Genomic DNA, 56601 nt, shown 5'->3' with positions numbered 1-56601 from the left:
ACGGGCGTATCGCGACGACATGATGGCACGCCTGGACGCCTACGATCGCGCACCCGAGACCCTGCGCGTCATCCCGGGTGCCTCGGTGTACGTCGCCGAGAGCGAGGCGGAGGCGGACGATCTGTACGAGGAGCTGCAGTCGCTCATCTCGCCCGCGCTCGGTGTGCCCTACCTGTCCAAGCTCGTCGAGATGGACCTCTCGGGCTACGACGTGGACGGGCCGCTGCCGGATCTGTCCGGCGATGTCGTCGGCATCGTGAGCTTCCGCAAGACCATTGCCGAGATGGCGGCGAAGGAGGGGCTCACGATCCGTCAGACCTATGAGCGAGTGCTCCCGTCGATGGGGCACGTGCTGTTCAAGGGGACCGCCGTCACCGTCGCCGACCAGATCGAGGAGTGGTACCGCACCGGCGCCTGCGACGGGTTCAACATCGGCGGACCGGTCATGCCGCTGGGTCTCGAGAGCATCGTGGAACTGCTCATCCCCGAGCTCCAGCGACGGGGACTGTTCCGCACCGAGTACACCGGGCGCACGCTCCGCGAGAACATGGGCCTGCCGACGCCGCGCAACCCGTACTTCGAGAAGGAGCTGATCGCATGACCCGCTCGGATCAGATGATCCTTGTCACCAACGTGTACCCAGTCGGCGGGCACATCGGCGGATGGCGCGACCCGAGCGCCTTCAATCGGATCGTGATGAACCTCGACGCGATGACGCAGATCGCACGCCTGGCGGAACGCGGCAAGTTCCACTCGCTCTTCCTCGCCGACGGCAACGCCGTGCGGCAGATGGAGAAGCGGGAGCTGTTCGAGAACGTGACCCCCACGGACCGGCCGGCCTCGTTCGAGCCAACGACAGCCATGGCGGCGATCGCGCAGCACACCGAGCACATCGGGATGTTCGTGACCGCCACCACGACCTATGAAGAGCCGTACTCGCTCGCCCGGCGGCTGTCTTCGCTCGATCACATCAGCCGCGGACGCGCCATCTGGAACGTGGTCACCACCTCGTATCCGGGCGATGCGGCGAACTTCGGCAGCGCCGCATTCCCCGAGCGCGACGACCGGTACCGTCGCGCGAATGAGTTCATCGAGGTCTGCAAGGCGCTGTGGGACTCGTGGGCCGCGGACGCCTTTCCGCAGGACAAGGCGACCGGCCGGTTCCTCGACGCCGACCGCGTGCGTCGCATCGATCACCACGGCGAGTTCTTCGACGTGCAGGGACCGCTCAACGTCGGCCGCAGCCCCCAGGGCCACCCGGTGCTGTTCATGGCGGGCCAGTCCGAGCCCGGTCGCGACCTCGCTGCACGGCACGCAGAATGCCTGTTCGCCTCGGCGCGCACCAAGGAGCAGAGCGAGGAGCTCGCCGTCGACGTGCGATCCCGCATGGCGGCATACGGCCGGCTCCCCACGGATATCAAGATCATCCCGGGGGTGTCGGTGAACGTAGCGGAGACGAAGGAGGATGCCCGCGAGCTCAACAAGCACCTCGCGTCGCTCGTGTCGCCCGAGCTGGGATTCCAATACCTGTCGAGCTACCTGCACGCCGATCTCACCGGGCTCGACCCGGACGGACCTCTGCCGGATCTCACAGGCGACATCGCGGGGGTGCGCAGCATTCGCGACCAGCTGTACAACGAGGCCGTCGGGCGCGGGCTGTCGATCCGCCAGACTTGGACGAAGCTCATCGCCGGCACGGGGGATGAGCCGTTCACGGGTACCGCGGGCGAGGTCGCAGACCAGCTGCAGGAGTGGTTCGAGTCCGGCGCGTGCGACGGGTTCATGCTCGGCGTGCCGACCCTGCCGCGCGGACTCGAGCGCGTCGTCGACCTGCTCATCCCCGAGCTGCAGCGTCGCTCGCTGTTCCACGAGGAGTACACCGGGGGCACCCTCCGCGAGGAGCTCAGGCTCCGCGCCCCGGCGAGTCGGTTCGTCGACGTCGACGAGGCGCCCGCGCCCGCCGACACGGTGTACGCGTCATGACGGTCGCGCCCCCCGCCCCGGCCGAGACGACGACGCGTCTGCGGCGGGGGACGGTGCCCCTCATCGCGCTGTGCTGCGGCGTGACGGTCGCGAACATCTATGTCGCCCACCCGCTGCTGACCCTACTGGCCGAGGCATTCGGCGTGCCCGGTGCCGACGCGGGCGTGATCATCACGATCTCGCAGATCAGCTACGCGGCGGGACTTTTCTTCCTCGTCCAACTGGGTGACGTCGTCCGCCGCAAGCGCCTGCTCGCCGTGTTGGTCACCGGGACCAGCCTGGGGCTGCTCGTCGCCTCGGTCGCCGTCAATCTGCCGATGCTCGCCGTGGCGACCGTCGTGCTCAGCGCCCTCACGGTCGCCCCGCATGTGCTCATCCCCTATGCCGTGTCGGTCGTGCCCAGGGAACGCCAGGGGCGCACGCTGGCGATGATCAACGCCGGTATGACCGGAGGGATCGTCCTCTCTCGGGTCATCGACGCTGCGGTGGGAGACTTCGTCGGGTGGAACGCCGTCTACCTGCTCGCGGCGGCCACGACGGTGCTCGTCGGGACGGTCACGGTCCTGATCCTCCCGCGTGAGCCCAAGCGCCCGCCGATCCGGTACACCCGCCTCGTCGCCTCCACTCTGCGACTGCTGCGCGACGAGCCGACCGTGCGGTGGGCGGTAGGGTTCCAGATTCCGGTGTTCGCGACGTTCAACCTCGTGTGGGTCATGATCGTCTTCCCTCTGACCGACCACTACGGCATGTCGGTGGCGGCCGCGGGTCTGTTCGGCATGATCTCGCTCGTCACCGTGGCCACCGCCCCCTTCGTCGGACGCTTCCTCGACGCCGCGGGAAGCGCGACGGTGATGATGACCTTCCTGGCCGTGCTCGTCGCCGGCGCGGGGCTGCTCCTACTGTCCGAGCTGCATCTCGCGTTCCTCGTCACGGGTCTGGCGCTCCTCAACGTGGGCCAGCAGGGCACGGGCATCTCGAACCAGTCGCGCGTGCTCAACCTGCTGCCCGAGGCCCGCAGCCGCTTGAACACGCTGTACATGACGAGCAACTTCATCGGCGGGGCGCTCGCGTCTCTCCTCGCGGTGTGGGTCTACGCCCACTTCGGCTGGACGGGGGTCACCATGGCCGCGTTCGGCACCGCGCTCGTCGCCGCGGCGGTGTTCACAACCGAGCGCGCGTGCAGGCGAAGGCACGGGCCTGCGCCGACCTCGGGGTGAGCGGTCAGGCTCGGTGCGGGGCTCGACGGCCGTGCGGCATGCGCTCCACCGTCCCTCGGCAGACGAGGGTGTCCGTCACCCGAGCTGCTCGCTCAGCTCGAACCAGCGGCGATACGGGCCATCTCAGCACCGAGACCCACGTAGCCGGCCTCGTCGTGGTCGGCCAGTGCGGTGCGCGCCGCGGTGATCTGCTGCTCGAGCTTCTCGAGGCGGCGCTCGAGGGCGGCGAGCTCCTTCTGCGCCGCGCGCAGCTCGGCGCCGCCGAGGGAGGGTGCCGAGCCGGGGGCGGATGCTGCGGCCGAGGCATCCGCTCGGCTCGTGCGGCTCGTCTCGCTCTGCTCGCTCAGGTGGGGTGCCCTTTCGCGCGGGCGCGGGGTTGGAGCAATGACCTGGCGGAGCTTCCGGGATTCGCGACACAACACCCCCGAACACCCACGAACAATCCAGCGGCGATGACGTGCTGCGATCCGGGTGCGTGGGCGCTGGGTACTCTTGAGACATATGGCGCATCTTCTCGGGGCCGAGACCCTACACCTCGAATACCCGACGAAGGTCGTGTTCGACTCCGTCACGCTTGGCGTGAACGAGGGCGACCGGGTCGGCATCGTCGGCCGCAACGGCGACGGCAAGTCCAGCCTGCTCGCGATGCTCGCTGGGCGGCGCGAACCCGACTCGGGTCGAGTGACCCTCCGCGGCGGTGTCACGGTCGGCGTGCTCGACCAGGGCGACACCCTGGCTGACGAGGAAACCGTCGGCCACGCGGTCGTCGGTGATGCCCCGGAGCATGAGTGGGCGGGCGACGCGCGGATCCGCGATGTGCTGGCCGGCCTGCTCGGCGACCTCGACTGGAATGCCAGCCTGGGAACCCTCTCCGGTGGGCAGCGACGCCGTGTCGCGCTCGCGCATCTGTTGGCCGGCGAGTATGACGTTCTCGCTTTGGATGAACCGACGAACCACTTGGACGTCGAGGCGATCACCTGGCTGGCCGAGCACTTGAAGCGCCGATGGGCGGCGAACGCGGGCGGACTTCTCATGGTCACCCACGACCGTTGGATTCTTGACGAGGTCTGCACCACAACGTGGGAGGTGCACGACCGCGTCGTCGAGTCGTTCGAGGGCGGCTACGCGGCCTACATCCTGCAGCGCGTGGAGCGAGACCGGATGGCGGCGGCGACCGAGCAGCGTCGCCAGAACCTTGCCCGCAAGGAGCTGGCCTGGCTGCGCCGAGGTGCGCCGGCGCGCACGTCGAAGCCGAAGTTCCGTATCGACGCGGCCAACCAGCTCATCGAGGACGTGCCGGAGATCCGCGACAAGACTCAGCTGCAGTCTCTCGCCGTGTCGCGCCTCGGCAAAGACGTGGTCGATCTACTCGATGTCTCTGTCGCCTTCGGAGACAACACGGTGCTGCGCGACGTGGAGTGGCGTATCGCACCCGGTGAGCGCACGGGGATCCTCGGCGTGAACGGTGCGGGCAAGTCGACGCTGCTCGGACTGATCGACGGTGCCGTCGAGCCGACATCCGGGCGGGTCAAGCGCGGCAAGACGGTGAAGGTCGCGACCCTGACCCAGCGACTCGACGAGTTGGAGGAGCACCTCGCCTCGCCCGTGCGCACTGTGATCGCGGGCCTGCGCACGAGCTACACCTTCGGTGCAGGATCGAAAGCGCAAGAGCTCTCTCCTGGCCAACTGCTGGAGCAGCTCGGGTTCTCCTCTGCCCAGCTCTCCACCCCGGTGAAAGACCTCTCCGGCGGGCAGAAGCGACGGTTGCAGCTCCTTCTGATCCTGCTCGATCAGCCGAACGTCTTGATCCTCGATGAGCCGACCAACGACCTCGACACCGACATGCTCGCCGCGATGGAGGACCTGCTCGACTCGTGGCCCGGCACCCTGATCGTCGTCTCGCACGACCGGTACTTCTTGGAGCGGGTCACGGATCAGCAGTACGCGATCCTCGACACGCACCTGCGGCATCTGCCCCGCGGCGTCGACGAGTATCTGCAGCTGCGTGCTGCGCAGAGGCGAACGACCACCACGCGGGCAGCGGCCCCCGCCCTCGCAGATCGCCGTCCGACCGGATCGGGCCCGGCGCTGGCTGGCGCGGAGCTGCGCACAACGCAGAAGGAATTCGCCTCGGTGGAACGGCGCTTGGAGAAGCTGCAGCAGCAGATCGATCGGGCGCGCGCGGCGCTCGCCGATCATGATCAGGCGGACTTCGTGGGCCTGGGGGCCGAGATGCAGCGCATCGGTGGACTTGAGGCCGAGCAGCAGGAGCTGGAGAGCCGCTGGTACGAACTGGGCGAGTTGCTCGAGTAGCGGCGCACCCAGGTTCAGCGAGACACGCCCACGCGCACTCCTCCGCGCACCCTCACCCGCGCCATCGGGCTCGAGGCGTTCGGGGAGCATCGGCTGGGCGAGCAGGGCCCCCTCCGGTCAGTACCAGAAGCTGAGGCGCGGCGCGGTCGGCCACCCGAACAGACGGGACGCGGCGAGCGGGTCGGCGGTCGTCACCCGCCCGGCGGCGTGGAGCGTCGCGAGCGACACCCCGCCGAGCAGGACCGCCGAGAGCTCGACGATGCCCAGGGCGACGGTGTCGACGCCGTCGGGTGACCCCTCGACGCGCGTCACTCGGGCGGCGCCGTCGGCATCGGCATCGAGGAGGTACCGGCCGTCGGCGATCCCGAGAGGGTCGGCGACGTCGAGCGCGATGCGGCCCGGGCCGCCGTAGCGGCGGGCCTCGAGGGCGGATGCCACATCGAGCACGCGCACGTACTGGTGGTCGCGGATCGTCACGGTCGCCGCCCGCTGATCGGCGATCATCCACAGGAGCGGCTCGTCGACCGCGAGCTCTTCGGCACGCACCTCGGCGACGAGGTCGAGTTCGAGCAGGAACCGCCACAGCGCGGCGTACGCGTCAGGCGTCTCGGCGAGGAGGTAGTGGACCGCGACCGTGCCCTTGGTGAAGTCGTCGTGGTTCTCGCGCACCGCGTACACGGCCAGGCCGCGCACCTCGCCCGAGGCATCCGTGTACTGGATCGCCCGCTTCTCACCCGCCTTCTCGGCCGTGGGCGTCGTGCCGGCGAAGCTGTCCCAGTGGCCGCCGGGCACGTCGATCTCGCCTGCGGAGCGAAGCCGCACGCGCTCGTGGAGGGCGGGAGCGAGCGAACGCAGGCGCTCGCGCGGGATGAAGTCGATCCGGCCATCAGGGCGCGGGCCGATCCACGCCGCGCGGCGCGTCTCGATGCGCCACGATGCGCCGGATGCCGCGGGGGCGAAGCCGTAACGGCCGTACAGCGTCGACTCACTCACGGTCAGCATCGCCATCGGGATGCCGGCGGCGTGCGCCGCGCGCAACTCGCCCTCGAGCATCGCGCGAGCGACCCCGCGCCGGCGATGCGTGGGGGCCACTGTGACGGCCGAGATCGCGCACGACGCGATCGCCGCGCCGCCCGGTACGGTCAGCTCGCCGAGCCACGACGCGATGGTCGCGACGGGGGCCTCTGCGACGGGCGCGGCGGGGTCGTAGACGCCCGTGAGCCGCCGGTAGCCCGATCGCTCGCGCGACGCTGCGATCTGCTCTTCGCTGCGCTCGCCGTCTTGGAAGCCGCGCGCCACGGACTGCAGCCACGGCGCGTAGTCTTCGCCGTCGACCGACACTCGCCGGTAGTCCAGGCCCGTCGCCGCGAGCCGCACCCGCGACTGCTCGTCGACCGGGCCGGCTCGGAAGGCGGCGCGCTCGGCGTCGCTCGCACCCGGTGTGGTCACGCCCGTGCTCATGTCAGAACTGCTCCTCAGACTCGATGGGGCGCCGGCCCCGCAGGTGTGCCCAGGCTATCGGCACTCCCGCGGGCGCCCGGCACCCCATCGCGCAGCACCTGTCAGAGCAGTCCGTTCTCCTCCAGCCACTGCGTGGCGATGTCGGCCGGCGACAGCTGATCCTCGGTGCTCTGCACGTTCAGCGCGACGAGTCCCTCAGGGGTGAGGGCGGCGCTCACCGCGTTGATGACATCCGCGATCTGGTCGGCGATGTCGGCGTTCACGAGCGGCACGACGTTCGACGCGAGGAACAGTCCCTTCGGGTCGTCGAGCACGACGAGATCCTGAGTCTGGATGCGCGGGTCGGCGGTGTACACGTTCGCGACGTTCACCGTGCCGGCCACGAGGTCCTCGACGGTCGTGTCGCCGGTGGCCTTGAACTCCACCTCGACGCCGTAGAGAACCTTCAGTCCGGTCGGACCGTACGGGCGCTCGGCGAGTTCGGGGGCGCCCCCGAGGATCAGCGGCACGTCGACGTTCGCGAGGTCGCCGATCTGCTTCAGGCTGTGCTGCTGGGCGAAAGCCGCCGTCACCGTGTACGAGTCCTGGTCGGTCGCGCTGGACTGGTCGAGCACGGTGAGGCCCTCGGGCAGCGCGTCCGGCAGCGCCGCGAACACGTCCTCGGACGTGCGCGCCTCGGTGTCGGGGTCGAAGAACTGCAGCAGGTTGCCGGTGTACTCCGGGAACAGGTCGACCTCGCCGTTCTCGAGCGCCGGGATGTAGGCATCCCGCTGCCCGATGTTGAACTGGCGCTCGACCGTGAAGCCGGCGTTCTCGAGGGCCTGCGCGTAGATCTCGGCGATGATCTCGTTCGAGTAGTACGCCTGCGAGCCGACGACGATCGTGTCGGACGCGTCCTCGGTCGCGGTGCCGTCGGCGCCCGGATCGAGCGGGTCGCTGGACGCGCACCCGGCCAGGGCCAGTGCCGCGATGCCGACGGCGGCCAGCGCGCCGGCGATCCTTCCGCGCTTCGCTGTGAACATGGTGCTCTCCTTCTGGTGGGGGTTGTGTGTGATGCGGGTCTGGTGAGCCGTGGTGCGCTCGTGGGTGCGCGGCTCGTCGGTGCCTGCAGACGCGGATGCCTCGCCCCGCGGCATCCGCGACGCTCCCGGTCCGGTCGCACGGCCCGCGCGCACGCCGCGGGGAACCGACGCCCGCTGCAGCAGCGCGAACACTCCGTCGAGCACGAGGGCGAGGACGGCCACGAGGATCGCGCCGCCGAGGACCATGTCGTAGCGGCGCAGCGGGATGCCCGCGATGATGTACTGGCCCAGTCCGCCGAGCCCGACGTAGGCGCCGATCGTCACGGTGGCAACCACCTGCAGCGTCGCGGCGCGAAGACCCGCGACCAGCAGCGGAAGGCCGAGCGGCGCCTCTACGCGCCACAGGATCTGCCAGCCGGTCATGCCGATCGCGCGGGAGGCGCCGATCACGTCGCGGTCGATCGCCTCGAATCCCGAGTAGGCGCCGGCGAGGATCGACGGGATCGCCAGCAGCACGTACGAGATGACGGCGGCCTCGGGCTTGTGCAGCACGCCGATCAGCAGCACGAGCAGCAGCAGCAGGCCGAACGAGGGGATCGCGCGCGCCGCGCCCGAGATCGCGACCGCCACGTCGCGCCCGCGGCCGGTGTGCCCGATCAACCAGCCGAGCGGCACCGCGATCGCGGCGGCGATGAGCACCGAGACCGCCGTGTAGGCCAGGTGCTGGGCGAGCGCGACGGCGATGGGGTCCACACCCCGGCCGAGGTCGCCCGAGAAGATCCACGCGAGGGCGTCGAGGATGAGATTCACCTCGCACCCTCCGCCACGATGATGACCGGCGCCGGTCGGGAGCGGCGACGCTGAGCGCGCAGCCACGGCATGGAGAGGCGGCCGGCCAGCACGAGCAGAAGGTCCACGACGAGCGCGATGAGCACGACGGCGATCATGCCGGCCAGCACCTCGGGGATGATCCGGCGCTGGAAGCCGTTCGTGAACAGATACCCCAGGTTGGTGATGCCCACGATGATGCCGACCGTCGCCAGGGCGATCGTGCTCGCCGCCGTCACGCGCAGCCCCGCCAGCAGCACCGGACCCGCGAGGGGCAGGTCGACCGACCACAGTCGGCGGGCCGCCCCGTAGCCCACCGCCGTCGCGGCGAGGCGGACGTCGGTGTCGACGGAGTTGAGTCCGTCGACGACGGAGCGCACCATCAGCGCGACGGCGTAGATGGTGAGCGCCACGATGAGGTTCGTCTCGGACAGGAACGACACGCCGGTGACGGTGGGCAGGATCATCAGCAGCGCAAGCGACGGGATCGTGTAGAGCAGTCCGGTGAGGACCACCACTCCGCTGCGCAGCAGCCGGAAACGCCACGCGACCCACCCCAGCGGCAACGAGATCACGAACCCGAGCACGATCGGGATGACGCTCTGCCGCAGGTGCACGACGGTGAGCGACCAGATCAGGTCGAGGTTGTCGAGAACCCAGCCCACGCGCTACTCGCTCACCAGCGCACCCTGAGTGCGCCCCTCGGCGTCGACGACCACCGTGCCGTGCGGCGTCTGCTTGAGACGCAGCGCGCGCCGGCCGCGGTCGGCGCCGATGAACGAGGCGACGAAGCCGGTCGCGGGGTTCTCGATGATCTCGCTGGGGCTGCCGACCTGCGCGATCTGCGCGCCCTTCTGGAGGATCACGACCTGGTCGCCGAGCAGGAACGCCTCGTCGACGTCGTGGGTGACGAACACGATCGTCTTGCCGATCTCGCGCTGCAGGCGGATCAGCTCCTGCTGCAGTTCGGCGCGCACGATCGGGTCGACGGCGCCGAACGGCTCGTCCATGAGCAGGATGTTCGGGTCGGCCGCGAGCCCGCGCGCGACGCCCACGCGCTGCTGCTGGCCGCCCGAGAGCTGGCTCGGGTACCGGTCGGCCATGTGCGGGTCGAGACCGACGGTCTTCATGAGGTCGAGCGCGCGACGGCGGGCCTGGCCCCGCTTGACACCCTGCAGGGCGGGAACGGTGGCGATGTTGTCGGCGACGGTGAAGTGCGGCATGAGCCCGGAGTTCTGCATGACGTAGCCGATGCCGCGCCGCAGCTGCACGGGGTCGCGCGTCGCGACGTCTTCGCCGTCGATCGCGATCGTGCCCGACGTGGCCTCGACCATGCGGTTGATCATGCGCAGGATCGTCGTCTTGCCGCTGCCGGACGAGCCCACCAGGACGGTGGTGCGACGAGGCGGGATCATGAGGCTGAACCCTTCGACCGCCGTCGTGCCGTCGGCGAACCGTTTGGATACGTCGGTGAACTCGATCATGGGACTGCCTCTGTCGTCGCCTGTCGCCGCCGAGCCTCGTGCGCGGGGGGCGCGCGCGTCGGAGTGGTCACCAAACTAGCGATATCGCCGTTGCGGGGGGATGGTGCTGTCATGAACAGACATGCGCGCTGCGGTTCGCGCCGCCGTCCGCGAGCTGAAAGAGCCGCTGATGATCGGATGCCCCCACCCGCGGCATCCGTTCTTCGGCCGATCCCGACCCGAAGCCGCAGGCTCAGCCGACGATGCGCGCACCCGCCACCGGCCCGTGCACGTGCAGCGCTTCCAGGCCCGCCGCGGTCAAGGTGACCTGCAGGTCGAGAGCGGACTCGGCGTCCGACGCGAGGAAGGCCACGGTCGGCCCCGAGCCCGAGACCATCCCCGCCAGGGCGCCGGCGCTCTCGCCGAGCTCGAGCGTCGCGCGCAGCTGCGGCTGCAACGACAGCGCCGCGGCCTGCAGGTCGTTGCGCACGCTGTCGGCGAGGGCGACCGCGTCACCGGCCCGCAGGGCGTGCAGCACCGCCGCGTCGACCGACGGGGAGCCGAGCCGGGGAACGATGTCGGGCCCCTCGCGCAGTGCGTCGAGGTGGCCGTACACCGCGGGCGTGGAGAGACCTTCCCCGTCGAAGGGCACGACGACCCAGTCGAACCGGCCCTTCGCGAGCGCGGGGTTGAGCTGGTCGCCGCGCCCGACGCCGATCGCCGTGCCGCCCATGAGCGCGAACGGCACGTCGGCGCCGAGCTTCGAGCCGAGCCGCTGCAGCCGGGCGGAGCCGAGCTCGCCGCCCCACAGCGCATCGCACGCGACCAGGGCGGCCGCGGCATCCGCCGACCCCCCGCCCATGCCCCCCGCGACCGGCACGCGCTTGACGATCTCGAGGTGAACGCCACCCTCGCGCCCGAGCTCGCGCGCGACCATGCGGGCGGCGCGCAGCGCGAGGTTGCGGTCGTCGGCGGGCACGCCCGAGACGTCGACCGTGCCGCTCACCGAGACGCTGAAGCCCTCGGCCGGCTCGGCCCACAGCTCTTCGTACAGCGACACCGCCTGGTATGCCGACGCGACGTCGTGGTAGCCGTCGGCCTGGACCGCCCCGACCTCGAAGAAGAGGTTGAGCTTGCCCGGAGCCCTGGCATGGACGCGCGTCGCGGCGAGCGCTTCGCTCACAGTTCGACAGACTCCGCCCAGAGGTCCACGTCGACGCCGTCCGAGAGGGCGTCGATCTGCTCGAGCTCCTCGGTCGAGAACTCGGGTCCGTCGAGGGCGGCGAGGTTCTCGTCGAGCTGCGCCGGGCGCGAGGCTCCGATGAGCGCCGAGGCGACCACTTTGTCGCGCAGCACCCATTGCAGGGCCAGCTGGGCGAGCGACTGGCCGCGCTCCTTCGCCACGACGTCGAGGCCGCGCAGCGCCGACAGGGCGTGGTCGCTCAGCCGCTTCGCCGGCAGCGACGAGCGCTGCTGCGCGCGCTGGGCCGTGCCGTCGCCGAGGTACTTGTCGGTGAGCAGCCCCTGGGCCAGCGGGGTGAACGCGATCGCGCCGAGCCCCTCCTTCTTGAGCACTCCGGTCAGCCCGTCCTCGATCCAGCGGTTGAGGATCGAGTACGACGGCTGGTGGATGACCAGCGGCGTGCCGAGCGAGTGCGCGACCGCCGCGGCGACCGCGGTGCGCTCGGCGCTGTACGACGAGATCCCGACGTAGAGCGCCTTGCCCTGACGCACCAGCGTGTCCAGCGCGGCGACGGTCTCTTCGATCGGGGTGACCGGGTCGACGCGGTGCGAGTAGAAGATGTCGACGTAGTCCAGGCCCATGCGTGTGAGCGACTGCTCGGCGCTGGCGAGGATGTGCTTGCGCGAGGCGAGGTCGCCGTACGGTCCCGGCCACATGTCCCACCCTGCCTTCGACGAGATGATGAGCTCGTCGCGGTACGGGCGGAGGTCTTCGGCGAAGATGCGGCCGAAGTTCTTCTCGGCCGAGCCGTACGGCGGGCCGTAGTTGTTCGCGAGGTCGAAGTGCGTGATGCCCTTGTCGAACGCGTGGCGCAGCAGCGCGCGCTGATTGTCGATCGGGATGTTGTCGCCGAAGTTCCACCACAACCCGAGCGAGATGGGCGGCAGATACAGGCCGGATGCCCCCACCTGGCGGTACCCCGAGGTCGTCGAGCCCAGCGAGGCGTAGCGATCGCCTGATGCGGCGTACGGGCGGTGCAGGTCGGGGATGTCAGTGCGGAAGCGCTCGGCGTCGGACATGCATCGAGGCTAGCGCGCGGCGCCTCCGCGCGTGCACGGCACGCGAACGGCGCCGGCGGCGGCCTCGGCCCGTCAGCCCGGTCCGGCTCCCGGCGACGCGAGCGCGACGCGCACGAAGTCGTCGATGCCGAGTTGCTCGCCGCGCGCGGTGGGTGCCACGCGCGCACTCTCGAGGACGGCGGATGCCTCGGCCGCAGTGCCGCCGAGGACCGCCGCCAGCGCCTGGCGCAGCATCTTGCGGCGCTGCTGGAAGGCGGCGTCCACGATCTGGAACGTGCGGCGGCGCAGCGCCTCGTCGCCGCGCGGCTCGGCGTCGCGCCGGAACGCGACCAGCACGCTGTCGACGTTGGGCACGGGCCAGAACACCTGCCGCGACACCGTCCCGGCCAGGCGCCAGGGCCCGTACCAGGCGGCTTTCGCGCTCGGCGCGCCGTAGACCTTCGAGCCGGGCGGCGCGGCGAGGCGCTCGCCGACCTCGGCCTGCACCATCACGACGCCGCGCGAAAGGCCCGGGAACGTCTCGAGGAAGTGCAGCAGCACCGGCACTGACACGTTGTACGGCAGGTTCGCGACCAGCACGGTCGGGTCGCCCGCAAGCTCGGTGACGCGCAGGGCGTCGGCATCCGTCACCGTCAGCGCCTCGGGCGGCACACCGTGCGCCGCGGCGGTGCGCGGGAGCAGTTCGGCCAGGCGGTGGTCGATCTCGACGGCGGTGACGGATGCCCCGGTCTCGAGCACCGCGAGCGTGAGCGACCCGAGCCCGGGCCCCACCTCGACCACCCGCTCTCCGGGCTCGACGCCGGCGACCTGCACGATCTTGCGGACCGTGTTCGCATCGACGACGAAGTTCTGCCCGAGCTTCTTGGTGGGCGTCAGGTCGAGTTCGGCGGCGAGCGAACGGATCTCGGCGGCACCGAGGAGCTGAACCGGCATGCTCTCACTGTAGCCACCACCCGCGGGCGAGCCCTGCCCAACGTCTGCGGGCGTCGCTAGTGTGACCTCCATGGCCAGCGCTGCGGTTCCCCAGGGCGCCTTCATGGTCGCCAGCCCTTACGGGCGGCACGCCATCGGCCTGGCGGTCGCGGCGGCGGTCGGAGGATTCCTCTTCGGCTTCGACTCGTCGGTCATCAACGGCGCGGTCGACTCGATCCACAGCGACTTCGCGCTGAACGACGTCGTCACCGGCTTCGTGGTCGCCATCGCCCTGCTCGGCTGCGCGGTCGGGGCGATGATCGCCGGCAGCCTGGCCGACCGCTGGGGGCGCCTGCGCGTGATGTTCCTGGGCGCGGTCCTGTTCTTTGCGAGCTCGATCGGCGCGGCGTTGTGCGTCACGGTGTGGGACCTGGGACTGTGGCGCGTGGTCGGGGGGCTCGGCATCGGCATCGCCTCGGTGATCGCGCCCGCGTACATCGCCGAGATCGCCCCGCGCCAGATCCGCGGCGGCCTCGCGTCGCTGCAGCAGCTGGCCATCACCATCGGCATCTTCCTCGCCCTCCTGAGCGACACGGTGCTCGCAGGCAGCGCCGGCGGCGCCGACGAGGTCCTGTGGTGGGGCATGGAGGCGTGGCGCTGGATGTTCCTCGTCGGGGTCGTTCCGGCGACGGTGTACGGCATCCTGTCGTTCACCGTCCCCGAGTCCCCGCGCCATCTCATCGCGCGGGGCCGCTCCGACCAGGCGCGCGAGATCCTGTCTCGGCTCGTGCCTGAAGCGGACCTCGACCGCACGATGAGCGACCTGCGCACCGCGATCGAGGCGGACCGCACAAGCAGGTCGGGGTCGCTGCGCGGCAAGGCCTTCGGCTTTCAGCCCGTCGTGTGGATCGGCATCGTGTTGTCGGTGTTCCAGCAGTTCGTCGGCATCAACGTGATCTTCTACTACTCGACGACGCTGTGGCAGGCGGTCGGCTTCGACGAGAGCGACGCCCTCACCACGAGCGTCATCACGTCGGTCACGAACGTCGTCGTCACCATCGTCGCGATCCTCCTGGTCGACAAGGTCGGCCGAAAGCCCCTCCTGCTCGTCGGGTCGGTGCTCATGACGGTCTCGCTGGCCACGATGGCGCTGTCGTTCTCGTTCGCCGAGGTCGACGCAGCCGAGGTCACCCTCCCGGGGGTGTGGGCGCCGGTCGCGTTCATCGCCGCGAACGCGTTCGTCGTCGGCTTCGGCGCGTCGTGGGGGCCGCTGCTGTGGGTGCTGCTCGGCGAGATCTTCCCGAGCCGCATCCGCGGCAAAGCGCTCGGCGTGGCGGCGGCCGCGCAGTGGCTCGCGAACTTCGCCGTGACGATGACGTTCCCCGCGCTCTCGAACTGGTCCCTGCCCCTCACGTACGGCCTCTACGCCCTGTTCGCCCTGCTGTCGTTCTTCTTCGTGATGTGGAAGATCCCCGAGACCAAGGGTGTCGAACTCGAGAAGACCGAGTCGCTGTTCACCACCCTGGCGGGCGCGCGCTGAGCTGCGTCATCCGCCGCTCTGCTGCTGCCACGGAAGCTGCACGACCGGCAGGATCAGGACCCGCCCGGCCACGGCGGTGGGGTGCTTCGCCATGAACTGCGCCGCCTCGTCGATCGACTCCGCCGTGAGCAGGTCGTAGCCGGCGAACCACTCCTTGAACTCGGGGAACGGGCCGTCGGTGATGAGCACGCGACCGTCGCGCACGACGACGGACTTCGCCTGCTCTGCACCGGCGACGGGGGCGCCTGGGCCGAGCCGGCCGGCGTCCTCGCCCTCCTGCGCCCAGGACTCGAGCATGCGCCGGTCCTCTTCCTGGCCTAGGCGCGAGCCGGACGCGTCGGTCATGTGGATCACGAGGTACTGCTGGGTCACGATGATTCTCCTTGTTCGTGGGGGTCGTGTCGTTCGTGCGGGTCGTGCGGGAGGGCCTCCATGCCCGCGCTGGGCTCCGCTGACGCGTCGGCTGGGCCGGCGAGCCCAGCCGCGAGCCGGCGGCGCACGCGGGCGAGATGGGCCACCTCGGCGGTGTTGCCCGCCAGCGCGATCGCCCGGTCGTACGCGTCGACGGCGTCGGCCGAGCGGCCGACCAGGCGCAGCAGCTCGGCGCGCGTCGCGTGAAAGGCGTGGTATCCGCCGAGCGTGTCGCCGAGCGGCTCGATCAGGGCCAGGCCCACCGCCGGCGAGTCGAGCTGCGAGACCGCGATCGCCCTGTTGAGCGTCACGATGGGACTCGGATCGACGCGCTCGAGCTGCCCGTATAGCGCCACGATCCGTGCCCAGTCGGTGTCGCGCGCGTGCGCCGCAGAGACGTGCGCCGCGTTGATCGCGGCGAGGATCTCGTAGCGGCCGAGCGGGTCCGCGCCGCCCGCGCGCTGATCGACGAGCGCGAGCCCCTCGTCGATCAGTGCGCGGTCCCACGCCGAACGGTCCTGCTGGTCGAGCCGCACGAGCTGCCCGTCGGCCGAGACGCGCGCGGACGCGCGGGCCTCGGTGAGGAGCATGAGGGCGAGCAGGCCCGTCGCCTCGGCGCGCTCGCCCGAACCGCCGGGGAGAAGCTCGCGCAGCAGCCGGGTGAGGCGGATCGCCTCACCGGTGAGGTCGCGGCGGACCGGGTCCGTGTCGGCACCCGACGCGAGGTAGCCCTCGTTGAAGATCAGGTACAGCACGGTGAGCACTCCCCCGACGCGCGCGGGCAGGTCGTCGTCGGCCGGCACACGGTAGGGAATGCGGGCGACCTTGATCTTCGCCTTGGCACGGCTGATCCGCTGCCCCATCGTGGTCTCCGGCACGAGGAACGCGTGCGCGATCTCGGTCACGGTGAGCCCTCCCACGATGCGCAACGTGAGCGCGACGCGCGCCTCGATCGACAGCGCCGGGTGGCAGCACGTGAACACGAGCCGCAGCCGGTCGTCCTCGACTGCGCCGACGGGCTCTTGCGGCGACTCGTCGGTCAGCATGAACGCCTCCTGCTGCAGCTGGCCTCCGCGGGCCTCGCGCCGGATCCGGTCGATCGCCTTGCGGTTCGCGGTCGTCGTGATCCAGGCGCCCGGGTTCGGGGGGACACCGCCCACCGGCCACCGCTCGACGGCGACCGCGAAGGCCTCCGCCGCCGCCTCCTCGGCCAGGTCCAGGTCACCGAAGCGCCGGACCAGACCGGCGACGATCCGCGCCCACTGCTCGCGGTGGACGTGCACGACCGCGGCGTCGGCGAAGGAGTCCATCACGGGCCTCAGCCCGCGAACGGGCGGACCTCGATGGTGCCGCGGCACACGCGCGAGGCCTCGGTGGCGATCTTCAGCGCCTCGTCGAGGTCGGGCACGTCGATGATCCAGAGGCCGTTGAGGACCTCTTTCGACTCGATGTAGGGGCCGTCGGTGAAGATCGGCTCCGGCCCCGTCCCGTCCACGACCGTGGCTGTGTCGGCGGGGGCGAGCCCGTCGACGAACACCAAGACGCCCCGCTCGCGGAGCACGTCGTTGTACGCCCCGGTGGCGGCCATCGCCTCACGCATCTCGTCCGCCGACCCATATGCGCCGAACTGGCTCCGCTCGGCCGGCCCGATGACCGACAGAAGATACCGCGTCATCACGATCACGCTCCCTCGTCCCGCATTGGTGAACCTTCATGACCGCTACGAACGGCATCGCGTCGATTCGACACCGTCAGGGCAAGAGACTTCAAGACGCGCGCGATCCGCATGCGTGTCGAATCGCGCCGCGCCCGCTCGTGGCTCTGGTGAGGGCCGGTCAGTCGGATCGGCCGGAGCGAGGAAGGACACGACATGTGGAACGACGAACTGCGCGCCGCCGACGGGCGGGAGTACGCCGACCGCATCCGCGCGCTGCGCGAAGCGACGAGGCGACAGCGGCACGCCCGGCGTCATGCCCGGTGGCGCGCACTGGCCGACATCGTGCTCTCGATCCCGCCGGGCATCGCGATGCGCATCGGCGGCTGAGCCGTCCGCTCTCGCCGCACGTGGAGGCGAGGCATCCGGCATCGTCTCTGACCCACCGGTCTGCATAGACTGACCGGATGCCTTCGCTCGGCGAACTGATCGCACCTCGCCGTCTGGGCACCGGCTTCCGCTGGCTCGTGGCGTCGTCGTGGACGAGCAACCTCGGCGACGGCATCGCCCTGTCGGCCGCGCCGCTGCTGATCGCCTCGATGACCTCGTCGCCGCTGCTCGTGGCCAGCGGCGCCATGCTGCAGTTCCTGCCGTGGCTGCTGTTCGGGCTGCTCGCCGGCGCCGTCGCCGACCACCACGACCGGCGCCGCCTCGTGATGCTCGCGAACGGGCTGCGTGCCGTGGTGGTGACGGCGCTCATCGCGTTCCTCGTGACCGGGCTGGCCAACGTGTGGATCGTGCTGGCGACGTCGTTCCTGTACGGCGTGGCCGAGGTGTTCGCCGACTCGGCGGGCAGCACGCTGCTGCCGATGCTCGTGCGCCCGATCGACCTCGGCATCGGCAACGCGCGCATGCAGGCGGGCTATCTGGTCGCCAACCAGCTCGCCGGTCCGCCGCTCGGGGCGTTCCTGTTCGCGATCGGGTCGTTCTGGCCCTTCCTCGTGCAGGTGCTGTGTGTGACCCTCGCCGTGGTGCTCATCTCCCGCATCGCACACACCCCTGCGCCGCGTGACGAGACGGCTCCGCCGCAGAGCAAGAGCCACGCGATCCGGGAGGGCCTGCGGTGGCTGCGGGCCAACCGGCCCGTCCGCATGCTCGTCGTGATCATTCTGGTCTTCAACGTCACGTGGGCGGCGCCGTGGAGCGTCCTGGTGCTGTATGCCACCGAGCACCTCGGCATGGGCGCGGTCGGCTTCGGAGCGCTCACGACCGCGGCCGCCCTCGGCGGTCTCGCCTCGACGGCCGCCTTCGGCTGGCTCGAGCGCCACGTGTCGTTCGCGACGCTCATGCGCGTGTGCCTGTCGCTCGAGGTGCTCATGCACCTGTCGTTCGCGCTGACGACCTCGCCGATGGTCGCGTTCGTGATCATGTTCGGCTTCGGCGCGTACGCGTTCGTGTGGGGCACCATCTCGACCACGGTGCGCCAGCGCCTGGTGCCGATCGAACTGCAGGGCCGCATCGCCTCGGTCAACATGGTGGGCGTGTTCGGCGGCCTCGTCATCGGGCAGCTGCTCGGCGGCCTCATCGCGCAGACATGGGGCCTGACGGCGCCGTGGTGGTTCGCGTTCGCGGGCTCGGCGATCACGCTGCTGGTCGTATGGCGCCCCATCTCGCACATCGCCGCCGCGAAGCCCGTGTTCGAGGAGCCGCCGGTCGCGTAGGCGTCGATCGGCGGCATCGCACTGCCCCGCGCAGAGTCCTCCTCGAAGTGCCGTCGCCTCACCGCGAGTGCTGCTGTTTCGTGCTCATGCTGCGCATCGATACGCCGCAGCTGCACGATTGTGCCGCTCTCGCGGGCCGGATGCCTCGGCGAAGGGCGCGAGCGGATGCGGGGGTCAGGCCGAGACGAGCTGCGCGAGGCGCGTCTCGAACCGCGTCAGTCGCGGCAGACGAATTCAGAACGGTGCCGAAGGCTGTTCGTCAGCTCCCTGTCCAAGTCATCGCGGTGCAACAGCACAGAGTACAAGCGGATCGCGCAGTGCCCTTTCGACAAGATGAAACGGTTCCGTTCAGCATCGCGAGGATTCTGCGGGTCGACGTTGAGCTGACCGAAGTACAGCGCCACAAGCACGTCTGTCGCCGAGAGCGGGCCGCCGATATGTCCGGCCTTACTCGCTGCGGCGGTAATGTTACCCTGTGGACACCAGTTCCTTTCTGTGAGAATTTATCGATGGACTTGACTACGGAACTAGACAAGGGAGTCACGATGTCACATGGAGTGAGCGCGGCCGAAGCCACGCTGCCGCCTCTCGAAACAGCTGGGCCGCACCGCAAGCGCCTCGGCCTCATCTCGATCATCGCGTGTCTGGGTGGCCTACTGTTCGGCTACGACACCGGCGTCGCCAACGGGGCGGAAGGCCCAATGGCCGCGGACCTCGGGCTGGACCTCCTGCAGCTGGGCCTCGTCATCGCGTCGCTCGGATTCGCGGCCGCCGTCGGCGCGCTCCTCGGGGGCACCCTCGCCGACGCGATCGGGCGACGGCGAGCCATCCTCGTGCTGGCCGTCCTGTTCTTCGGCGGCGTCCTGCTCGTCATCTTCTCCCCTGGCGGCGGAGGCGAGTTCGACCCGGTCGGGTACACCCTGCTGTTGGCCGGACGGATCGTGCTCGGCCTCGCAGTCGGCGGCGCGTCGAGCGTCGTGCCGATCTACCTTGCCGAGCTCGCCCCCTATGAGATCCGCGGCTCGATCACAGGCCGCAACGAGCTCGCGATCGTCTCTGGGCAGCTCGCTGCGTTCGTCGTCAACGCGATCATCGCCATCACGATCGGTGAATCCGGCGGGGTTTGGCGCATCATGTTCGCGGTGTGCGCTGTGCCAGCGGTCTTTCTGTTCTTCGGCATGCTGAGGATGCCCGAGTCGCCGCGCTGGCTCGTGGAGAAGGGCCGGACGAGCGAAGCTCTCGAGGTGCTCGAGACGGTGCGATCGAAGAGCCGAGCGAAGGCCGAGCACGTACAGATCGAGATCATTGCAGAAGAGGAGAGTGAGGCCAAGGTCGGCCTCGGGGCGCTGCTGACCAACAGGTGGCTGCTCCGTATCGTCGCGGTGGGAGCGGGGCTGGCGATGTTCCAGCAACTCACGGGCATCAACACGATCATGTACTTCGGTTCGCGCGTGCTCGAGGAGGCGGGGATGACCCCGCAGCAGGCCGTGATCGCGAACATCTCGTTCGGCGTAGTCGCCGTGATCGGCGGCATCATCGCGTTGCGCAACATGGACCGGGTCGACCGGCGAAAGACGTTCATGATCGGCCTGTCGGCCACGACGACATGCCACGTGCTCGTGGTGATCGCGACGAGTGTGTTCCCCGACGGCCACCCGGCGCGCATGTGGGCCGTCCTCATTCTGGTGGTCGCATTCGTGATCTCGATGCAGACCTTCCTCAACATCGCCGTCTGGGTGTGGCTGGCGGAGATCTTCCCGCTGCACATGCGCGGCGTCGGGTTCGGCATCGCGGCGTTCTTCGGCTGGACCATGAACGGCGTGCTGGCGTTCATCATGCCGTCGCTGCTCGAATGGTCGCTCGGGGGAACGTTCGCGCTCCTAGCCCTGGTCGGCGTGCTGGGCGTCCTGTTCATATACCGGTTCGTGCCCGAGACGCGCGGGCGCTCCCTCGAGGCGCTCGAGGAGGACGTCACGACCGGAGCGATCAACATCATCACGGCATCGCAGCGACGCAAGTACTAGGAAACGACACGAAAAGGGGCGGGCGCCCGGATCGATTGATCCGGGCGCCCGCCCTTTCTCTCTTCGAACTCAGCCGAACGAGCCGACATTGTCCTTCGTGATCCAATCCCGCACCTCCCGGTACAGACTCTCCCCAGCGAGAATCCGATCCGCAGCCCGATGGACCAACGCCGTATGCTCGGGGGACGGGGATCAGGAGGCGATCCCTTCATGCTCGCGCTGCGCTACACCTGGGCTGATCTCGATCCGCCCCCCGAAGAGGTTCCGTCCGGCCGCATGACGTTGCGCACGCACGGTGTGCCTTCCAGAATCAACCCGCGCCGAACCAACCACACGCTCGCCGCCCGCCCGGGCTCGGCCCCGTCGCTGCCGGGCTAGCGGCGCACGAGCTGCGCGAGACGCTCGCCGAACGCGACCAGCCGCGGGATCCACGGGGCAGCCAGATCGCCGGCGTCTGCGCGCCGCAGCGCCTCGGAAAGCGCCACCCACGCGCTGTCGCACACCTCAGCGGGATCCAGCGCGAGCGGCGGGTCACCGTCCACGTGCGCGACGTAGAGGTCGAAGAGCGCGGTGCGCTCGGTCATCCGGCCGACGAAGGCGAGATCGGCCACGGCGACTCCGACGCCCGTCTCCTCGGCGAGCTCGCGCACGGCGGCCTCGGCGCTGGTCTCACCGGTGAGGGCGCTGCCTGCGGGGAACTCCCAGTCCAGCCCGAAGTCCTTGTCGGCCGCGCGGCGCGTGATCAGCACGAGCCCGTCGCCGCGCACGACGCACACCGACGAGACCACGTGGTAGAGCCCGGCAGGGAACGCCGGGTCGCCGCGGCGATGGGTGCGGCCCAGCGGACGGCCCGAGGCATCCGTCAGGTCCCACAGCTCGTCGTCGGCCATGCCCGTCTCAGTCCTCGAACTGGCCGTACACGGCCCGCGTGTTCGCCGCGAGCTGTGCGCACAGCAGGTCGAGGTCGACCCCGAGCTCGGCGGCCATGAACCGCACCGTCACCGGGATGAGGTACGGCGCGTTGGGGCGGCCGCGATGCGGGGTGGGCGTGAGGAAGGGGGCATCCGTCTCGACCAGGATTCGCTCGCGCGGGATCACCGCCAGCGCGTCACGCAGGTTCTGCGCGTTTTTGAACGTGACGTTCCCCGCGAAGCTGAGGTAGTACCCGCGCTCGCCCGCGACGCGGGCCATCTCGGCGTCGCCCGAGAAGCAGTGGAACACTGTGCGATCGGGCGCGCCGACGCGCTCGAGCGTCTCGAGCACCGCGTCGTGCGCGTCGCGGTCGTGGATCTGCATCGCGATGCCGTGCTTCTTGGCGAGGGCGATGTGCGCCTCGAAGCTCTCGACCTGCGCCGGGATACCGTCGCCGTCGGTGCGGAAGAAGTCCAGGCCCGTCTCGCCGATCGCCCGCACGCGCGGCTGCGCGGCGAGCTCGTCGATCACCGCGATCGCCTCGTCGAGCCGCCCGGCCGCCTTGTAGGCAGGTGCCTCGTTCGGGTGGATGGCGACGGCCGCGAGAACGCGGGGGTGGGATGCCGCGGCCCACGCCGACCAGCGGCTGGATTCGATGTCGCCACCGGCCTGCACGACGCCGATCACACCGACCGCGCCGGCCCGATCGAGCTGCTCGTCGAGGCCGAGCCCGACACCGTCCTCGATCTCGAGATGGGCATGGTTGTCGTACACCGCCAGGGCGAGCGGCTCCGGAGCCTCGGGGTATGAGACATCGCGCGACCCGTCGTTGTGCCGGGTGCGGACGTAGTTGCTCGGGTCGGTCACCTGCAGGACTCCTCCGATTCGAGGCGTGCGCGCGCAGATCGGGCCCGACGCGCGGTCCCGAACACCGATGTGAAGGAGTTCTGCGGCGGCACCGAGCTACTCCGACTGCTCGACGCGCGGGAACAGCGGCGCGAGGCCGTTGACCGAAGCGCCCACCGGCAGGATGCCCCAGCGCCCCGCTTCGCGCAGGGGCTGGTCCTGCAGCCTGCCGAGCGTCTCGGCGGCGCCGAGCGCGATCCACAGCTTCTCGGTCGAGGTGGGCATCACCGGCGACAGCAGCACCGCAAGGGCGCGCAGTCCCTCGGCCGCTGTGTACAGCACCGTGCCCAGGCGCGCGCGCTGAGCGGGGTCTTTGGCCAGCACCCACGGCTCGTTCTCGGTGATGTAGAGGTTCAGCGCGTCGACGATCTTCCAGATCGAGGTGATCGCCTCGTCGATGCGGAAGCGCTCGATGGCGTCGTCGGCGCCGGTCGCGGCATGAGCCACCGTCTGCTGGATCGCGAGATCGCCCTCGAGATAGTCGGCGGGAGGCGGGATGATGCCCTCGAAGTAGCGCTCGATCATCGCGGTCGTGCGCGAGGCGAGGTTGCCGAAGCCGTTGGCGAGTTCGGCCTGGTAGCGGGCCGAGAGGTCTTCCCACGAGAACGAGCCGTCCTGGCCGAACGCGATCGCCGACAGGAAGTAGAAGCGATACGCGTCGGAGCCGAAGACGTCGGTGATCTCGGTGGGCGCGATGCCGGTGAGCTTGGACTTCGACATCTTCTCGCCGCCGACCAGCAGCCAGCCGTGCGCGAACACGCCGCGCGGCACCTCGAGCCCCGCAGCCATCAGCATCGCCGGCCAGATCACCGCGTGGAAGCGCAGGATGTCTTTGCCGACGATGTGGTACGCCGGCCAGCGGCGCGCGAACTGCTCGGGGTCGGAGCCGTAGCCGATCGCGGTCGCGTAGTTCAGCAGCGCGTCGACCCACACGTAGATGACGTGCGACTGGTCCCACGGCACCGTGATGCCCCAGTCGAAGGCGCTCCGCGAGATCGAGAGGTCTTTGAGACCTGAGCGCACGAACGAGACGACCTCGTTGCGCGCCGACTCGGGCCGAATGAAGTCGGGAACGGTCTGGTACAGCTCGAGCAGCTTGTCTTGGAAGTCGCTGAGCTTGAAGAAGTAGTTCTTCTCCTGCAGCAGCTCCAGCGGCTTCGAGTGGATCGCGCAGACCTTGAGGCCCTCGAACGGACCCGTGCCGTCGACGATCTCGGACTCGGGCTTGAACTCCTCGCAGCCCACGCAGTACAGCGCCTCGTACTCGCCGGCGTAGATGTAGCCGCGGTCATAGATCGCCTGTACGAACTTCTGCACGCGCTCCTCGTGGCGCGGCTGCGTCGTGCGGATGAAGTCGTCGTTGGCGACGTCGAGCGTCTTCAAGAGCGGAAACCACGCCTCGGTGACGAGCTTGTCGACCCACTCCTGCGGCGTCACGCCGTTGGCCGTGGCCGCCCGCAGCATCTTCTGGCCGTGCTCGTCGGTGCCCGTCAGCATCCACGTGTCGTCGCCCGACTGGCGGTGCCAGCGCGCGAGCGTGTCGACGGCCACGGTCGTATAGCCGTGGCCGATGTGGGGCACGTCGCTCGGGTAGTAGATCGGCGTGGTGATGTAGAAGGAACGGCCAGAGGTCACCCGTAGATTCTAGTTTGGCCGGATGTGCCCTCCCGCCGCGTGTCGTCGGCAGAGACATCCGATGTCTGGGCCCGGTTCCGCTAGGGTGAGTCCATGGCGGTCACCGACGAAGCGATCCTGCGCATCAAGCAGATGATCACCTCGGGCCAACTCGGCCCCGGCGACCGGCTTCCGCCCGAGAAAGAGCTCAGCGAACGCCTCGGGCTGTCACGCAACTCGCTGCGCGAGGCCGTCAAGGCGCTCGAGGTCATCGGCGTGCTCGACGTGCGCCGCGGCGACGGCACCTACGTGACGAGCCTCGAGCCGGCGCTGCTGCTCGAGGCGATGTCGTTCGTGGTGGACCTGCACACCGACAAGTCCGTGCTCGAGATCTTCGGCGTGCGCATGATCCTCGAGCCGGCGGCCGCCGCGCTCGCGGCGGCCAACCTCACCGACGCCCAAGCCGCCGAGCTCGAGCGGCTGCTCGACGAGACGCATGGCGCGTCGGGCATCGAAGACCTCGTGTCGCACGACCTCGAGTTCCACCAGGCGATGGTCGAGGCATCCGGCAACGAATACCTGAGCCGTCTGGTCGAGACGATGTCGAGCGCCACGATCCGCGCGCGGATCTGGCGCGGCATCACCCAGCAGGGTGCGACCGAGCGCACGATCGCCGAGCACCGCGCGATTCTCGACGCGCTCAAGCGCCACGACGCCGCGCTCGCGCAGGCGCTCACCCTCACCCACATCGCCGGCGTCGAGGAATGGCTGCGCGAAGCCTCGTGACCCGCGGCGCGCCGCCGCAGGAAGGACCCCCGTGCTGATCGCCCTGCATTCGGTCATCGCCGACGGCCGCATCGACGACTACCGCCGCGAGCACGAGCGCGTGCCCGACGATCTCGCGGAGCTGTTCGCACGCGCCGGCGTTCACGACTGGCGCATCTGGCGCTCGGGCGACCGGCTCTTCCACCTGGTCGACTGCGACGACTTCGACGCGGCGATGGCCGTCATCCGCGCCGATCCGGCCGACGAGCGCTGGCAGGCGCGCATCGGCCGCTTCGTCGACGGGTTCCGCGGGCCGGACGGCGAGGACGCGTACCGGGCGCTGGAGACCGTGTGGACGCTCTCGAGCCAGCGCGGCGAGGGCGCCCCGGCATGAGCGGCGGGCTCGTCGACGCCCACGTCCACGTGTGGGACCCGCGTGTGCTCGACTACGGCTGGGTGCGCACGATCGCCGCGCTCGACCGCCCGTCGCTGCCTGGCGAGATCGACGACGCCGACGGCGCGGTGTCGCGCATGGTGTTCGTCCAAGCCGGCGCGGCGCCGACGCAGTCGCTCGACGAGGCGCGGTGGGCGACCGAGTCCGCCCCGCACTGGCCGCAGCTGGCGGGCATCGTCGCGGCGGCCGACCTGCGCTCGGATGCCCTCGGCGCCCACCTCGACGCGCTGGCCGCGCTCCCCCGCGTCGTCGGGGTGCGTCACATTCTGCAGGCCGAGCCGGTCGAGCGGTTCGCGGATGCCTCCCTCCGGCGCGGCCTCGAGCAGATCCGCGAGCGCGGCCTCACGTTCGACGCGTGCGTCGTGCATCCGCAGCTCGACGCGCTCGCCGACCTGCTCGAGAGCGTCCCGGGCCTGCCCGTGGTGCTCGACCACCTCGGCAAGCCGCCCGTCGACGACGGCATCGACAGCCCCGCCGGACGTGCATGGACCCGCGCGATCGACCGCATCGCGGGGCGGGGCGAGACGAGCGTCAAACTCTCCGGGCTCGGGGCCGAGGCATCCGCTCCCGACCGTCTCGCCGACAACGGCGACGCGTTCCTCGCCTACGCGTTCGCGCGCTTCGGGGCGAGCCGCGCGATGATCGGCAGCGACTGGCCCGTCAGCGCACGGCTCGGCGCGGCGACGACCACCCGCGGGTGGGTCGGTCAGGTGGCACGGGCGACCGGGGCCACGGATGCCGAGTGGCGCGAGGTCTCGGCCGGGTCGGCGGCGCGGTTCTACGGCCTGGACGGCTGAGGCGGGGCATCCGCTCGGCGCGCCCGCGCCCGCGCGCCCGCGCCCGCGCGCCCGGCGCGCCCGCGCGCCCGGCCGCGCACCCCGCGCGCTCGCGGCCTCGGACACGACAAAGGGGGCGGGTCTTCCCGCCCCCTCGCCGTCCGCTCAGCGGATCATTCGTAGAGGACCGCCTGGATCTTCGGGTCGTCGATGTTGGTCTTGTCGTACCAGTAGAAGCCGGTGTCGATCGTGTCGGGCAGCGTGTCGCCGTTGATCGCGGCGACGGCGGCTTTGACCGTCTCGTAGCCGATGCCGACCGGGTTCTGCGTGATCGCGCCGAGCATCAGCCCGTCGTTGATCGCGTCGATCTGCGCCTTGCCCGAGTCGAAGCCGATCACCACGAGCTGGTCCGGCGAGATGCCGAGTTCCTTGACGGCCTGCACGACGCCGATCGCCGAGCCCTCGTTCGAGCCGTAGATGCCCTTCAGGTCGGGGTGAGCCGCGATGATGGTCTTGGCGAGGTCGGCCGACTTGGCCTGGTCGCCGCCGCCGTACTGGATGTCGACGATCTCGATGTCGGGCTCGTTCTTCTCCAGGTACTCCACGAAGCCGTCGCGTCGGTCGCGACCGGTGACCGAGGTCTGGTCGTGCACGACGAGCGCCACCTTGCCGGAGTGGCCCACGGCGTCCGCCATGTGCTTGGCCGCCTCCGCGGCCGCGGCCTTGTTGTCGGTCGACGCGGTCGTCAGCGGGATGTCGCTGTCGACGCCCGAGTCGAACGCGATGACCGGGATGTCGGCATCCTGCGCCTGCTGCAGCAGGGGTGCGACCGCCTGGCTGTCCAGGGCTGCGATGCCGATGGCGGCGGGGCTCTTGTCGAGCGCGGTCTGCAGCATCTGGATCTGCTGGTCGACGTCGGCCTCGGTGTCGGGGCCCTCGAAGGTGACCTCGACGTCGAACTCCTCGGCGGCCTGCTCGGCCCCGGCCTTGACGGCCTGCCAGAACTGGTGCTGGAAGCCCTTCGAGATCAGGGCGACGTAAGGCTTGGCGTCTGCGCCGGCGTCTCCGGTCGAGTCGCCAGACGAGCCGCCTGCGCAGCCGGCGAGCGCGAGGCCCGCGACGGCGAGGCCGGCGACAGCGATCAATGCGCGCTTCTTCCACATGATGGGGTCACTCCTTTGTGTTGTGTTGGGTTGGTGCTGGTGGTGTGGGTGTGGGTGTGGGGTTCTGGGTCAAGCTCGCCGGCGGCGCAGCATGTCGAGGTACACCGCGACGAGGATCACGATGCCGACGGCGACGGACTGCCACTCCTGCGGGACCGAGATGATGCGCAGGCCATTGGTGAGCACGGCCATGATGAGCGCGCCGATGACGGTGCCGACGATCGAGCCCTTGCCGCCCTGCAGCGACGTGCCGCCGATCACGACGGCCGCGATCGCCTCGAGCTCGAGCCCCAGCCCGCCGGTCGGCTGCGCCGACGACAGGCGCGATGCCGACAGCACGCCCGCGATGCCGACGAACAGGCCCGCGAGGGTGTAGATGCTGATCTTCCAGCGACGCACGTTCACTCCCGACAGCGCGGTCGCCGCCTCGTTCGAGCCGATCGAGAACGCGTAGCGGCCGAGGATCGTCTTGGACAGGATGAGTCCGGCGACGACGATCATCACGATGAAGATCAGCACCCCGAGCGGGAAGCGCATACCGGGGATGATCGACAGGTTCATGATCGCCTGAAAGGCGGGAGTGTCGTTGAAGTAGATCGGCTTCGTGCCCGAGATCACCAGCGACAGGCCCGAGGCGATCAGCATCATGCCGAGGGTGGCGATGAAGGGCGGGATGCCGAGCACCGAGATGTTCGTGCCGTTGACGAATCCGATCAGGCCGCCGAAGAGCACCGTGGCCAGCACGCCCGCCCACAGCGGCCACCCCCAGTAGGTCAGGAAGACCCCGGCCATCACGCCGCACAGGATCATGCCGGTGCCGATCGACAGGTCGATGCCGCCGGTGATGATGACGAAGGTCGTGCCGAGCGCCAGGATTCCGGTGACGGTCGCAGCCGTCAGGATCGAGATCAGGTTGTTCGCCGTGAAGAAGTGCGGGCTCGCGATCGAGAAGAAGGCCACGATCACGATGAGGCTCGCCGCCGCGAGCAGCTGCTGCAGCGATCCGCGCACGCGCGCGAGTCGGGGCCCTCCTGTCTGCGCGGCCGCGAACGCGGTCGTCGACGGCGACTTCGGTGTCGTCGGTGCGGGGGTGGTCATCGGGCGATCGTCCCTTCGGCGGTGAAGCGGGTGGCGTAGTCCATGAGGTTCTCCTGGGTGGCGTCGGCGTTGTCGAGGATCGCGGTGAGCCGGCCTTCGGCCATCACGGCGATGCGGTCCGACAGACGCAGCACCTCGGGCAGCTCGGACGAGATCATCACGATGGCCTTGCCCTCGTCGGCGAGGCTGCGAAGCAGCGCGTAGATCTCCTCCTTGGCGCCGACGTCGATGCCGCGGGTGGGCTCGTCGAAGATGAGCACGTCGCAGTCCTTCGCGAGCCACTTGGCGATGACGACCTTCTGCTGGTTGCCTCCGGAGAGGTTGCGCACCAGCTGCGCGGTCGAGGGCGTCTTGATCCGCAGCTTGTCGACGTACTCGCGGCCGGTCCCCTCTATCCGCCGGTCGCTGACGAACCCGAACGCACCGAGGTAGTCGCGCAGCGACGCGAGCACGATGTTCTCGCGCACGCTGCGCTCGAGCAGCACGCCGAGCTGCTTGCGGTCCTCGCTGAGGTAGCCGATGCCCCGTCGCGCGGCTTCGGCGGGGCTCGTGATGCGCACGGGCTCTCCGCGCAGCTCGATCGTGCCGGACTGCAGGCGGTCGGCTCCGACGATCGCGCGGGCGACCTCGGTGCGGCCGGCGCCCATGAGCCCCGCGAAGCCGAGGATCTCGCCGGCGCGCACATCGAAGCTCACCTCGCGCAGCAGGTGCCGGGTCGACAGCCCCCGCACCGACAGCACGACCTCGCGCCGGTCCGGGCGGGCCGTGGGGCGAGACTCTCCTTCGATCGTGCGTCCGACCATGAGCGAGATGACCTCGCGCTGGCTGGTCTCGGCGGTGACGAGCGTGTCGATGTAGCGGCCGTCGCGCAGCACCGTGATGCGGTCCGAGATGCGGCTGAGCTCCGTCATCCGGTGCGAGATGTAGATGACGCCGGTATCGGGCGTGCGGAAGCGCTCGATCAGCTCGAACAGCACGTCGACCTCGGCGTCGTTGAGCGCGGCGGTGGGCTCGTCCATGATGAGCACCTTCGCCTCGAACGACAGCGCTTTGGCGATCTCGACCATCTGCTGGCGGGCGACGGTGAGGCCGCCGACCCGCTCGGTCGGGTCGAGCACGAGTCCGAGCCGGTCGAACAGCTCCCGCGCGCGGCGGTTCAGCGCCCGGTCGTCCAGCACGACGCCGGCACGGCGAGGCTCGCGGCCGATGAAGATGTTCTGGGCGATCGTGAGATCGGACATCAGGTTGAACTCCTGATGGATGATGCTGATCCCGAGTTCCTGCGCGTGCCGCGGGTTCTGCGCGGCGTACTGGACGCCGTTGAGCCGGAAGACCCCCGCGTCGGGGGTGTGGATGCCCGACAGCAGCTTCATGAGGGTCGACTTGCCTGCGCCGTTCTCACCGACCAGGGCCAGCACCTCACCGTGCCGCAGCGTGAGCCGCACGTCATCGAGCGCCTTGACCCCCGGGAACGCCTTGCTGACCCCCCGCGCCTCGAGCAGTGCCACGGCGGATGCCTCGGCCCCGGTCATCGTGTCACCTCGATGTTCTCTCGAGCGGCCGGGTCGGGTGCGAGCCCGCGCTCGGACAGCGCCCGCCACAGGGCATCCGGGATCGTCGCATCCAGCCGCGCGAGGTTCTCGCGCACCGCCTCGGCGCGGGCGCTGCCCAGGACGACCGTCTCGACGAGCGGGTTGCGGAGCGGGTACGCCAGCGCCGCCGTGGGCAGTTCGACGCCGAACTCGGCGCAGCACTCCGCGAGGTGCTGAGCCTTGCGCACGACCGCCGCGGGCGCCGAGCCGTAGTCGTAGTGCGCCCCGCTCGTGGGCGCGCTGGTGGCGAGCAGCCCTGAGTTGAAGACGGCGGCCGCCACGATCCGCACGCCGCGCTCGGCGCACGCCGGCAGCAGTCGCTTCGCGGCGGGCTGCTCGAGCAGCGTGTAGCGACCGGCGATCATGACCAGGTCGAGGTCGCCCTCGCGCACGGCGCGGGTGGCGGCATCGGCGTCGTTCACCCCGATGCCGATCTCGGAGACCACGCCCTCGTCGCGCAGGGCGGCGAGCGCGGGGAGTCCTTCGGCGAGGCCGCGATCGAGGTCGTAGACGTCGGGGTCGTGCAGGTACAGCACGTCGACGCGGTCCAGGCCCAGGCGTTCGAGAGACCCATCGAGGCTGCGACGTATGCCGGCCCGGCTCGGATCGAACCGCCGCACGAGGTCGTCCGGCACGACGAAGCCCTCGGCATCGCGCCCGCCCGCGAAGGCGGGGTTGTTCTCGAGGACGCGCCCCACCTTGGTCGAGACGATGTACTCGCGACGCGGCTTCGCGCGCAGGAACGCGCCGAGCCGACGCTCCGAGAGGCCGAGCCCGTAGTGCGGCGCGGTGTCGAAGTAGCGGATGCCGCCGTCCCACGCGGCTTCGAGCGCCGCCCATGCCTGCTCGTCCGAGGCCGCGCGATACAGGTTTCCGATCGAGGCGGCGCCGAATCCGACACGGGGAAGCGCGATGGTCATGCCGGGGCCTCTGCGGTGGCCGGCACCGGCTCGTGCCACAGGTGGGCGGCGATCGACGCCGGGAGCATCTCGGTGCCCGCCCCGGGGCTCGACGGGGCCAGGTAGCGGCCGCGGCGCACCTGGACGGGCGTCACGAAGTGCTCGTGCAGGTGGTCGACGAACTCGATCATGCGACCATCCATCGAACCGGACACGGCGACGAAGTCGAACATCGCGAGGTGCTGGACGGCCTCGCACAGACCGACCCCTCCGGCGTGCGGGCACACCGGCACGCCGAACTTCGCCGCCAGCAGCAGATGGGCGATGTTCTCGTTGACGCCGCCGACGCGCGTCGCATCGATCTGCATCACCGCCATGCCTTCCGCCTGCAGCAGCTGCTTGAACACGATGCGGTTCTGCACGTGTTCGCCGGTCGCGATGCGCACAGGCGCGACGGCGCGGGCGATCGCGGCGTGGGCGAGCACGTCGTCGGGGCTGGTCGGCTCCTCGACCCAGGCCGGGTCGAACTCGGCGACGCCGCGGATCCACTCGATCGCCTCGTCGACGCCCCACCGCTGGTTCGCGTCGATCGCGATCGGGAACCCGGCCGGCACGTTCTCGCGCGCGATGCGCAGGCGCCGCCGGTCCTCGTCGAGGTCGGCGCCGACCTTGAGCTTGATCTGCGGGAAACCGTCGGCGACGGCCTCGCGGCACAGACGTGCGAGCTTGTCGTCGGAGTAGCCGAGCCAGCCCGGGGTCGTCGTGTAGGCGGGGTAGCCGATGGCCTGCAGCTGGCGGATGCGCTCCTGGCGGCCCGGCTCGGCGGCGCGCAGGATCTCGAGCGCCTCGGTCTCGGTGAGGGCGTCGGTCAGATATCGGAAGTCCACGACCGACACGAGCTCTTCGGCGCTCAGGCGCGACAGGTGCAGCCATAGCGGCTCGCCCGCGCGCTTCGCGCGGAGGTCCCACAGCGCGTCGAGGACCGCGCCGATCGCCATGTGCATGACGCCCTTCTCGGGCCCGAGCCAGCGCAGCTGGGAGTCGTGCGTGAGCAGGCGCGCTGCCCTGCCCATGTCAGCCAGCAGCGCGTCGACGTCGGCGCCCTCGAGGTGGTCGCGCAGGGCGCGGATCGCGGCGACCTCGACGTCGTTGCCACGGCCGATCGTGAACACGAATGCGTGACCGGTCAGCCCGTCGCCTGCATCCGTGGTGATCGTGACGTACGCGGCGGAATAGTCGGGGTCGGGGTTCATCGCGTCCGAGCCGTCCAGGCTCAGCGACGTGGGGAACCGGATGTCGAACGTGTCGACGGCAGTGATGACGGCCATGTCTTCCTCTCCGCTGTCGACGATAAACATCGGATGTATCCCCTGTCAAGAAACATCCGATGTATAAATGTCGTGGCGCGATGCGCAATAGATCACGAACCGATCACGACCTCACTGTCTGAAAGGCGAAGGCGATGAAGCTGGCACGGCTGGGGCATCCCGGCGAAGAGACACCCGTCCTGCTCGAAGGGGACCGCGCGTTCGACCTGAGGGGGGTGACGGCAGATATCGACGGCGTGTTCCTGGCCTCCGCAGGCCTCGAGCGGGCCGCCGACGCGCACGAGCGCGCCGAGCTTCCCGAGATCCCGGAGGCTGCGACCCTGCGCGTCGGGCCGCCCATCGCGCGCCCCTCGGCGATCTACTGCATCGGCATGAACTACGCCGCCCACGCGGCCGAGTCCGGCTCGGAGCCGCCCGAGCACCTCGTCATGTTCATGAAGTCGCCCAACACCGTCGTCGGACCTTTCGACGATGTCGAGATCCCCCCCGGCAGCGTCAAGACCGACTGGGAGGTCGAACTCGGCATCGTGATCGGCGCCCGGGCGAACCGCCTCGCCTCGCCCGCCGACGCCCGCAGCGCCATCGCCGGGTACGTGATCGCGAACGACCTGTCCGAGCGCGACTGGCAGCTCGCCGTCTCAGGCGGGCAGTGGTCGAAGGGCAAGTCCGCCCCCGGATTCTGCCCGCTCGGGCCGTGGCTGGCGACCCCCGACGAACTCGACCCCGACGATGTGCGCCTGCGCAGCTGGGTCAACGGCGACCCCCGCCAGGACTCGCGGACATCCGACCTCATCTTCGACACGGCGACCATCGTGTGGGAGCTCAGCCGCTACCTCACGCTCGAGCCCGGCGACCTCATCCTCACCGGCACGCCCCAGGGCGTCGCCCTGTCCGGGCGGTTCCCGTACCTCGCGCCGGGCGACGAGGTCGAACTCGAGATCGAAGGACTCGGCAGGCAGCATCAGCACTATGTCGCCGCGGGCGACAGGGAGGAAGGCCGATGAGCGGCTCGATGGACGGCCTCGTGGCGATCGTGACCGGCGGCGCGTCAGGACTCGGCGCCGCGATCGCCGGACGCCTGCGCGACGAGGGCGCGCTCATCGCCGTGTTCGACGTGAACCCGGATGCCGCCCCCCACGCCGACCTCGCCGTGCGCGTGGACGTCACCGACGACGCCAGCGTCACAGCGGGCGTCGACGCGGTCGCCCAACGCTTCGGACGGATCGACGTCGTCGTGAACAATGCCGGCGTCGGCGCGCAGGGAGATGTCACCGCGAACACCGACGACGAGTGGCACCGCGTGTTCGACATCAACGTCGTGGGCATCGCCCGCGTCACGCGCGCCGCGCTGCCCCACCTGCGTCAGTCCCCCGCCGCGGCGATCGTCAACACCTCGTCGATCGCCGCGACCGCGGGGCTGGGGCAGCGGGCCCTCTACAGCGCCACGAAGGGCGCCGTCCTGTCGCTCACGCGCGCGATGGCCGCAGACCACCTCGCCGACGGCATCCGTGTCAACGCCGTGAGCCCCGGCACCGCCGACACCCCGTGGATCGGCCGCCTGCTGGCATCCGCTGCCGATCCCGAGGCCGAGCGCGCCGCGCTCGAGGCGCGCCAGCCGCACGGGCGTCTGGTCTCGGCGGACGAGGTGGCGGACGCCGTCGCCTACCTCGCCGGGCCGCGCGCGTCGTCGACGACGGGCGTGAGTCTCGCAGTCGACGGGGGCATGCAGGAGCTGCGGCTGCGCCCGCGCGCCTGAGGCCGAACTCTCGCCACGGCGACTCGCCACGAAGTGCCGCCCCCGCCCGCGCTTCTCGGCGAGTCGCCAGCGGACTCCCGGGCGCTCAGCGGCGCACGGCGAGCGCAGCCTGGTACAGCTCGCGCGAGGAGTGGCCGGTGTGGGCCGAGACCTCGGCGGAGGCATCCTTCAGTCTCGTGCCCTGCCGCACGAGCTCGAGCACCTGCGTCACCGCGTCGGGGAACGGCACCACGCGTGCAGTCGCACCGGCCACGACGATCACAAGCTCGCCGCGCACGCCCGCTTCGGCCCACGCGACCAGTTCGGCCAGCGTGCCCCGCGCGACCTCCTCGTGGAGCTTGGTGAGCTCGCGGCACACGGCCGCGCGGCGGTCCGCACCGAACGCGACGGCCATATCGGCGAGGGTCGCCGCGACCCGCGTGGGGGCGTCGAAGAACACCATCGTGCGGGGTTCGGCGGCCAGCGCCCCCAGCGCCGCGGACCGCTCCCCCGGCTTGCGCGCGACGAACCCCTCGAACGTGAAGCGGTCGGTGGGCAGGCCGGCCACCGCGAGCGCGGTGAGCACGGCGCTGGGGCCTGGGATCGCCGTCACCGCCACGCCGGCCTCGGCCGCCGCGGCGACGAGCCCGAACCCGGGGTCGCTCACGGTCGGCATGCCGGCGTCGCTCAGCACGAGCAGGTCCTGATCGCGCGCCAACTCGACGAGTTCTGCGGCCTTGGTCTTCTCGTTATGGTCGTGCAGGGCGACCAGCCGCGGGCGGTTCGCGACGCCGAGGGCCGCGAGCAGGCGCTGGGTGGTGCGGGTGTCCTCCGCGGCCACGACCGTCGCGTTCTCGAGCGCCTCGACGAGGCGGCGGGAGGCATCGCCGAGATTCCCGATGGGCGTCGCCGCCAGAATGATCACGCAGCCAGCCTAGATACTCGCGGCCGCCGCTGCAGAACTCCGGAGATTCGGAGGGCTTCCGGTGCCCGTCCCGCGATATCACGCGGCTCGGTGCGCGGGCCGCGCGGGTTTCTCAGGAGTTCGGCACACGAGGCTTGCCGCGTCGCGAACCGCATAGGCTGGTCGCCGTGACGACGACTGCCGAGCCGCTGCTGCCCGCGGCGCGTCTCACGCTCTACGACCGGTGGTCGGCCCGCGTCGCCTCGAGCCCCGAGCTGACCCGGCGCTGGTCGTGGCTCGCGCCGCTCGTGGTGACGCTGGTGGCAGGCATCCTGCGCGTCGCGAATCTCGCGAACCCGCACGCGGTGATCTTCGACGAGACCTACTACGTGAAGGATGCCTGGAGCCAATGGCTCCTCGGATTTCCGTCGAAGTGGCCCGACGGCGCCGACCAGAGCTTCCTGAACGGCGACACCGAGATCTTCACCGGCGAAGGCAGCTTCGTCGTGCACCCGCCGCTGGGCAAGTTCTTCATCGGCGCGGGCATGGCGCTGTTCGGCGCGGACTCGACCTTCGGCTGGCGCATCGCGGTGTGCGTGTTCGGCACCGCGACGGTGCTCGTGCTGTACCACCTCGCCAAGAGCCTCACCGGCTCGATCGCGTTCGCGACCGTCGCCTCCGGCCTCATGGCCGTCGACGGCATGGCGATCGCGATGAGCCGCGTGGCGATCCTCGACGGCATCTCGGCATTGTTCGTCGTGCTGACGTTCTGGTTCGTCGTGCTGGATCGGCGCGGGCATCTCGACCGGCTCACCGCGGCGATCGCCGCCCGGCGGGCGGCGGCATCCGGTGACGAGCCCGACGTGCCGTGGGGGCCGGTGCTGTGGAACCGCCCGTGGGTGGTCGCCGCCGGCGCCGCCGCGGGCGCGGCCACTGCCGTGAAGTGGTCGGGGCTGTACGTCATCGCCGGCCTCGGCATCTACCTCGTCGTCACCGACGCCCTCGCGCGCCGCCGTGCGGGCGTCGGGAACTGGCCGCGGGATGCCGTGCGTCAGGGCGTCGCGAGCTTCGTGCTGTTCGTGCCGGTCGCCTTCGTCGTGTACCTCGCGTCATGGACGGGCTGGCTCGCGACCGACGGCGGGTACGGCCGCCACGACGCCGATGCCGATCCCGCCACGGGATTCTGGTCGTGGGTGCCGCTTGCGCTGCAGAGCCTGTGGCGGTACCACCAGGCGATGTACAGCTTCCACGTCGGACTCACCGCCGATCACAGCTACCAGAGCCCGGCGTGGCAGTGGCCCGTGCTCATCAGGCCGACGTCGATGTTCTACCAGAACACCGACGGCTGGGTGCAGAACATCTACAGCATGCCGAACCCGCTGGTGTGGGTCGCCGGGGTCGTGGCGGTGCTCTACGCGCTGTGGCGCTTCGTGGTCGCGCGGGACTGGCGCCTCGCCGTCGTGCTCACCGGCATCGCGGTGACGTACGTGCCGTGGCTGCAGTTCCCCGAGCGCACGACGTTCCAGTTCTACACGATCGTCGTGCTGCCGTTCGTGCTGCTCGCCCTCACGTTCGCGCTGCGCGACATCGCCCGCGGCGGCGTGCCCTGGCGCGCGCGAGCGGGCGACGAGCCCGAGAAGGTGTCGGCGTACCGACGCGTGACGGGTCAGCGTCTCGTGCTCGTGTTCCTCGGCGTCGCGCTGGTGATCGCCGCGTTCTGGTACCCCGTGGTCAACGGCATCCCCGTGCCGCAGCCGTTCTACCAGATGCACAACTGGGTGCGCAGCTGGATCTGACGGCCCGCGTGGTCCGTTTGTCAGAAGGCGGCCACGCCCTGCGGTGATCAGGGGCGAGCGGATGCCGCGGCGCGGGCCGCCGCCGGAAGCGCCGCGAACACGTGCTCGAGCGCCCGGTCGTCGTGGGCGGCGGTGAGAAACCATGCCTCGAAGACGCTGGGCGGCAAGGCCACCCCGGCGTCGAGCATCGCGTGGAAGAAAGCCCGGTAGCGGAACGCCTCCTGCGCGCGGGCGTCGTCGTAGTCCCGCACGGGGTCGGTGCGGAACGCGATCGAGAAGAGGCTGCCGGCGCGCGACACGATATGCGCGACGCCCTCGGCCTCGAGCGCGTCGTGCGCGGCGGTCGCGACGGCGTCGGAGGCGGCATCCACTCGTCGGTAGACCTCGGCGTCTGCCAGTCTCAGCGTCGCAAGCCCGGCGGCCACCGCGAGCGGGTTGCCGCTGAGCGTGCCGGCCTGGTACACGGGGCCGAGCGGGGCGAGCAGTTCCATGAGGTCGGTGCGACCGCCGATCGCGGCCAGGGGCATTCCGCCGCCGATCACCTTCCCGAAGGTGACGAGGTCGGGCGTCCACTCCTGGCCCGCCGCCTGCTCGAGACCCCACCAGCCCGCCGCCCCCACGCGGAAGCCGGTGAGCACCTCGTCGAGGATGAAAAGGGCGCCGTGCGCGTGCGCGGTGTCTGAGAGGAACCGGTTGAAGCCCGGCTCGGGCGCCAGCACGCCGGCATTGGCACCGGATGCCTCGGCGATGATCGCCGCGATGCGTCCGGGGTGCGCCGCGAACGCGGCTTCGACGGCCGCGCGGTCGTTGTACGGCAGCACGAGCGTGAGCGCGGCGATGTCGGCCGGGACGCCCGCGGAGCCGGGCAGTCCGAGGGTCGCAACGCCCGAGCCCGATTCGGCCAGCAGGCCGTCGGAGTGCCCGTGGTAGTGGCCGGCGAACTTGACGATCACGTCGCGCCCGGTCGCCCCGCGCGCGATGCGGATCGCGGTCATCGTCGCCTCGGTGCCCGTCGAGACCAGGCGCAGACGCTCGATCGCGCGGCGGTCGCCATGCCGCAGCCGGTCGATGACGAATTCGGCCAGCTCGGTCTCGCCGGGGGTCGACGCGCCGAACGAGAGGCCGCGGGACGCGGCATGCTGCACCGCCTTCACGACCTCGGGGTGCGCGTGGCCGAGCAGCGCCGGGCCCCACGACGCGACGAGATCCACGTACTGGCGGCCCGTCACGTCGGTCACGTGCGCGCCCGACGCCGACACGATCGACAGCGGCGTGCCGCCCACCGAGCCGAACGCGCGCACCGGCGAGTTGACGCCGCCCGGGATCACCGCGCGGGCGCGGGCCGCGGCATCCGCATTGCTCATCGGCGTCGTCATCGCGCCCACCTCTCGGCCGCCTCGACGGCCCAATACGTGAGCACCGCGTCGGCGCCCGCGCGCACGATGCCCGTGATCGACTCGTCGACGGCGCGTTCGCGATCGATCCAGCCGTGCGCGGCGGCGGCCTCGATCATCGAGTACTCGCCGCTGACCTGGTACGCCCACACCGGAACGGGCGAGGTCGCGGCGGTGTCGGCCAGCACGTCGAGGTACGACATCGCGGGTTTGACCATGACGATGTCGGCGCCCTCGGCGATGTCGAGCGCGGCCTCACGCGCACCCTCGCGGCGGTTGGCGGGATCGAGCTGGTAGGTGCGCCGGTCGCCCTCGAGCGAGGACTGCACCGCCTCGCGGAAGGGGCCGTAGAAGGCCGAGGCATACTTCGCGGCGTACGCGAGGAGCGCGACCTCGGCGTGCCCGGCGTCGTCGAGCGCGGCGCGGCACGCGGCGACCTGGCCGTCCATCATGCCGCTCAGGCCCAGCAGCTGGGAACCGGCTTCGGCCTGCGCGATCGCCATATCGCGATAGCGCTCGAGCGTCGCGTCGTTGTCGACACCGCCGCGGGCATCGAGCACGCCGCAGTGGCCGTGGTCGGTGAACTCGTCCAGGCACAGGTCGGTCTGCACCACGAGCGCGTCACCGGCCTCTTCGCGGGCGATGCGGGTCGCCGCGTTCAGGATGCCCTCGGGGTCGGTCGCCCCCGAGCCGACGGCGTCCTTGTGCTCGGGCACGCCGAAAAGCATGACCCCGCCGATCCCCGCCGCCGCGGCGCGCGCGATCTCGGCGCGCAGCGAGTCGAGCGTGTGCTGCACGACACCGGGCATCGACCCGATCGGCAGGGGTGCCGATGCCCCCTCCCGGACGAACAGCGGCAGCACCAGCTGCTCGGGGCGCACGCGCACCTCGCGAGTGAGACGGCGCCACGCGGGGCTCTGGCGCAGGCGCCGCAGGCGCACAGCGGGAAAGGATGCCTCGGTCATGGGTGTCTCCTCTCACCCCTCCTGCGGGCCTCACGCCATGTCGCAGAATCCACCGCAAGAGCCCCTCTGACCGAGTGGTTCTGAGACATGAACGGAAGGATTCGGGACATGGAGGGGATTGGGCGGTCGCGGAAGGGGATCGGTCGGGGGAAGGGGGTCAGTCGGTGAGGGGCGCGAGGTCGGCGGCGCCGAGGCCGAGCAGCTCGTCGGTGACGCGACGGGCGAGGTCGGTCGCGGCATCCGGATCGTCGTCGAACGCGGCGGCGTGCGAGCTCGACACGGACGCGCCGCCGTCGGGACGGTAGACGGTGGCGCTCAGGAAGAGCAGGCCGTCCTCGACGAACGCGTGCGCGCCGATCGGGGCGGCGCAGCCGGCGCCGAGCAGGGCGAGCACGGCACGCTCAGCGTCGGCGGCCAGCCGCGACGGAGCGTGGTCGATCGCCGAGGCGAGGTGCTCGTCGCCGAGGCGCGTCTCGACCGCGAGCGCGGCCTGCGCGGGCGCGGTGGGCCACTCGTCGAGCGGAAGCAGGTCGGTCGCGGCGTCGAGGCGACCCAGGCGCTCAAGGCCCGCGGCCGCGAGCATCACGGCGTCGAGGCGGCGCTCGGGATCGTCGGCGCCGACGCGGCCGAGCCGCGTGTCGACGTTGCCCCGCAGGTCGACGAGCACGAGGTCGGGGCGGCGCGCGGCCAGCTGCGCGCGGCGGCGCGGCGAACCGGTGCCGACGCGGGCGCCCGCAGGGAGCGTCAGGAGGGTGAGCCCGTCGCGCGCGCACAGCGCGTCGCGCGCGTCGGCGCGTTCGGGCACCGCCGCGATCGCGAGGCCCGGCTCGGGGGTCGTCGGGAGGTCTTTGAAGGAGTGGACGAGCGCGTCGACCTCGCCCGCGAGGAGCGCGTCGCGCAGCGCCGTCGCGAAGACGCCGCGGCCGCCGAGGGTCGACAGCGACGCGGTCGACGTGTCGCCCTCGGACACGATCGGCACGAGCTGCCCGCCGAGCTGCGCGGCGATCATGCCCGACTGGGCCATCGCGAGGGCGCTGGCGCGGGTTCCGATGCGGAAGGTCATGCCCCGGCTCCGCGTGCCGAGGTCAGGAGACCTCGCCCACAACAGGATGCGTCGGGCGCGGCGACCCGGTTCTGGGCGCGTGAACCTTGTGTCGCGACCGTCATGACAGCACCGAGGCGACCTCGGCAGCGGGGATGCGGCGACCGGTGAAGAACGGCACCTCTTCGCGCACGTGGCGACGAGCCTCGGTCTGGCGCAGGTGCCGCATGAGGTCGACGAGGTCGATCACATCGTCGGCCTCGAGAGCGAGCAGCCACTCGTAGTCGCCGAGCGCGAAGCTCGCGACGGTGTTCGACTGCACCTGCGGGTACTCGCGGCCCTTGCGCCCATGGTCGCCGAGCATCGCGCCGCGCTCGGCGGGCGGCAGCAGGTACCACTCGTACGACCGCACGAACGGATACACCGTGACCCAGTCCAGCGCCGCGGCTCCGCGCGCGAACGCGGGCGCGTGGTCGCGGCTGAACTCGGCGTCGCGGTGCACGCCCATCGCGTTCCACGTCGGCAGCAGCGGCGCGAGCTCGCCGCTGCGGCGGAGCGTGCGCAGGGCCTCCTGCAGCCCGTCGGCGGTGGGGCCGGTGAGCCACAGCAGGATGTCGGCGTCCGCCCGCAGGCCGGACACGTCATAGATGCCGCGCAGCAGGCCGCCGACCTCGGCGACGGCCTCTTCGAGGGTCGCCGCGTCCGCGGCGGCGTCCGCGGGGTGCGGGTCGCGTCGCAGCACGGCGAACAGCGTGTAGTAGCGGACGTCCTCAGCAAGCGTCGTGTCGGTCACCCTTCCATCCTCCCCCGTGGCCCGTCCACGGTCGAATCCTCTCCCACCTCCGCGACCAGCGCCGCGGCGACCCGTTCGGCCTGGGCGACGACCGACGCCAGGCCGGTGCCCGCCGGGCCTTCGCCGACGGCAGGCTCCGCCATGGCGGGCCAGGCGCCTGCGGGCCGACGCTGCCACACGGCCGACGACGTGTCGACGACGCGCTCGATCGGCGCGCCCAGGAGCGCCGGGGCATCCGTCATCGCGCGCTCGACCGCGTCGGCCCGCTCGCCGTCGTACGACAACCGCACCGCGTGGAGGCCGGGCAGCAGGTCTGCGACCCACTCCCATTTGGCAGACAGGTGCGTGAGCGCGCGGGCGGTCACGCCGGGTGCGTCGGCGGCGACGAGCACCCCCGTGCCGCGCGGGGCGTGGTCGAAGGCGGATGCCTCGACCACGAGCGTGGCCAGCGTGACGCGCCGTCCGGGCGCGGCGCCGGGCGCGGCCGCCGCGCGCACGACCTGTCCGCGCACGCGGCGTCCGCCGGCGGTCAGCGCGTGAGGTGTCAGGTCGGTCGCGGGAGCGCCCGTCTGAAGCCGCACGCCCAGCCGCTCGCACTCGGCCACGAGCGCGTCGACGAGTCGGAACATCCCCCCTCGGATGCCGGCGACCTGCGACCCTGCGGGGGCGGCGGCGCGCAGGCGGCGCACCGCTGCGGCGAGCGACCCGGCCGCGCGCAGCTCTTCGCGCAGACGCGGCGACGCGGCGTCGATCAGCAGCTGATCGGGCTCGGTCGAGTGCACGCCGCGCACGACCGGCGCGACGAGTCCGTCGACGACGCCGTCGCCCATGCGCAGCCGGACGAGCTCGCCGATCGTCGCGGCATCGGCCCCCACGCTCGCGGGCAGCTCGGCGTCGCGCTGCGCACGGCGTGCGGCGTCGAGGCCGATCGCACGCACGACGTCGTCGGCACCCGGATCGCCCGGAATGCCGAGCACTCCCGTCGCCGGCAGCGCCACCGACGAGCCGTCGGAGCGGTGCAGCCACGCCGGGGCGTCGAGCGGCGCGACGATGTCGCCCTGCATGCCGAGCTCGGCAAGCAGCGCCGCCACCGTGCCCCCGCGCACCGCGAACGACTCGGCGGCCGCGTCGAGGTCGACGCCCGCGACGGTCTGGCGCGACACCTGCCCGCCGAAGCGGTCGGAGCCCTCGAACACGACCACCTGACGGCCGCTGAGCGCGAGCCGCCGCGCGAGCACAAGCCCGCCCACTCCGCCGCCGGCGACGAGGACCTCAGCGGCCATGCACGTGCTCCACGATGCGCGTGAGCACCGCAGGGTCGGTCTCGGGCGGCACACCGTGGCCGAGGTTGACGATGTGGGCGGGGGCGGCCTGACCCCGCTCGATGACGTCGTCGACGTGCCTGGCGAGCACCGGCCACGGCGCCTGCAGCAGGGCCGGGTCGATGTTGCCCTGCAGCGGGATGCGGCCGCCCAGACGCTCGTTCGCCTCGTCGAGCGGCAGGCGCCAGTCGATGCCGATGACGTCGGCGCCGAGCGCAGGGATGAGATCGAGGCGGTCGGCGAGGCCGAGTCCGAAATGGATGCGCGGAACGTCGAGGCCGCGCAGCGCGTCGAACGCACGCTTGGAGTGGGGGGCGACGCGACGCTGGTAGTCGCCCCGAGACAGCGACCCCGCCCACGAGTCGAACAGTTGGACGACACTCGCGCCGGCCTCGACCTGGGCCCGCAGGAACGCGCCCGACACGTCGGCGCACCAGTTCAGCAGCGCCGCCCACGCATGAGGGTCGGTGCGCATGAGAGCGCGCGTGCGCAGCTGCTCCTTCGAGGGGCCGCCCTCGACGAGGTAGCTCGCGAGCGTGTACGGCGCGCCGGCGAACCCGATGAGCGGGGTGTCGCCGAGCTCGGCCACGGCGATCGCGACGGCCTCGCGGATCGGGTCGAGTGCGGCCGGATCGAGCGGGCGCAGCTTCATGATGTCGGATGCCGTGCGCACCGGCTCGTCGAGCACGGGGCCGCGGCCGGGCACGATCTTCACCCCGACGCCGGCGAGCAGCACGGGGATGACGATGTCGCTGAAGAAGACGGCCGCGTCGACCTTGTGGCGCCGCACCGGCTGCAGCGTGATCTCAGCGGCCAGCGCGGGGTCGAGGCACGCGTCGAGCATCTCGGTGCCCGCGCGGCTCTCGCGGTACTCGGGAAGCGACCTTCCGGCCTGCCGCATGAACCACACCGGCGCCGCCTCGGGCCGGTCGCCGCGCGCGGCGCGCACGAGCGGGCAGTTCGTCGTCCGTCCGTCGACGAGGGGGTGGGCGGCGGCCAGGGCGGAGATCTCGAGGGTCACCCGTCCAGGCTAGTTCGCGCTCCTGTGAGCGCGGCGGGTCGACTGGTCTCCGCTGCGCTCCCGTGCGCTCCTGTTCGCTCCCGTTCGCGAGCCCGCGCCGGTGCTCCGAGACCGCGTTCCGGGGCCCGCAGTCTCGGTGCGCGGGTGCGGTCGCGCGGTGGATGCCGCGGGGGCGGCGCACAGCGGGTAAACTCGCCGCGTGCTTTTCTGCCTGACGGCAAGCCACCGGAACACCGAGTTCGACGTGCTGGAGAGACTGTCTCTGGCCGCCGGCTCCACCGGCGCCGACGTGATCGCGGCGCACGACTTCGTGCGCGGCGCCGTCGTCGTCGCCACGTGCAACCGGTTCGAGGCGTACCTCGAGCTCGACGAGCCGGTGTCGGCCGGGGCCGTTCTCGCCCACGAGGCCGTGCTCGACGTGCTGCAGGCGACGGCCGGGGCGGATGCCGACGCGCTGCGCCGATCCGCCGTCGTGCTGCAGGGCGACGAGGTCGTACGGCACCTGTTCTCGGTGAGCTCGGGCCTGGAGTCGATGGTCGTCGGCGAGGAGGAGATCACCGGCCAGGTTCAGCGGGCGCTGCGCACCGCGCGCGACGCGGGCACCACCACGCCGCTGCTCGAACAGGCGTTCCAGCGCGCCGCCCACGCCACACGCGAGGTGCGCGCGAAGGCCGACCTCGCCGGCGAGGGGCGCTCGCTCGCGCGCCTCGCGCTGGATCTCGTGGGCTCGCGCATCACCGACTGGAGCGGGGTCACCGTGCTGCTGGTCGGCACCGGCAGCTACGCGGCCACGACGATCGCGGCCCTGCAGGCCCGCGACGCGGCCGACGTGCGGGTGTACTCGTCGACGGGTCGCGCGCAGAGGTTCGCCGCGAAGTACGGCGTCCGCGCCGAGAGCGACCTGCGCACCGGCATCCGCGACGCCGACATCGTCATCACCTGCACCGCGCGCTACACCGTCGGCCCCGACGACGTCCCGGCCGATCGCGCGCGCATCGTCGTCGACCTGGGCCTGCCTCGCAACGTCGACCCCGCCGTCGCCGAGGTCGAGGGCGTCACCCTCATCGACCTCGAACTGCTCGGCAAGCACGCGACCGTGCCCGAGCTCAGCGGCGGCGCGCACGAGGTGGTCGGCTCCGCAGCCGCCATGTTCGCCGCCGAGCGCGACGCGGCCCCCGCGGTCGTCGCCGTGCGCTCGCATATCCAGGCCGCCCTCGAGGCCGAGCTCGAACGCCTGCGCGGCGACGACACCGAGCGCACCGAGTCGGCGCTGCGCCATCTTGCCGGGGTTCTCTCGCACGCACCGTCGGTGCGTGCCCGCGAAGCTGCCGCCGAAGGCCGGCTCGACGAGTTCGAGCGCGCCCTCGAGATCGTGTTCGGCATCGAGGTGGACCTCTCCAGCGAGCACGGCAACCTCCGCGCCGTCAGCTGAGGCGCGCCGCGGTGCGGCGCTCACTCGGCTGATTCTCCCGTTGTCGGCTGAACGATCGAACCGATCGCGCAGGGATGAGCCGACGAAACGGCAAGTCGCTCAGTCGGCGAGGTCCGCGGGATCCGTCACCGGCAGTCGGCAGGCGAAGTCGCGGCAGTCGTAGGCCGTCGCGCGCCCCTCGACGAGCGACTTGCCCACGAACAGTTCGAAGCCCTCCCGCGCGAAGTCGGCCGCCTGCTCTACCGTCACAACGGCGACGACATCGGCGCGGATGGCCCGCCCCGCCGCGGCGAGCCGGTCGCCGGGGTCTGCGGTGACGACCACGACCTGCCGCGGCGCCGACACGAGACGCGACGCCGCGCGCAGCAGTGCGCCATGCGCGAGAGGCTCGGCGAGGGCGGCCCGCGCGTGGGCCGCGACGAGGCGTTCGGCGACCCGGCGCCACGACTCCCCCGCGCCGAGCGTCCACAGGTCGAGCGCGGCGCCGGCGATCGCGCTGACACCGGACGGCTCGTCGCCGTCGCCCGCCTGGTCGGGGGCGGCGACGCCGTGCGCGGCCAGCACCGGATCTGCGCCGGCCGGGGGTCGCGGCATCCCGCCGTCGGGAACGCATGCCGCGACGAGCTCTCGCGCCCGCACTGCGTACGCGACGTCGCCGGTCGCCGCCGCGAGCGCGACGAGCCCCGACGCGAACTGCCCGTAGTCGGCGAGGGTCGCGACAGCGCGCGAGGGGATCTCGTCGAGCGACGCGCGCACGAGCCTCCCGTCCCGGTCGGTGTTCGCGCCGACCACGGCGTCGGCCGCCCAGCGCGCGGCCTCTACGAGGCTTGTGTCGCCGAGGTCCGACCCGGCGCGCGCGAGCGCGGCGATCGCCAGCCCGTTCCACCCGGTGACGACCTTGCCGTCGACCGCCGGGGGCTCGAGGCTCGCGCGGGCGGCGGCATCCTCCAGGTAATACCCCCCCTCGCTGCGCTGGCCCGCGATCCACGACTCGGAGTCCTGTGCGGCGCCGAATCCGCCGGACGGCTGCTGCAGCACGCCCAGGAGAAACCCGGCGACCCCGCGCGCGGTGTCGACATCGCCCGCGTCCAGGGCGACCTCGAGCAGCTGCGCGTTGTCGGTGAGCATGCGCTCGTAGTGCGGCGCGGTCCAGTCGCGGCGCGTCGCGTAGCGGAAGAACCCGCCCGAGGCCGCGTCGCGCAGCTCGGATGCGGCCATCGCGGCCAGGGCGCGGTCGGCGACGGCGGATGCCTCGGCCGCGCGCTCCCGCACGAGCGGCGCCTGCAGGAACCGAAGCGCCGTCGCGACGGGGAACTTCGGCGCGGCGGGGTCCGTTCCGCCGAAGCCGCCGAACTCGCCGTCCTCCAGGGCGGCGAGGGCCCGCGCCGCGTCTTCGAGGTCGGCAGCACGCGGAAGGGTGGACTGCGCGGCCCCGGTCTCGCGCACGGCTGCCAGCGCCTCGGTCACCGCGGCGGCCGTCTGCTCGATCTCGGCACGGCGCAGGGTCCAGGCCTCGCCGACCGCGGCGAGCACCTGCGCGAACGACGGCAGGCCGCCGCGCGGCTCGGGCGGAAAGTACGTGCCGGCATAGAACGGGCGGCCCGACGGGGTCGCGAACACCGTGAGCGGCCAGCCCAGGCTGCGGGTGAACGCGGATGCCGCGGCGAGGTACGCCGCGTCGACTTCGGGGTGCTCTTCGCGGTCGACCTTCACCGCGACGAAGCCGTCGTTAACGACCGCGGCGATCGCCGGGTCGGAGAAGGACTCCCGCGCCATCACGTGGCACCAGTGGCAGGTGGAGTACCCGATCGACACGAGCACCGGTACGCCGCGGCGCGACGCCTCGGCGAAGGCCTCCTCGCCCCACGGGAACCACGCCACGGGGTTGCCCGCGTGGGCACGCAGGTACGGACTGGTCGACGTCGCAAGACGGGATGCCACGGCCTCAGGCTACGGCGATGCGGGGGTCGGGGCATCCGTCACCGTCAGCGCCGCGCGCGAGACGCGCAGATCCCGCGGGATTCGGACGAAAGCCGAGGCGTTGTCCGAGATCCGCGGGATCTCCGATTCTCAGAGTCGGCGCGGGGTCAGTTGACCTCGGCGGGGTGGGCGCTCACGCGGCCCGAGCCGTCGCCCGGCTCCATGGCGTCGATCGCGGCGATCTCGGCGCCCGAGAGCTCGAAGTCGAACACGTCGAGGTTCTCGGCGAGGCGTTCGCGGCGCACCGACTTGGGGAACACGATGAACCCCTTCTGCAGGTGCCAGCGGATCACGGTCTGCGCGGGGGTCTTGCCGTGGGCGGATGCCGCGGCCGCGACCGGCTCGGCGCCGAAGAGGTCGTACTTGCCCTGGCCGAGCGGGCCCCACGACTCGATCTTCACGTCGTGGGCTGCGGCCCAGTCGGTGATGTCGCGCTGCTGGTGCGCGGGGTGCAGCTCGATCTGATTGACGGCCGGAACGACACCGGTCTCGGCGACGATGCGCTCGAGGTGCGGCACGAGGTGGTTCGACACTCCGATCGAGCGCGTGAGGCCGGCCTCACGCAGCTCGATCAGCTTCTGCCACGCGTGCACGTAGTTGTCGGCGGCAGGCGTCGGCCAGTGCACGAGGTACAGGTCGAGTCGCTCGAGGCCGAGCTTGGCGAGACTCTCGGCGATCGCGGAGTTCGGCTCGTCGCCGTCGTGGCGGTCGTTCCAGAGCTTGGTGGTGACGAACAGCTCGTCGCGGGCGAGGCCGCTCGCGGCGATCGCGGCGCCCACACCCTCTTCGTTGCCGTAGATGGCGGCCGTGTCGATGTGGCGGTAGCCGAGCTCGAGCGCCTCGGACACGGCACGCTCGGTGTCTGCCGGCGGCACCTTGAACACGCCGTAGCCGAGCTGGGGGATGCTGTTGCCGTCGTTGAGGGTCACGGTGGGGATGGTCATCACTCCAGCCTACGAGGCGCGGAGCGCCCCGGGCCGGCCGGGCGCCGAACGGCGGCCCGCTCAGCGGTACCGGCGCCCCTCGTCGCGGCGGAAGAGCACGAGGGCGAGCGCAAGGGTCGCGGTCGTCCAGACGACGAGCCCGACCCACACCCACCACTCCAGCGTCCCGCCTTCGACCGCCCAGATGACGAACTCGCGCGCCTGCCGCGAGGGCGTGAACTTCGAGATCGCGTCGAGCCAGTCCGCGAACAGGATCGGCGGCAGGAACAGCCCGCCGATGAACGCGAGCCCGAACATCACCACCTGGATCACCGCGATCGCCGCCTTGAACGGCATCGCGTAGCCGATCGAGATGCCGATGAACATGAACGGCAGGGCCGAGACGGCGAGCGCGACGACACCGGCGAGAATGCGCGCGGGCGGCGCCTCGGCGGCCGTGAACACGCCGCCGACGACGATCACCGGGAGGATCGCGACCAGCCCCAGCGTGCCCGTCGACAGCACCTGCGCGAGCACGCGCGCCAGGCCCGGCGCGGGCAGGGTGCGCAGGTACGGATCCCACGGCTTCTCGCGGTTCTCGGCGATCGTGAGCCCGAAGCTGAACAGCGAGTTCGACATCACCGCGAACACCGACAGCGAGATGACCGCCTGCGTCGCGAAGAGCGGGTTGTCGGCGACCGCGCGCTGCGGCACGACGAAGAACAGCAGCGCGAGCGCCGGGAAGACGAGCGTCCCGATGACGGCGATGGGCACGCGGAACGTCTCGATGAGCCCGTACTTCGCGTGCAGCAGGGTCAGCCGCGCGGTCGACGGGGCGACGGATGCCGCGGCGGCGGATGCTGCGGACGCGTTCATGCGGCGCTCCTCTCGGTGGTGGTCGGGGCTGGTCGCGCGGAGCGCGGATCGGGGGCGTTCGCGGTGGCGGCGGCTGCGGCATCCGTCAGCGACAGGAAGGCCTCTTCGAGGGTCGCCCCGCGCACCGCGAGGTCGCGGAAGTCGATTCCCGCCGTCACGAGGGCGCGCACGGTCTCGTCGGCGTCTTCGACCGTGAGCACTTCGAAGTCGTCCTCGCGTTCGCGTCGGACGATCCCGGGGAGCGCTCCCAGCCGCTCGGGCTCGGTCGTGCGCAGGCGCACCCGGCTGAGGCCGACTCGCGACAGCACCCGCGGCAGTTCGTCGTCGACGAGCACGCGGCCTTCGCCGAGCACGATGACACGCTGCGCCAGAGCCTCGATCTCATCGAGGTAGTGGCTCGTGACGACCACGGTGGCGCCGGCCTCGTGCTGGCGGCGGATGGCTTCCCACAGCGTCCGCCGGGCGTCGACGTCGAGGCCGGTGGTGGGCTCGTCCAGCAGCACCAGCCGCGGCCGCCCGACGAACGCGAGCGCGACCGCCAGGCGGCGCTTCTGCCCGCCCGAGAGCGACCCGGTCTGGCGCCGCAGCAGCTCACCGAGGCCGAACTCCTCGGCGAGCTCGGCCGTCGGCACCCGGTCGGCGAAGTGGCCGCCCACGTAGTCGATCACCTCGCCCACGCGCAGCGTGTCGGGCAGCGCCGTCTCTTGCGGGGTGCTGCCCAGCAGGCGGCGGTTCACCGGCTCTGCCGGGTCGCCGCCGAACAGCCGCACGCGGCCGGACGACGGCCGCCGCAGACCCTGCAGCAGCGACAGCAGCGTCGTCTTGCCGGCGCCGTTCGGGCCGAGCAGACCCACCAGGGTGCCGGCGGGGATGTCGAGGGTGATGTCGTCGACGGCGACGAGGTCGCCGAAGCGGCGGGTCACGCGGTCGAAGGTCGCAAGGGTCATGTTCTTTCTCCCAGGACGGATCGCAGGGTGTCGACGTAGTCCTCGAAGGCACGCCGGCCCTGTCTGGTGAGGGCGAGGTAGGTCACGGGGGTGCGGCCCCGGTGGGTCTTGTCGACCTGCACGTAGCCCGCGTCCTCGAGCTTGCGCAGGTGGGTCGAGAGGTTTCCCGCGGTCATGTCGAGCAGTTCCTGCAGGCGCGGGAACGCGATGCTGTCGCCGGTGTCGAGCGTCGCGAGCGCCGAGGTGATGCGCAGTCGCGCGGCCGCGTGGATGACGGGGTCGAGCTCGGTCATCGCCGTACCCACAGCCACGCCACGAGCGCGCCGACGAGGAACACCCCGCCGCCGGCGAGGGCGAACACGAGGTAGTGCGTCGGGTAGCCGAAGAAGGGTGCCACCAGCGCCACGAGGAGGATCCAGCCTCCCATCCAGATCGCGGGCCGAGCCTGCCAGATGCCGCCCGCGATGACGTACATGATGCCGACGAAGATGGCCGATGCCGTCGGGTAGTAGATGTTCGCGAGCCCGGGCGGCATGCCGTTGCGGATGAGCGCGGTGCCGAACACGACGATCGCGAGGAAGCCGACCGCCCACATCGAGCCGTAGACGGTGCCGGTGAACGACGAGGCCGGAGACGAGCGGATGCCCCGGCCGCTGCGCACGCCGAGCACGGCCGTGGCCGCCAGCGCGCCGACCATCAGCACGATGAAGGTCGTCACGGCGAACGGCAGCGGGATCGACACCGCCGGCTCCGCCCCGTCGATCAGCCACAGCAGGCCGAACCCGACGAACCATGCGACGCCCCACGCGCCGAGGATCGGGGGCACGGATGCCGCCATCCGGCGACCCACGCGATCCTGCTCGGCGCGCACGAGTTCGAGGGCGGCCGCGGCGTCGCGCGGTTCGTCGTCGCCGTCGGGGTCGTGTTCGAGGCGTCGTCCGGACATACCTACTTTGTAATGCAAAGCTGTTTGCGAGTCAATGCCCGATTCTGGGCGGAGTCCTCGGAACGCGACGGGCGGGATACGATCGAAGGCTGTGTCCTCCCCCGAACCGATCATCTCGTTCCCGCCGGAGCTGCCCGTCAGCGCCGCACGGGACGAGATCGCGCGCGCGATCCGCGACCATCAGGTCGTGATCGTCGCCGGAGCCACCGGCTCGGGCAAGACCACGCAGCTGCCGAAGATCTGCCTCGAGCTCGGCCGAACCTCGATCGCCCACACCCAGCCGCGGCGCATCGCGGCCCGCACGATCGCCGAGCGGGTCGCCGAAGAGCTGCGGGTGCCGCTCGGCACCACCGTCGGCTACAAGGTGCGCTTCACCGACAAGGTGTCGCCAGACACGCGCGTCGCGCTGATGACCGACGGCATCCTCCTCAACGAGATCCACCGCGACCGGCTGCTGCGCCGCTACGACACGATCATCGTCGACGAGGCGCACGAGAGGTCGCTCAACGTCGACTTCCTGATCGGCTACCTCACCCGCATCCTTCCCCAGCGCCCCGACCTCAAGGTGATCGTCACGAGCGCGACGATCGATCCCGAGAGCTTCGCGAAGCACTTCGCGTCTCGCGATGGCACTCCCGCCCCGATCATCGAGGTGTCGGGGCGCACCTACCCCGTCGAGGTCAGATACCGGCCGGGCGGCGAGGACGATTCGATCGGCAGAACTCCTCCGGATCGTGACCCTGCGCACCCTGGCGGCGCCGATTCGGCCCCGCGCCCGAAGAATCGGAGGAGTTCTGCAGGAGCCGACGAGGCGGACGACATCGACGCCCTCACCACCGCCCTGCGAGAGCTCGACCGGGAGCCCGCGGGCGACGTGCTCGTCTTCCTTCCGGGCGAGGCCGAGATCCGCGACGCGATGGATGCGGTGCGCGGCATGTATGCGAAGGATGCCGCGCCCACCGAGGTGCTGCCCCTCTTCGGCAGGCTCAGCGCGGCCGAGCAACACCGCGTGTTCGAGCCGTCGGCCGTCGCGGGCGTGCGGCGGCGTGTGATCCTCGCCACGAACGTCGCCGAGACGAGCCTCACGGTTCCCGGCATCCGGTACGTGGTCGACACGGGCACCGCGCGCATCTCGCGCTACAGCAACCGCTCGAAGATCCAGCGCCTGCCGATCGAGGCGATCTCGCAGGCCTCGGCGCAGCAGCGCTCCGGACGCGCGGGGCGCACGGCGCCGGGCATCGCGATCCGCCTCTACGCCGAGGACGACTTCGCGCGCCGCCCCGAGTTCACCGAGCCCGAGATCCTGCGCACGAGCCTGGCAGCGGTCATCCTGCAGATGCTGGCGCTCGGCTTCGGCGACATCGACGCGTTCCCGTTCCTCACTCCGCCCGACTCGCGAGGTGTGAAGGCGGCGTTCGATCTGCTCGTCGAGCTCGGCGCGGTGAACGTGCCGCAGCGCGGGGGCGAGGCCGCCGGATCGAGTGCCGCCGCAGGCGGTGTATCGAGATCATCCGGCCCCCGTCTCACCGACCTCGGGCGCGAACTCGCGCGCCTGCCGATCGACCCGCGCTTCGCGCGCATGCTCGTCGAGGCCCGCCGCACCGGCGTGCTGCGCGACGTGCTCGCGATCGTCGCCGGCATGTCGATCCAGGACGTGCGCGAGCGCCCCGAGGATCGCCGCGACGAGGCCGACCGGCTGCACGCGCGGTTCACCGATCCGACCAGCGACTTCCTGTCGCTCCTGAACCTGTGGAACCACCTGCAGGAGCAGCAGGCACAGCTGGGCTCGAGCGCCTTCAGGCGCCTGTGCCGCGCCGAGCACCTCAACTACGTGCGGGTGCGCGAGTGGGCCGACGTGCACCGGCAGCTGTCGCAGCTCGTGCGCGCGCCGCGCGATCAGGAGACGACCACGGCAGATCCGGATGCCGTGCACAAGGCGATCCTGTCGGGACTGCTGTCTCACATCGGCGTGCTCGACGCGCGCACGATCAACCCGCCGAAGGATCGCCGCGCCCCGGCGGACCGGCCCGGAGGCGGGCGTCCCGCGCGCGGCGAATACGTCGGCGCGCGCGGCGCGCGGTGGGCGGTCTTCCCCGGATCGGGCCTGCGCAAGAAGACCCCTTCCGCGGTCATGGCCGCCGAGCTCGTCGAGACGAGTCGCCTGTTCGCCCGCACGGTCGCCGCGATCGACCCGGCATGGGCCGAAGACCTCGCGGGCGATCTCGCGAAGCGCTCGCTGAGCGAGCCGCACTGGTCGAAGTCGGCGGGTGCGGCATCCGCCTACGAGAAGGTGACGCTGTTCGGCGTCGAGATCGTGCCCCGGCGGCGCGTGCAGCTGTCGCGCTTCGACCGGCCGTTCGCCCGCGAGCTGTTCGTGCGGCACGCGCTGGTCGAGGGCGATTGGGAGCCGCCGGGCGACAAGCGCCTGACCGCGTTCGAGCGGCGCAACCTCGAACTGCGTCGGCGCCTCGAGAAGGTCGAGGAGCGCGAGCGGCGCCGCGACATCCTCGTCGGCGACGAGGCGGTGTTCGCGTTCTACGACGCGCGCATTCCCCGCGACGTCTTCGACGCGCGCTCGTTCGAGACCTGGTGGAAGGATGCGCAGGCCCGCACGCCGCGCCTGCTCGACATGAGCGAGGCCGACCTGCTCGACGAGTCGGCGCGGTCCGACGAGCGCGACTTCCCGGCGCGGTGGCGGCAGGGCGACCAGGTGCTCTCGCTGGCGTACCGGTTCGAGCCCGGCGCGCCCGACGACGGGGTGACTGCGGTCGTGCCGCTGGCGCTTCTTGCCCAACTGCGTCCCGACGGGTTCGACTGGCAGGTGCCGGGCATGCGTGACGAGCTCATCACCGGCCTGCTGCGCGCGCTGCCGAAGGCGATCCGCCGGCATGTCGTGCCCGCGGCCGACTGGGCCGCGCGCTTCTCGGAAGAACTCCGCGGCCAGGGGCCCGAATCCCACGACGGGATGCCGCCGCTCCCGCTGCGCGAGGCGCTCGCCGCCCGCATCCAGCGCATCGCGAACCAGCCGGTGATCGCCGCCGACTTCGACCTGGAGCGCGTGCCCGGTCACCTGCGCATGTCGTTCCGCGCCGTCGACGAACGCGGTCGAGCGGCAGGCTCGGACCGCGACCTGACCGCGCTGCAGGACCGCCTCGCCGGGCGCGCCCGCACCTCGGTGGCACGCGCGGTCGAGCGATCAGTCCGAGGGGGCGGGGTCCCGCCCCGCGGGCCGCTGAGCGCACCGGGCACCGGCGCGCTCCCCACCCCCCGCGGGGCGTCGAGCGAGCACAGCGAGACGAAACGACAGGGCCTGGCCGCGGCCTTCACCGAGCGCACCGGCCTCACCGAGTGGACGTTCGAGGATCTGTCCGAGGTCGTCGACACGAAGGTCGCCGGCGGCGTGGTGCGCGGCTACCCCGCGATCGTCGACGACGGCTCTTCGGTCGCGCTGCGCATCGAGTCGACGCCCGAGTCAGCGGCATCCGCCACCCGCGCGGGCGCGCGACGGCTCTTGCTGCTCGCGGTGCCCTCCCCCGCGGCGTACGTGCTCGAACACCTCACCTCGGCTGAGAAGCTGGCCCTCGCCGCGTCGCCGTACCCGTCGGCGAAGGCGCTCATCGAAGACGCCCGGCTCGCCGTCGCCGACGCGGTGATCGACCGCACCGCTCCTGGCGGGGTCATCCGCGCCCGCGCCGTGTTCGAGGCCGTGCGCGACGCGTTCTCGGCGGCGGTCGTCGACGAGTCGTTCGCCGCGGTCTCACTCGCCGCCCGCATCCTCGCCCTCGCCCGAGAGGCCGAGCGGGCGATGCGGTCGCAGAACTCGCTGACCCTGCTCGCGGCGCTCGGAGACGTGAAGGCGCAACTGGGCGGGCTCGTGTTCCCGGGGTTCGTGTCGCGCACCGGGCTCGCGCGTCTCGCGCACGTGCCGCGCTACCTGCAGGGCGCGCTCGAGCGCATCAACGCGCTCTCGGACAACCCGGGCCGTGACCGTCAGCGACAGACCGAGTTCGAGCGCGCGGCCGCGCAGTACACGGATGCCGGCGGCACGATCCCGCCCGCACCGGATGCTCCCGCACACCTCGTGCGTGTGCGGTGGCTGCTCGAGGAGTACCGCGTGAGCCTGTTCGCCCAGCGCCTCGGCACCGCCGAGCCGGTCTCGCTGCAGCGCATCGCGAAGGCGCTCACCGAGCGCTGAATGCGGCCCAGGTCGGCCCGGCAGAGGAGTCGAACCGTCACTGCCGACGCGGTGGTCGTCCGATGGCGCCGCTGCGTGCGGCGACGCTCGCAGTCCGGCGGTATCGTCAGCGCTCGACCGGGTTCGTCGGGTCGGCGCTCCACGCCGACCACGAACCGACGTACAGCCCCGCGTCGATCCCGATGGCCGCCAGCGCGAAGACGATGGCGGATGCCGCGACGCCGCCGCCGCAGTAGGCGCCGATGTCTGCTCCGCCGGTCACGCCGAGCTCTTCGGCCCACACGCGCAGCGCGTCGTCGTCGATGAGCAGGCCATCACGGAAGAGGCCGGATCCTGGTGCGTTGACCGCGCCCGGAATGCGCCCCGCCTCGAAGGCCGATGCGGGGCGGGCGTCGACGAGCACGCCCGAGGCTCCGAGCTCGCGCGCCGCCGACGCGTCCAGCGTTCGCGCGCCTGGGATGGACCACACGCGCACGTCGTGGCCGCGCGGATCGTCGCCGTACGCCTCGGCAGCGTCTGCGGCATCCGTGTGCGCCTGAGCGTGCCGGCCCCACACCGAGGCGCCCCCGTCGAGCACGCGCACATCCGAGACGCCCGCGGCGCGAAGCACGAACCACGCGCGGGTCGCGACGGTCACGTCCTCGGGTGTGCTCGCGGCGACCACGACGGGTGTCGTCGGGTCGATCCCCCAGCGGCGCAGAGTGTCGGCGAGCGCGTCGCCCCGCGGCAGCGGAAAGCGCCCGCCCTCGGCCGTCGGCGGGCCGGCGAGATCGCGGCCGAGAACCGCGACGCGAGCTCCCGCGATCGTTGCGGGAGCATCCTCGTCGCCGCGGCGCGCTTCGACGACCACGACGTCAGACGCGCGCACATCCGACGAAGAGACGAGCACCGCGTCGCGCGCGGTGCTCAGTGAGATATCGGGCATAGCGGCAGGCTAGCGACCGGGCGACGATGCCGGCGCACCGTGTCGGGATATTGCCCCCGGTTGCGCCGCGTTTCGGCGACACCGGCCTCAGGCACGGGCTCCGGGCCCGTATGAGCCCGGGGATCACGCCCCTGGCGCCGGTCGTCGGGCAGCCGGGACCGCGGTCCTCGCGGCGCTAGCGTAAAGACCATGCCCCACGCGATCGTCTACACCGAGTTCGGCGCACCCGAGGTGCTCACCCTCGTCGAGATCGAGGCGCCGCCGCCCGGGCCGGGCGAGGTCGCCGTGGCCGTCGAGGCGGTCGGCGTGAACCCGATCGACGGCAAGCTGCGCAGCCGCGTGCGGCCCTCGCCCGACATCACCGCGCCGCGCCGCATCGGCACCGACGCCGCGGGAGTCGTCACCGCGCTCGGCGAGGGCGTCGAGGGACTGCGCGTCGGCGACCTCGTGGCCGTGTTCGGCGCGCCCGGCGCGTACGCCACCGACCTCGTCGTGCCCGCCTCGCACGCCCACCGGCTCCCGCCGCTCGTCACGGCGGCGGAGGGCGCGGCGATCGGCGTGCCGGTGGGGACCGGCTACCAGGCCCTGCGCTCGCTCGATGTCGGCACGGGCGACACGCTGCTCGTGCACGGCGGATCCGGCGCGGTCGGCCAGGCGATCATCCAGTTCGCGACGCTGTGGGGTGCGAAGGCGATCGCGACCTCGTCCGCGCGTCGGGCAGGCCGCGTCCGCGCGCTCGGCGCGACGCCCGTCGCCTACGGACCGGGCCTGGCAGACCGCGTGCGCGCGCTCGCCCTGCACGGCGTGACGGTCGCGATCGACGCGGCCGGAACCGATGAGGCCCTCGACGTCTCGGCCCTGCTGGTCACAGACCGCGCGCGGGTCGCGACGCTCGTGAGAGGGGCGGATGCCTCGGCCCGCGGCATCCGTGCTTTCGGCGGCGGCTCGCCCGAGCCGCTCACCCCGCAGCAGCTCGCGTGGCGCGCCGAGGCGATGCCGGTGGTGCTGGCCCTGCTCGCGGCCGGGCGCTTCTCGATCGAGATCGGACCGACGCTGCGGCTCGCCGAGGCGGCGGAAGCGCATCGGC

Annotated in this window: 52 protein-coding genes and 1 pseudogene (2 of these 53 running past the window's edge); 18 read left to right on the top strand and 35 right to left on the bottom strand. The window is 71.4% G+C overall.

Annotated elements, in window-relative coordinates:
* The 3 genes in view from AB1K54_RS03460 to AB1K54_RS03450 are tightly spaced (each overlapping or abutting the next) and all read left to right on the top strand, a layout consistent with a single transcriptional unit that may run on beyond the window.
* Window positions 1-601 carry the 3' end of an LLM class flavin-dependent oxidoreductase gene (locus tag AB1K54_RS03460; protein ID WP_371201312.1) on the top strand. The gene continues 743 nt to the left of window position 1, outside the view, so only the last 601 of its 1344 coding nucleotides appear in the window; its start codon lies beyond the left edge, outside the window; it ends in the stop codon at window positions 599-601.
* Window positions 598-1983 (top strand): LLM class flavin-dependent oxidoreductase, encoded by a 1386-nt coding sequence (locus AB1K54_RS03455; protein WP_371201311.1) that lies wholly within the window; start codon window positions 598-600, stop codon window positions 1981-1983. The genes AB1K54_RS03460 and AB1K54_RS03455 overlap by 4 nt, the downstream gene beginning before the upstream one ends.
* Window positions 1980-3200, top strand: a complete 1221-nt coding sequence (locus tag AB1K54_RS03450) for an MFS transporter (RefSeq protein WP_371201310.1) — start codon at window positions 1980-1982, stop codon at window positions 3198-3200. Before AB1K54_RS03455 ends, AB1K54_RS03450 begins: the two co-directional genes overlap by 4 nt.
* Window positions 3201-3292: 92 nt before the next feature.
* On the opposite strand, the gene AB1K54_RS03445 is transcribed toward AB1K54_RS03450, so the two are convergent.
* Window positions 3293-3619 carry a hypothetical protein gene (locus AB1K54_RS03445; protein WP_371201309.1) on the bottom strand — a complete coding sequence of 109 codons (327 nt, stop codon included), beginning with the start codon at window positions 3617-3619 and terminating at the stop codon, window positions 3293-3295.
* 82 nt (window positions 3620-3701) lie between these two features.
* Between AB1K54_RS03445 and AB1K54_RS03440 the strand changes: the two genes are divergently transcribed.
* On the top strand, window positions 3702-5513 hold the full coding sequence (locus AB1K54_RS03440; RefSeq protein WP_371201308.1) for an ABC-F family ATP-binding cassette domain-containing protein: 1812 nt from the start codon (window positions 3702-3704) through the stop codon (window positions 5511-5513).
* Between the two features lie 117 nt (window positions 5514-5630).
* Here AB1K54_RS03440 and AB1K54_RS03435 read toward each other — a convergent pair whose 3' ends face one another.
* The 8 genes and pseudogenes from AB1K54_RS03435 to rsmA form a co-directional block, all read right to left on the bottom strand.
* Window positions 5631-6974, bottom strand: coding sequence for a GNAT family N-acetyltransferase (locus AB1K54_RS03435; RefSeq protein WP_371201307.1), 1344 nt, complete (start codon window positions 6972-6974; stop codon window positions 5631-5633).
* Window positions 6975-7075: 101 nt separating this feature from the next.
* A complete protein-coding gene (locus tag AB1K54_RS03430; protein ID WP_371201471.1) occupies window positions 7076-7996 on the bottom strand; it encodes a glycine betaine ABC transporter substrate-binding protein in 921 nt (306 codons plus the stop codon).
* A gap of 231 nt (window positions 7997-8227) precedes the next feature.
* Window positions 8228-8626, bottom strand: a pseudogene (locus tag AB1K54_RS03425) (ABC transporter permease); the annotation flags it as partial.
* Between the two features lie 176 nt (window positions 8627-8802).
* Entirely contained in the window at window positions 8803-9489 is a 687-nt protein-coding gene (locus AB1K54_RS03420; RefSeq protein ID WP_371201306.1) for an ABC transporter permease, read from the bottom strand.
* A 3-nt stretch (window positions 9490-9492) separates the two neighbouring features.
* Window positions 9493-10308: an ABC transporter ATP-binding protein gene (locus tag AB1K54_RS03415; RefSeq protein ID WP_371201305.1), complete on the bottom strand. Its 816-nt coding sequence runs from the start codon at window positions 10306-10308 to the stop codon at window positions 9493-9495.
* 232 nt (window positions 10309-10540) lie between these two features.
* Window positions 10541-11470 (bottom strand): 4-(cytidine 5'-diphospho)-2-C-methyl-D-erythritol kinase, encoded by a 930-nt coding sequence (locus AB1K54_RS03410; protein WP_371201304.1) that lies wholly within the window; start codon window positions 11468-11470, stop codon window positions 10541-10543.
* Window positions 11467-12549: an aldo/keto reductase gene (locus tag AB1K54_RS03405; protein ID WP_371201303.1), complete on the bottom strand. Its 1083-nt coding sequence runs from the start codon at window positions 12547-12549 to the stop codon at window positions 11467-11469. The genes AB1K54_RS03410 and AB1K54_RS03405 overlap by 4 nt, the downstream gene beginning before the upstream one ends.
* A 72-nt stretch (window positions 12550-12621) precedes the next feature.
* Window positions 12622-13482, bottom strand: a complete 861-nt coding sequence (gene rsmA / locus AB1K54_RS03400) for a 16S rRNA (adenine(1518)-N(6)/adenine(1519)-N(6))-dimethyltransferase RsmA (protein WP_371201302.1) — start codon at window positions 13480-13482, stop codon at window positions 12622-12624.
* Between the two features lie 70 nt (window positions 13483-13552).
* On the opposite strand from rsmA, the gene AB1K54_RS03395 reads away from it, so the two are divergent.
* Window positions 13553-15001 (top strand): sugar porter family MFS transporter, encoded by a 1449-nt coding sequence (locus AB1K54_RS03395; protein ID WP_371201301.1) that lies wholly within the window; start codon window positions 13553-13555, stop codon window positions 14999-15001.
* A 6-nt stretch (window positions 15002-15007) separates the two neighbouring features.
* Here AB1K54_RS03395 and AB1K54_RS03390 read toward each other — a convergent pair whose 3' ends face one another.
* The 3 genes from AB1K54_RS03390 to AB1K54_RS03380 are packed head-to-tail and all read right to left on the bottom strand — an operon-like array spanning window position 15008 to window position 17087.
* Entirely contained in the window at window positions 15008-15373 is a 366-nt protein-coding gene (locus AB1K54_RS03390; protein ID WP_371201300.1) for a YciI family protein, read from the bottom strand.
* Window positions 15370-16722, bottom strand: coding sequence for an RNA polymerase sigma factor (locus AB1K54_RS03385; protein WP_371201299.1), 1353 nt, complete (start codon window positions 16720-16722; stop codon window positions 15370-15372). Before AB1K54_RS03385 ends, AB1K54_RS03390 begins: the two co-directional genes overlap by 4 nt.
* An 8-nt stretch (window positions 16723-16730) precedes the next feature.
* Window positions 16731-17087 carry a YciI family protein gene (locus AB1K54_RS03380; protein ID WP_371201298.1) on the bottom strand — a complete coding sequence of 119 codons (357 nt, stop codon included), beginning with the start codon at window positions 17085-17087 and terminating at the stop codon, window positions 16731-16733.
* A 195-nt stretch (window positions 17088-17282) separates the two neighbouring features.
* On the opposite strand from AB1K54_RS03380, the gene AB1K54_RS03375 reads away from it, so the two are divergent.
* Together AB1K54_RS03375 and AB1K54_RS03370 are read left to right on the top strand one after the other, a co-directional pair.
* Window positions 17283-17456: a hypothetical protein gene (locus AB1K54_RS03375; RefSeq protein ID WP_371201297.1), complete on the top strand. Its 174-nt coding sequence runs from the start codon at window positions 17283-17285 to the stop codon at window positions 17454-17456.
* A 77-nt stretch (window positions 17457-17533) separates the two neighbouring features.
* Entirely contained in the window at window positions 17534-18787 is a 1254-nt protein-coding gene (locus AB1K54_RS03370) for an MFS transporter (protein WP_371201296.1), read from the top strand.
* A 215-nt stretch (window positions 18788-19002) separates the two neighbouring features.
* Here the strand turns inward: AB1K54_RS03370 and AB1K54_RS03365 are convergent, their stop codons facing one another.
* A complete protein-coding gene (locus AB1K54_RS03365; RefSeq protein ID WP_371201470.1) occupies window positions 19003-19254 on the bottom strand; it encodes a hypothetical protein in 252 nt (83 codons plus the stop codon).
* A gap of 78 nt (window positions 19255-19332) precedes the next feature.
* On the opposite strand from AB1K54_RS03365, the gene AB1K54_RS03360 reads away from it, so the two are divergent.
* Together AB1K54_RS03360 and AB1K54_RS03355 are read left to right on the top strand one after the other, a co-directional pair.
* On the top strand, window positions 19333-20811 hold the full coding sequence (locus tag AB1K54_RS03360; protein WP_371201295.1) for a sugar porter family MFS transporter: 1479 nt from the start codon (window positions 19333-19335) through the stop codon (window positions 20809-20811).
* Between the two features lie 210 nt (window positions 20812-21021).
* Window positions 21022-21189, top strand: a complete 168-nt coding sequence (locus tag AB1K54_RS03355) for a hypothetical protein (RefSeq protein WP_371201294.1) — start codon at window positions 21022-21024, stop codon at window positions 21187-21189.
* Here the strand turns inward: AB1K54_RS03355 and AB1K54_RS03350 are convergent.
* The 3 genes from AB1K54_RS03350 to metG form a co-directional block, all read right to left on the bottom strand.
* Window positions 21186-21701: an NUDIX domain-containing protein gene (locus tag AB1K54_RS03350; RefSeq protein ID WP_371201293.1), complete on the bottom strand. Its 516-nt coding sequence runs from the start codon at window positions 21699-21701 to the stop codon at window positions 21186-21188. The genes AB1K54_RS03355 and AB1K54_RS03350 overlap by 4 nt on opposite strands.
* 7 nt (window positions 21702-21708) lie before the next feature.
* Complete coding sequence (locus AB1K54_RS03345; protein WP_371201292.1) at window positions 21709-22590, bottom strand: TatD family hydrolase; 882 nt, start codon at window positions 22588-22590, stop codon at window positions 21709-21711.
* Between the two features lie 96 nt (window positions 22591-22686).
* Window positions 22687-24264: a methionine--tRNA ligase gene (gene metG, locus AB1K54_RS03340; protein ID WP_371201291.1), complete on the bottom strand. Its 1578-nt coding sequence runs from the start codon at window positions 24262-24264 to the stop codon at window positions 22687-22689.
* A gap of 93 nt (window positions 24265-24357) precedes the next feature.
* Here metG and AB1K54_RS03335 point away from each other — a divergent pair, with 93 nt between their 5' ends.
* Genes AB1K54_RS03335 through AB1K54_RS03325 form a run of 3 tightly spaced genes read left to right on the top strand, consistent with a single transcriptional unit; the run spans window position 24358 to window position 26259 of the window.
* Complete coding sequence (locus AB1K54_RS03335; RefSeq protein WP_371201290.1) at window positions 24358-25029, top strand: FadR/GntR family transcriptional regulator; 672 nt, start codon at window positions 24358-24360, stop codon at window positions 25027-25029.
* A 31-nt stretch (window positions 25030-25060) separates the two neighbouring features.
* On the top strand, window positions 25061-25402 hold the full coding sequence (locus AB1K54_RS03330; RefSeq protein WP_371201289.1) for an L-rhamnose mutarotase: 342 nt from the start codon (window positions 25061-25063) through the stop codon (window positions 25400-25402).
* Window positions 25399-26259 (top strand): amidohydrolase, encoded by an 861-nt coding sequence (locus tag AB1K54_RS03325; protein ID WP_371201288.1) that lies wholly within the window; start codon window positions 25399-25401, stop codon window positions 26257-26259. The genes AB1K54_RS03330 and AB1K54_RS03325 overlap by 4 nt, the downstream gene beginning before the upstream one ends.
* Before the next feature lie 152 nt (window positions 26260-26411).
* On the opposite strand, the gene AB1K54_RS03320 is transcribed toward AB1K54_RS03325, so the two are convergent.
* The 5 genes from AB1K54_RS03320 to AB1K54_RS03300 form a co-directional block, all read right to left on the bottom strand.
* Window positions 26412-27383, bottom strand: a complete 972-nt coding sequence (locus tag AB1K54_RS03320; protein ID WP_371201287.1) for an ABC transporter substrate-binding protein — start codon at window positions 27381-27383, stop codon at window positions 26412-26414.
* 87 nt (window positions 27384-27470) lie between these two features.
* Window positions 27471-28499, bottom strand: a complete 1029-nt coding sequence (locus tag AB1K54_RS03315) for an ABC transporter permease (RefSeq protein WP_371201286.1) — start codon at window positions 28497-28499, stop codon at window positions 27471-27473.
* Complete coding sequence (locus AB1K54_RS03310; protein ID WP_371201285.1) at window positions 28496-30031, bottom strand: sugar ABC transporter ATP-binding protein; 1536 nt, start codon at window positions 30029-30031, stop codon at window positions 28496-28498. The genes AB1K54_RS03315 and AB1K54_RS03310 overlap by 4 nt, the downstream gene beginning before the upstream one ends.
* Window positions 30028-31011, bottom strand: a complete 984-nt coding sequence (locus tag AB1K54_RS03305; RefSeq protein WP_371201284.1) for an aldo/keto reductase — start codon at window positions 31009-31011, stop codon at window positions 30028-30030. Before AB1K54_RS03305 ends, AB1K54_RS03310 begins: the two co-directional genes overlap by 4 nt.
* A complete protein-coding gene (locus tag AB1K54_RS03300; RefSeq protein ID WP_371201283.1) occupies window positions 31008-32318 on the bottom strand; it encodes an enolase C-terminal domain-like protein in 1311 nt (436 codons plus the stop codon). The genes AB1K54_RS03305 and AB1K54_RS03300 overlap by 4 nt, the downstream gene beginning before the upstream one ends.
* Before the next feature lie 134 nt (window positions 32319-32452).
* On the opposite strand from AB1K54_RS03300, the gene AB1K54_RS03295 reads away from it, so the two are divergent.
* Both AB1K54_RS03295 and AB1K54_RS03290 read left to right on the top strand, forming a co-directional pair.
* Window positions 32453-33322 (top strand): fumarylacetoacetate hydrolase family protein, encoded by an 870-nt coding sequence (locus AB1K54_RS03295; protein WP_371201282.1) that lies wholly within the window; start codon window positions 32453-32455, stop codon window positions 33320-33322.
* A complete protein-coding gene (locus tag AB1K54_RS03290) occupies window positions 33319-34074 on the top strand; it encodes an SDR family NAD(P)-dependent oxidoreductase (RefSeq protein WP_371201281.1) in 756 nt (251 codons plus the stop codon). Before AB1K54_RS03295 ends, AB1K54_RS03290 begins: the two co-directional genes overlap by 4 nt.
* An 85-nt stretch (window positions 34075-34159) precedes the next feature.
* Here the strand turns inward: AB1K54_RS03290 and rsmI are convergent, their stop codons facing one another.
* Window positions 34160-34978, bottom strand: coding sequence for a 16S rRNA (cytidine(1402)-2'-O)-methyltransferase (gene rsmI / locus AB1K54_RS03285; RefSeq protein ID WP_371201280.1), 819 nt, complete (start codon window positions 34976-34978; stop codon window positions 34160-34162).
* Window positions 34979-35145: 167 nt separating this feature from the next.
* Here rsmI and AB1K54_RS03280 point away from each other — a divergent pair, with 167 nt between their 5' ends.
* On the top strand, window positions 35146-36753 hold the full coding sequence (locus tag AB1K54_RS03280) for a dolichyl-phosphate-mannose--protein mannosyltransferase (protein ID WP_371201279.1): 1608 nt from the start codon (window positions 35146-35148) through the stop codon (window positions 36751-36753).
* 47 nt (window positions 36754-36800) lie between these two features.
* On the opposite strand, the gene AB1K54_RS03275 is transcribed toward AB1K54_RS03280, so the two are convergent.
* From AB1K54_RS03275 to hemE, 6 genes are all read right to left on the bottom strand, one after another.
* Window positions 36801-38129 carry a glutamate-1-semialdehyde 2,1-aminomutase gene (locus tag AB1K54_RS03275; RefSeq protein ID WP_371201278.1) on the bottom strand — a complete coding sequence of 443 codons (1329 nt, stop codon included), beginning with the start codon at window positions 38127-38129 and terminating at the stop codon, window positions 36801-36803.
* Entirely contained in the window at window positions 38126-39112 is a 987-nt protein-coding gene (gene hemB / locus AB1K54_RS03270; RefSeq protein ID WP_371201277.1) for a porphobilinogen synthase, read from the bottom strand. Before hemB ends, AB1K54_RS03275 begins: the two co-directional genes overlap by 4 nt.
* 157 nt (window positions 39113-39269) lie before the next feature.
* The gene (gene hemC / locus AB1K54_RS03265) at window positions 39270-40175 is read right to left on the bottom strand and encodes a hydroxymethylbilane synthase (RefSeq protein WP_371201276.1); all 906 of its coding nucleotides are present in this window, start codon (window positions 40173-40175) and stop codon (window positions 39270-39272) included.
* Window positions 40176-40275: 100 nt separating this feature from the next.
* Window positions 40276-40947, bottom strand: coding sequence for a hydrogen peroxide-dependent heme synthase (gene hemQ, locus AB1K54_RS03260; RefSeq protein ID WP_371201275.1), 672 nt, complete (start codon window positions 40945-40947; stop codon window positions 40276-40278).
* Window positions 40944-42230, bottom strand: a complete 1287-nt coding sequence (locus AB1K54_RS03255; RefSeq protein WP_371201274.1) for an NAD(P)/FAD-dependent oxidoreductase — start codon at window positions 42228-42230, stop codon at window positions 40944-40946. Before AB1K54_RS03255 ends, hemQ begins: the two co-directional genes overlap by 4 nt.
* Window positions 42220-43290 carry a uroporphyrinogen decarboxylase gene (hemE, locus tag AB1K54_RS03250; protein ID WP_371201273.1) on the bottom strand — a complete coding sequence of 357 codons (1071 nt, stop codon included), beginning with the start codon at window positions 43288-43290 and terminating at the stop codon, window positions 42220-42222. Before hemE ends, AB1K54_RS03255 begins: the two co-directional genes overlap by 11 nt.
* 199 nt (window positions 43291-43489) lie before the next feature.
* Here hemE and AB1K54_RS03245 point away from each other — a divergent pair, with 199 nt between their 5' ends.
* Window positions 43490-44722 (top strand): glutamyl-tRNA reductase, encoded by a 1233-nt coding sequence (locus AB1K54_RS03245; RefSeq protein WP_371201272.1) that lies wholly within the window; start codon window positions 43490-43492, stop codon window positions 44720-44722.
* Between the two features lie 99 nt (window positions 44723-44821).
* Here AB1K54_RS03245 and AB1K54_RS03240 read toward each other — a convergent pair whose 3' ends face one another.
* The 6 genes from AB1K54_RS03240 to AB1K54_RS03215 form a co-directional block, all read right to left on the bottom strand.
* Complete coding sequence (locus AB1K54_RS03240; protein ID WP_371201271.1) at window positions 44822-46663, bottom strand: thioredoxin domain-containing protein; 1842 nt, start codon at window positions 46661-46663, stop codon at window positions 44822-44824.
* 146 nt (window positions 46664-46809) lie between these two features.
* The gene (locus tag AB1K54_RS03235) at window positions 46810-47646 is read right to left on the bottom strand and encodes an aldo/keto reductase (RefSeq protein ID WP_371201270.1); all 837 of its coding nucleotides are present in this window, start codon (window positions 47644-47646) and stop codon (window positions 46810-46812) included.
* A gap of 60 nt (window positions 47647-47706) precedes the next feature.
* Complete coding sequence (locus AB1K54_RS03230) at window positions 47707-48501, bottom strand: ABC transporter permease (RefSeq protein ID WP_371201269.1); 795 nt, start codon at window positions 48499-48501, stop codon at window positions 47707-47709.
* Window positions 48498-49448: an ABC transporter ATP-binding protein gene (locus AB1K54_RS03225; protein WP_371201268.1), complete on the bottom strand. Its 951-nt coding sequence runs from the start codon at window positions 49446-49448 to the stop codon at window positions 48498-48500. Before AB1K54_RS03225 ends, AB1K54_RS03230 begins: the two co-directional genes overlap by 4 nt.
* Window positions 49445-49741 (bottom strand): transcriptional regulator, encoded by a 297-nt coding sequence (locus tag AB1K54_RS03220; protein ID WP_371201267.1) that lies wholly within the window; start codon window positions 49739-49741, stop codon window positions 49445-49447. Before AB1K54_RS03220 ends, AB1K54_RS03225 begins: the two co-directional genes overlap by 4 nt.
* Window positions 49738-50394, bottom strand: coding sequence for a hypothetical protein (locus AB1K54_RS03215; RefSeq protein WP_371201266.1), 657 nt, complete (start codon window positions 50392-50394; stop codon window positions 49738-49740). The genes AB1K54_RS03220 and AB1K54_RS03215 overlap by 4 nt, the downstream gene beginning before the upstream one ends.
* Before the next feature lie 91 nt (window positions 50395-50485).
* Between AB1K54_RS03215 and hrpA the strand changes: the two genes are divergently transcribed.
* Window positions 50486-54589, top strand: a complete 4104-nt coding sequence (gene hrpA, locus AB1K54_RS03210; protein ID WP_371201265.1) for an ATP-dependent RNA helicase HrpA — start codon at window positions 50486-50488, stop codon at window positions 54587-54589.
* 106 nt (window positions 54590-54695) lie between these two features.
* On the opposite strand, the gene AB1K54_RS03205 is transcribed toward hrpA, so the two are convergent.
* Complete coding sequence (locus tag AB1K54_RS03205; protein ID WP_371201264.1) at window positions 54696-55514, bottom strand: sulfurtransferase; 819 nt, start codon at window positions 55512-55514, stop codon at window positions 54696-54698.
* 189 nt (window positions 55515-55703) lie between these two features.
* Between AB1K54_RS03205 and AB1K54_RS03200 the strand changes: the two genes are divergently transcribed.
* Window positions 55704-56601: the 5' portion of a zinc-binding alcohol dehydrogenase family protein gene (locus AB1K54_RS03200; RefSeq protein WP_371201263.1), read on the top strand. The gene runs 47 nt beyond the window's last position; the window shows 898 of its 945 coding nt (coding positions 1-898); the start codon lies at window positions 55704-55706; its stop codon lies off the right edge, out of view.

Source organism: Microbacterium sp. BWT-B31, from assembly GCF_041379855.1.
Classification (GTDB): Bacteria; Actinomycetota; Actinomycetes; order Actinomycetales; family Microbacteriaceae; genus Microbacterium.
This window is presented reverse-complemented; position numbering and strand designations above follow the sequence as displayed.

Bases quoted from the DNA above. Each gene is read 5' to 3' on its own strand.
- AB1K54_RS03455 (WP_371201311.1), top strand. From the start codon at position 598: ATGACCCGCTCGGATCAGATGATCCTTGTCACCAACGTGTACCCAGTC.
- AB1K54_RS03450 (WP_371201310.1), top strand. From the start codon at position 1,980: ATGACGGTCGCGCCCCCCGCCCCGGCCGAGACGACGACGCGTCTGCGG.
- AB1K54_RS03440 (WP_371201308.1), top strand. From the start codon at position 3,702: ATGGCGCATCTTCTCGGGGCCGAGACCCTACACCTCGAATACCCGACG.
- AB1K54_RS03435 (WP_371201307.1), bottom strand. From the start codon at position 6,974: ATGAGCACGGGCGTGACCACACCGGGTGCGAGCGACGCCGAGCGCGCC.
- AB1K54_RS03430 (WP_371201471.1), bottom strand. From the start codon at position 7,996: ATGTTCACAGCGAAGCGCGGAAGGATCGCCGGCGCGCTGGCCGCCGTC.
- AB1K54_RS03415 (WP_371201305.1), bottom strand. From the start codon at position 10,308: ATGATCGAGTTCACCGACGTATCCAAACGGTTCGCCGACGGCACGACG.
- AB1K54_RS03405 (WP_371201303.1), bottom strand. From the start codon at position 12,549: ATGTCCGACGCCGAGCGCTTCCGCACTGACATCCCCGACCTGCACCGC.
- rsmA (WP_371201302.1), bottom strand. From the start codon at position 13,482: ATGCCGGTTCAGCTCCTCGGTGCCGCCGAGATCCGTTCGCTCGCCGCC.
- AB1K54_RS03395 (WP_371201301.1), top strand. From the start codon at position 13,553: ATGGCCAGCGCTGCGGTTCCCCAGGGCGCCTTCATGGTCGCCAGCCCT.
- AB1K54_RS03385 (WP_371201299.1), bottom strand. From the start codon at position 16,722: ATGGACTCCTTCGCCGACGCCGCGGTCGTGCACGTCCACCGCGAGCAG.
- AB1K54_RS03380 (WP_371201298.1), bottom strand. From the start codon at position 17,087: ATGACGCGGTATCTTCTGTCGGTCATCGGGCCGGCCGAGCGGAGCCAG.
- AB1K54_RS03375 (WP_371201297.1), top strand. From the start codon at position 17,283: ATGTGGAACGACGAACTGCGCGCCGCCGACGGGCGGGAGTACGCCGAC.
- AB1K54_RS03370 (WP_371201296.1), top strand. From the start codon at position 17,534: ATGCCTTCGCTCGGCGAACTGATCGCACCTCGCCGTCTGGGCACCGGC.
- AB1K54_RS03360 (WP_371201295.1), top strand. From the start codon at position 19,333: ATGTCACATGGAGTGAGCGCGGCCGAAGCCACGCTGCCGCCTCTCGAA.
- AB1K54_RS03355 (WP_371201294.1), top strand. From the start codon at position 21,022: ATGCTCGCGCTGCGCTACACCTGGGCTGATCTCGATCCGCCCCCCGAA.
- AB1K54_RS03350 (WP_371201293.1), bottom strand. From the start codon at position 21,701: ATGGCCGACGACGAGCTGTGGGACCTGACGGATGCCTCGGGCCGTCCG.
- AB1K54_RS03335 (WP_371201290.1), top strand. From the start codon at position 24,358: ATGGCGGTCACCGACGAAGCGATCCTGCGCATCAAGCAGATGATCACC.
- AB1K54_RS03325 (WP_371201288.1), top strand. From the start codon at position 25,399: ATGAGCGGCGGGCTCGTCGACGCCCACGTCCACGTGTGGGACCCGCGT.
- AB1K54_RS03315 (WP_371201286.1), bottom strand. From the start codon at position 28,499: ATGACCACCCCCGCACCGACGACACCGAAGTCGCCGTCGACGACCGCG.
- AB1K54_RS03310 (WP_371201285.1), bottom strand. From the start codon at position 30,031: ATGACCGGGGCCGAGGCATCCGCCGTGGCACTGCTCGAGGCGCGGGGG.
- AB1K54_RS03305 (WP_371201284.1), bottom strand. From the start codon at position 31,011: ATGACCATCGCGCTTCCCCGTGTCGGATTCGGCGCCGCCTCGATCGGA.
- AB1K54_RS03300 (WP_371201283.1), bottom strand. From the start codon at position 32,318: ATGGCCGTCATCACTGCCGTCGACACGTTCGACATCCGGTTCCCCACG.
- AB1K54_RS03295 (WP_371201282.1), top strand. From the start codon at position 32,453: ATGAAGCTGGCACGGCTGGGGCATCCCGGCGAAGAGACACCCGTCCTG.
- AB1K54_RS03290 (WP_371201281.1), top strand. From the start codon at position 33,319: ATGAGCGGCTCGATGGACGGCCTCGTGGCGATCGTGACCGGCGGCGCG.
- AB1K54_RS03275 (WP_371201278.1), bottom strand. From the start codon at position 38,129: ATGACGACGCCGATGAGCAATGCGGATGCCGCGGCCCGCGCCCGCGCG.
- hemB (WP_371201277.1), bottom strand. From the start codon at position 39,112: ATGACCGAGGCATCCTTTCCCGCTGTGCGCCTGCGGCGCCTGCGCCAG.
- hemC (WP_371201276.1), bottom strand. From the start codon at position 40,175: ATGACCTTCCGCATCGGAACCCGCGCCAGCGCCCTCGCGATGGCCCAG.
- AB1K54_RS03255 (WP_371201274.1), bottom strand. From the start codon at position 42,230: ATGGCCGCTGAGGTCCTCGTCGCCGGCGGCGGAGTGGGCGGGCTTGTG.
- AB1K54_RS03235 (WP_371201270.1), bottom strand. From the start codon at position 47,646: ATGACCATCCCCACCGTGACCCTCAACGACGGCAACAGCATCCCCCAG.
- AB1K54_RS03230 (WP_371201269.1), bottom strand. From the start codon at position 48,501: ATGAACGCGTCCGCAGCATCCGCCGCCGCGGCATCCGTCGCCCCGTCG.
- AB1K54_RS03225 (WP_371201268.1), bottom strand. From the start codon at position 49,448: ATGACCCTTGCGACCTTCGACCGCGTGACCCGCCGCTTCGGCGACCTC.
- AB1K54_RS03220 (WP_371201267.1), bottom strand. From the start codon at position 49,741: ATGACCGAGCTCGACCCCGTCATCCACGCGGCCGCGCGACTGCGCATC.
- AB1K54_RS03215 (WP_371201266.1), bottom strand. From the start codon at position 50,394: ATGTCCGGACGACGCCTCGAACACGACCCCGACGGCGACGACGAACCG.
- AB1K54_RS03205 (WP_371201264.1), bottom strand. From the start codon at position 55,514: ATGCCCGATATCTCACTGAGCACCGCGCGCGACGCGGTGCTCGTCTCT.